This window comes from Gardnerella vaginalis (genome assembly GCF_001563665.1).
GTDB classification, from domain to species: Bacteria; Actinomycetota; Actinomycetes; order Actinomycetales; family Bifidobacteriaceae; genus Bifidobacterium; species Bifidobacterium vaginale_A.
In genome coordinates, this window is sequence record NZ_KQ961857.1 from 174,740 (window position 1) to 232,410 (window position 57,671).

The 57,671-nt window shown below is 38.5% G+C and carries 33 protein-coding genes, 2 tRNA genes and 1 other RNA gene (1 of these 36 cut by a window edge); 16 read left to right on the forward strand and 20 right to left on the reverse strand.

The features are described from left to right. From HMPREF3230_RS06515 to HMPREF3230_RS02695, 6 genes are all read right to left on the reverse strand, one after another. Positions 1 to 360, reverse strand: a 360-nt coding sequence (locus tag HMPREF3230_RS06515) for a hypothetical protein (RefSeq protein WP_196489635.1), incomplete at its 3' end; no start/stop codon positions are given. Between the two features lie 798 nt (positions 361 to 1,158). Then, complete coding sequence (locus tag HMPREF3230_RS02675; RefSeq protein WP_075523422.1) at positions 1,159 to 2,979, reverse strand: SpaH/EbpB family LPXTG-anchored major pilin; 1,821 nt, start codon at positions 2,977 to 2,979, stop codon at positions 1,159 to 1,161. Between the two features lie 527 nt (positions 2,980 to 3,506). Then, positions 3,507 to 5,183 (reverse strand): ABC transporter ATP-binding protein, encoded by a 1,677-nt coding sequence (locus HMPREF3230_RS02680; RefSeq protein WP_075523423.1) that lies wholly within the window; start codon positions 5,181 to 5,183, stop codon positions 3,507 to 3,509. After that, the gene (locus tag HMPREF3230_RS02685) at positions 5,173 to 6,048 is read right to left on the reverse strand and encodes an ABC transporter permease (protein ID WP_075523424.1); all 876 of its coding nucleotides are present in this window, start codon (positions 6,046 to 6,048) and stop codon (positions 5,173 to 5,175) included. Before HMPREF3230_RS02685 ends, HMPREF3230_RS02680 begins: the two co-directional genes overlap by 11 nt. A gap of 2 nt (positions 6,049 to 6,050) precedes the next feature. Beyond that, positions 6,051 to 7,022: an ABC transporter permease gene (locus tag HMPREF3230_RS02690; RefSeq protein ID WP_075523425.1), complete on the reverse strand. Its 972-nt coding sequence runs from the start codon at positions 7,020 to 7,022 to the stop codon at positions 6,051 to 6,053. A 201-nt stretch (positions 7,023 to 7,223) separates the two neighbouring features. Continuing rightward, positions 7,224 to 8,921: an ABC transporter substrate-binding protein gene (locus HMPREF3230_RS02695; RefSeq protein ID WP_075523426.1), complete on the reverse strand. Its 1,698-nt coding sequence runs from the start codon at positions 8,919 to 8,921 to the stop codon at positions 7,224 to 7,226. A 585-nt stretch (positions 8,922 to 9,506) separates the two neighbouring features. Here HMPREF3230_RS02695 and pdxS point away from each other — a divergent pair. The 4 genes from pdxS (at position 9,507) to HMPREF3230_RS02715 (ending at position 12,325) form a co-directional block, all read left to right on the forward strand. Continuing rightward, the gene (gene pdxS / locus HMPREF3230_RS02700; protein WP_082266243.1) at positions 9,507 to 10,442 is read left to right on the forward strand and encodes a pyridoxal 5'-phosphate synthase lyase subunit PdxS; all 936 of its coding nucleotides are present in this window, start codon (positions 9,507 to 9,509) and stop codon (positions 10,440 to 10,442) included. Next, positions 10,439 to 11,068, forward strand: a complete 630-nt coding sequence (gene pdxT, locus HMPREF3230_RS02705; protein WP_075523427.1) for a pyridoxal 5'-phosphate synthase glutaminase subunit PdxT — start codon at positions 10,439 to 10,441, stop codon at positions 11,066 to 11,068. The genes pdxS and pdxT overlap by 4 nt, the downstream gene beginning before the upstream one ends. A 619-nt stretch (positions 11,069 to 11,687) precedes the next feature. After that, the gene (locus HMPREF3230_RS02710; protein ID WP_082266244.1) at positions 11,688 to 12,044 is read left to right on the forward strand and encodes a type II toxin-antitoxin system RelB/DinJ family antitoxin; all 357 of its coding nucleotides are present in this window, start codon (positions 11,688 to 11,690) and stop codon (positions 12,042 to 12,044) included. A 2-nt stretch (positions 12,045 to 12,046) separates the two neighbouring features. Next, positions 12,047 to 12,325 carry a type II toxin-antitoxin system YafQ family toxin gene (locus HMPREF3230_RS02715; protein WP_075523428.1) on the forward strand — a complete coding sequence of 93 codons (279 nt, stop codon included), beginning with the start codon at positions 12,047 to 12,049 and terminating at the stop codon, positions 12,323 to 12,325. A gap of 9 nt (positions 12,326 to 12,334) precedes the next feature. Here the strand turns inward: HMPREF3230_RS02715 and HMPREF3230_RS02720 are convergent, their stop codons facing one another. Continuing rightward, a complete protein-coding gene (locus tag HMPREF3230_RS02720; RefSeq protein ID WP_082266245.1) occupies positions 12,335 to 16,084 on the reverse strand; it encodes a BspA family leucine-rich repeat surface protein in 3,750 nt (1,249 codons plus the stop codon). A gap of 469 nt (positions 16,085 to 16,553) precedes the next feature. Then, positions 16,554 to 18,248 (reverse strand): glucose-6-phosphate isomerase, encoded by a 1,695-nt coding sequence (pgi, locus tag HMPREF3230_RS02725; protein ID WP_075523429.1) that lies wholly within the window; start codon positions 18,246 to 18,248, stop codon positions 16,554 to 16,556. A 246-nt stretch (positions 18,249 to 18,494) separates the two neighbouring features. Here pgi and HMPREF3230_RS02730 point away from each other — a divergent pair. From HMPREF3230_RS02730 to HMPREF3230_RS02750, 5 genes are all read left to right on the forward strand, one after another. Then, positions 18,495 to 18,567 (forward strand) — tRNA-Thr (locus tag HMPREF3230_RS02730). 53 nt (positions 18,568 to 18,620) lie between these two features. Continuing rightward, positions 18,621 to 18,701: transfer RNA gene (locus HMPREF3230_RS02735), tRNA-Leu, on the forward strand. Between the two features lie 653 nt (positions 18,702 to 19,354). After that, a complete protein-coding gene (locus HMPREF3230_RS06520) occupies positions 19,355 to 20,014 on the forward strand; it encodes a ComF family protein (RefSeq protein ID WP_158245135.1) in 660 nt (219 codons plus the stop codon). A 176-nt stretch (positions 20,015 to 20,190) separates the two neighbouring features. After that, the gene (locus tag HMPREF3230_RS02745; protein WP_075523431.1) at positions 20,191 to 21,021 is read left to right on the forward strand and encodes an HAD hydrolase family protein; all 831 of its coding nucleotides are present in this window, start codon (positions 20,191 to 20,193) and stop codon (positions 21,019 to 21,021) included. 401 nt (positions 21,022 to 21,422) lie between these two features. Further along, a complete protein-coding gene (locus HMPREF3230_RS02750) occupies positions 21,423 to 21,851 on the forward strand; it encodes a metallopeptidase family protein (protein ID WP_075523432.1) in 429 nt (142 codons plus the stop codon). Between the two features lie 10 nt (positions 21,852 to 21,861). Here HMPREF3230_RS02750 and HMPREF3230_RS02755 read toward each other — a convergent pair whose 3' ends face one another. Both HMPREF3230_RS02755 and HMPREF3230_RS02760 read right to left on the reverse strand, forming a co-directional pair. Next, the gene (locus HMPREF3230_RS02755) at positions 21,862 to 23,694 is read right to left on the reverse strand and encodes a DUF5719 family protein (RefSeq protein ID WP_075523433.1); all 1,833 of its coding nucleotides are present in this window, start codon (positions 23,692 to 23,694) and stop codon (positions 21,862 to 21,864) included. Further along, positions 23,681 to 27,007, reverse strand: coding sequence for a glycosyltransferase family 2 protein (locus tag HMPREF3230_RS02760; protein WP_075523434.1), 3,327 nt, complete (start codon positions 27,005 to 27,007; stop codon positions 23,681 to 23,683). The genes HMPREF3230_RS02755 and HMPREF3230_RS02760 overlap by 14 nt, the downstream gene beginning before the upstream one ends. Before the next feature lie 344 nt (positions 27,008 to 27,351). Here HMPREF3230_RS02760 and HMPREF3230_RS02765 point away from each other — a divergent pair, with 344 nt between their 5' ends. From HMPREF3230_RS02765 to HMPREF3230_RS02780, 4 genes are all read left to right on the forward strand, one after another. Continuing rightward, on the forward strand, positions 27,352 to 28,785 hold the full coding sequence (locus HMPREF3230_RS02765; protein ID WP_075523435.1) for an LCP family protein: 1,434 nt from the start codon (positions 27,352 to 27,354) through the stop codon (positions 28,783 to 28,785). A 94-nt stretch (positions 28,786 to 28,879) separates the two neighbouring features. Beyond that, the gene (locus tag HMPREF3230_RS02770; protein WP_075523436.1) at positions 28,880 to 30,295 is read left to right on the forward strand and encodes an LCP family protein; all 1,416 of its coding nucleotides are present in this window, start codon (positions 28,880 to 28,882) and stop codon (positions 30,293 to 30,295) included. 255 nt (positions 30,296 to 30,550) lie between these two features. Continuing rightward, positions 30,551 to 32,524: an FtsK/SpoIIIE domain-containing protein gene (locus HMPREF3230_RS02775; protein ID WP_230955900.1), complete on the forward strand. Its 1,974-nt coding sequence runs from the start codon at positions 30,551 to 30,553 to the stop codon at positions 32,522 to 32,524. Positions 32,525 to 32,704: 180 nt separating this feature from the next. Beyond that, on the forward strand, positions 32,705 to 32,977 hold the full coding sequence (locus HMPREF3230_RS02780; RefSeq protein ID WP_075523438.1) for a WhiB family transcriptional regulator: 273 nt from the start codon (positions 32,705 to 32,707) through the stop codon (positions 32,975 to 32,977). A gap of 10 nt (positions 32,978 to 32,987) precedes the next feature. On the opposite strand, the gene HMPREF3230_RS02785 is transcribed toward HMPREF3230_RS02780, so the two are convergent. From HMPREF3230_RS02785 to hflX, 3 genes are all read right to left on the reverse strand, one after another. After that, positions 32,988 to 34,472: a sensor histidine kinase gene (locus HMPREF3230_RS02785; protein ID WP_075523439.1), complete on the reverse strand. Its 1,485-nt coding sequence runs from the start codon at positions 34,470 to 34,472 to the stop codon at positions 32,988 to 32,990. Positions 34,473 to 34,693: 221 nt separating this feature from the next. Next, complete coding sequence (locus tag HMPREF3230_RS02790) at positions 34,694 to 35,656, reverse strand: L-lactate dehydrogenase (protein WP_075523440.1); 963 nt, start codon at positions 35,654 to 35,656, stop codon at positions 34,694 to 34,696. Between the two features lie 204 nt (positions 35,657 to 35,860). Further along, positions 35,861 to 37,342 (reverse strand): GTPase HflX, encoded by a 1,482-nt coding sequence (gene hflX / locus HMPREF3230_RS02795; protein WP_075523441.1) that lies wholly within the window; start codon positions 37,340 to 37,342, stop codon positions 35,861 to 35,863. A gap of 185 nt (positions 37,343 to 37,527) precedes the next feature. Here hflX and HMPREF3230_RS02800 point away from each other — a divergent pair, with 185 nt between their 5' ends. Together HMPREF3230_RS02800 and HMPREF3230_RS02805 are read left to right on the forward strand one after the other, a co-directional pair. Beyond that, positions 37,528 to 38,217: a class I SAM-dependent methyltransferase gene (locus tag HMPREF3230_RS02800; RefSeq protein WP_082266246.1), complete on the forward strand. Its 690-nt coding sequence runs from the start codon at positions 37,528 to 37,530 to the stop codon at positions 38,215 to 38,217. A 97-nt stretch (positions 38,218 to 38,314) separates the two neighbouring features. Continuing rightward, the gene (locus tag HMPREF3230_RS02805; RefSeq protein ID WP_075523443.1) at positions 38,315 to 42,454 is read left to right on the forward strand and encodes a DUF3418 domain-containing protein; all 4,140 of its coding nucleotides are present in this window, start codon (positions 38,315 to 38,317) and stop codon (positions 42,452 to 42,454) included. Between the two features lie 22 nt (positions 42,455 to 42,476). Here the strand turns inward: HMPREF3230_RS02805 and HMPREF3230_RS02810 are convergent, their stop codons facing one another. Both HMPREF3230_RS02810 and HMPREF3230_RS02815 read right to left on the reverse strand, forming a co-directional pair. Next, on the reverse strand, positions 42,477 to 43,862 hold the full coding sequence (locus tag HMPREF3230_RS02810) for an MFS transporter (protein ID WP_075523472.1): 1,386 nt from the start codon (positions 43,860 to 43,862) through the stop codon (positions 42,477 to 42,479). A 279-nt stretch (positions 43,863 to 44,141) separates the two neighbouring features. Then, positions 44,142 to 53,213, reverse strand: a complete 9,072-nt coding sequence (locus tag HMPREF3230_RS02815; protein WP_075523444.1) for an InlB B-repeat-containing protein — start codon at positions 53,211 to 53,213, stop codon at positions 44,142 to 44,144. A 748-nt stretch (positions 53,214 to 53,961) separates the two neighbouring features. Between HMPREF3230_RS02815 and ssrA the strand changes: the two genes are divergently transcribed. Then, positions 53,962 to 54,358, forward strand: a transfer-messenger RNA (tmRNA) gene (gene ssrA, locus HMPREF3230_RS02825). Between the two features lie 320 nt (positions 54,359 to 54,678). On the opposite strand, the gene HMPREF3230_RS02830 is transcribed toward ssrA, so the two are convergent. The 5 genes from HMPREF3230_RS02830 to HMPREF3230_RS02850 form a co-directional block, all read right to left on the reverse strand. Then, on the reverse strand, positions 54,679 to 54,876 hold the full coding sequence (locus tag HMPREF3230_RS02830) for a transcriptional regulator (protein ID WP_075523446.1): 198 nt from the start codon (positions 54,874 to 54,876) through the stop codon (positions 54,679 to 54,681). After that, complete coding sequence (locus HMPREF3230_RS02835; RefSeq protein WP_155642880.1) at positions 54,873 to 55,034, reverse strand: hypothetical protein; 162 nt, start codon at positions 55,032 to 55,034, stop codon at positions 54,873 to 54,875. Before HMPREF3230_RS02835 ends, HMPREF3230_RS02830 begins: the two co-directional genes overlap by 4 nt. A 261-nt stretch (positions 55,035 to 55,295) precedes the next feature. Next, on the reverse strand, positions 55,296 to 55,772 hold the full coding sequence (locus HMPREF3230_RS02840) for a Fic family protein (protein ID WP_075523448.1): 477 nt from the start codon (positions 55,770 to 55,772) through the stop codon (positions 55,296 to 55,298). Then, positions 55,769 to 56,281, reverse strand: a complete 513-nt coding sequence (locus HMPREF3230_RS02845; RefSeq protein ID WP_004574988.1) for a Panacea domain-containing protein — start codon at positions 56,279 to 56,281, stop codon at positions 55,769 to 55,771. The genes HMPREF3230_RS02840 and HMPREF3230_RS02845 overlap by 4 nt, the downstream gene beginning before the upstream one ends. A gap of 683 nt (positions 56,282 to 56,964) precedes the next feature. Continuing rightward, positions 56,965 to 57,671 carry the end of a YhgE/Pip domain-containing protein gene (locus HMPREF3230_RS02850; protein ID WP_075523474.1) on the reverse strand. 1,372 nt of this gene lie beyond the right edge of the window, so only the last 707 of its 2,079 coding nucleotides appear in the window; the start codon falls outside the window, past its right edge; the stop codon is at positions 56,965 to 56,967.

The window sequence follows — 57,671 nt, forward strand, 5'->3', positions numbered from 1 at the left end:
AGATACAGCGTTTGAACTATCGGAGGAATCGGAAGAGCTGGACGATTTAGAAGAGTCGGAAGAATTAGAAGACGAAGTTGAAGAAGTGGACGAATCAGTAGAATCAGACGAACGAGAAGAATTGGATGAAGAAGACGAGCTAGACGCACTAGTTTTAGAATCGTTTGCTTTAGATACAACAGTTTCACTAGCAATAGCAGTGCTTGGAGCAATGCACATCGGAAGCCACATCGCAACCGAAATCACACAAATAAGAATAGTTTTAGCTATACTTTGGGCACGCGCACTTATAAAGGCGAAAGCATCTCGCGTAATCGTCCTAATGCTGCTCATTACTTCACTTAACTTAAACATTCTCATAATTCTTAAATGCGCTCCAACGCACAACCAACCCATACGCGCAAAGCAACGCGTACTTATTAAAATTCATTAAAGTTTTGCTTAAAGTTTCACTAAAAGAATTGCTAAAAGCTTCGCTGACAAAATTACTGACAGTTTCACTAATAAAAGCTTTGCTAACAGAATCACTAAAAGATTCGTAAAAAACTTATAGTAATACACTTAAAACTACTTATTTAGTGAGCGACAACGAAAATTATTCACTTTTAGTAAATTTCTTCAACTTACTAACAGCCAGTAACCTTCAACTAGTAACTAACTAGCAACTAACTAGCAACAGTCATCAGCTAACAACTAAAAACCAGCCAGTAATCAGTGTGCAACAACAATTCTGTTCAGCGCGAGCAGAAAGCAGCCTAATTGCGTTATGCAAAGTAAAACTGTGTTGTTTCTGCAAGCGAAGCGTTTTGCAAAATGGCAAAGCTTCGCCCACAACAAGCAAGACTTATGTAAGAAAACAGCAAAACTTGTTATACAGCAAACAAAACTTGACTGAAACTAACTAAAAATCAGGCAAAACTGACTATTGCGCAGGCAAAGCACTAAAGCAAAGCACTAAAGCAAATCATAGTTTTTCTAGCTTGATTTCAAGAACAGTATAAGCGTTTATATAAGTGTTATTGCTCACTTCGCTAGTACACAAACTTGACTCGCATTTTAATTCAGAGTCGAATTTTTTTAAAGCCAAGTTTGTGTATTTACGCGAAATCAAGTGTGGTAGTTAAAGATTATTCAACTACCACATCGAATGTGAACTACTTAAGCATTCTGCTCTTTGCGGCGCTTCAACACGATGTAGAAGAATGTGCCGCCCAAGCCAACGATGCCGCAAACAGTCAAAATCAACAATCCGCGAGCACCAGTCATTGGCAATGCTGCAAGGATCTTGTCCAATGCAGTTGCCTGATCGTTGCCAATAGTTTTAGAATTAGCATCAGCAACAGGTTTGTCAGCAGTTACATTGGTCTTAGTTTCTTCCTCAACGTTATAGCAATGAGGAGCTGGATCCTTCTTGAAACCTGCAGGAGCATCAGTTTCAACTAAGCAGTACTTCCTGCTTGTAGTCTTATCGTTGCCAATAAACAAATCAACAGTTGCAGTTCCGTCATCACCGGTTTCAATTGTCAACTGATCATTGCCAGTGACACCAGTCTTAACTGGAGTAGTGTATTGAGTCAAAGTTGCTGAATCTTTTATACTAGTTAATTCAATAGATTGGTCTTTCACAGAATAGATAGCGAACTTAGCACCCTTTAATTTCTTATCGGTGTTCTTACCGTCTGCGTCTATTGCAACCTTGGTAATCTTCAAAGTAGCAAAGTGAGAAGATCCGTGAGGATTATTATCGCACTTATGTGAATCATCTTCAGTTGGAACGCATGGGGTATTTTCGTCACCATCACCAATCTTGCTGTCGTCAATCCAGCCGGTAATAAAGTTAGTGAAGTTCTTTGTTCCCTTAGTAACACTAGTGTTTAAAGTGACTTTCAACGTGTACGTGTAATCGTCAATCTTAGTAATCTTAGCAAGACCGTCTGCAGTAAGGTTAAAGGTAACTTTGCCATTATCGTTCTTAGCTTCATAATATCCTTGTTGAGTAGCCGTTTTAGGACTCAACGGTATAGGTGTAGAAGTAGGCGTTTGATTTTCAGCAGCCTTCTTTTGAACTTTAACAAGATTTACGCCAGTTACGCTTGAATACTTCAAGCCTGCTGGAAGAGAATCAACGAAACCAATCTTCTTATACGCTTTACCTTCAGAAGGAGCTGACAGAGGAATAGAAATATTCCATGGAATCACAGTGTTGCCCTTTTCGTCAACGTAGTACTTGTTTGGATCCGATGCAGTCTTAGTAGGAGTTTCTTTGTTTACATCGTTCTTTGGGAACACGTGAACGTTATATAGCCATTCCCATGAGTCTTTAGTCTTGTGAGACAATGGAGTAGTTACGAAGAATGGATCAGTCTTAACAGTAACAGTTACAGGCTTCCAATCATGTTTGTTTGCTTCAGTAGCAAAATCCTTTTGAGCGTTTGCTGTGCTAGTTTCTTCAACGTAGTAAAGCGATTCATCAAGATCTTTGAACTCGACTACACCTTTTTCATTAGTTTCTTGAGCTTTACCAACTTGAGTCTTAGTGAATTTAGCATGTTCCCCTGTGAAGAAGCTTGATGTGTCGCCCTGAAGGTTCTTAAGATCCTCAATCCTCTTCCAACCTTCTGGCGTAGATAAATCAATCTTATTATCATCTTCAGTTTTGCCGGCAGTAAGAGTTACTTTGTAAAGCGTAAATTGAACGCCTTTAAGTGGCTTGTTACCCTCTCCGTTCAAAGCATCGGTCATATCAGTTCCGTTAGGCTTAAAACCAGTTTTAGTTATTGAAGGACCTTCATACTTGTGGATAGTAATAGAAGTAGTTTTCTTTTGGATGTTTGCAGTATTTGCACCTGCATCAGCTACAGTGCCTGTATTTTCATTTCCAGCGTATGCAATTGATCCTGCAATGCAAAATGTTCCTAATGTGCAAACTGTAGCTAACACAGCTGCAGCGCGCTTTAACGGGATTGTTGTTAAACGCATGTTCCCTCTCTTTTACGCACAAATTTCATGTGAAATTTGTTTATCTTTTAAAATTCAAATAGTCATAATTACAAAGTAATTAGAGTAAGCGCAAACAATGTATAAACTGTTCGTATTTACAGTATGACTACCTGCTATAGGTCAAACGCACACTTTTGACCTTTAACACACTAACTAGCCTACTAAAAAGATGGACAAATTTAAACTAAAAATCATAAACAAATGCTTACTAATACTAACAAATGAATACCCCCCCCCACAGTTTTGTTAGTAATATCAACGTTTTTAAATAATAAAATCGTAAAAAATAATAAAACCAAATAACAAATGGAGTGTCGCATCGCCTTGCTTTTTCATTTAAAGCGTAGCATGAAAAAGCAAATCGATGCGAAAGCGATTGCTCAAAGTGGAAAGCACAGTGCGCTTTCCACGCAATCGCGCACCGGATTACGTTTAGCGTAATCCGTACAACACTAAACAACAAAGGTAAGCTTAATGCGAGGAAGCTTGGCTATAACTGTTCAAAGCTAGTATAGCGTTGCAGCTTTTATAAGAGATTTCGTATACGCATGCTTAGGATTGTTCAACACTTCATTGACTCTTCCAGACTCAACTACTTTACCTTCGTTAAGAACAATAACTCGTGTTGCTAAATATTGAATCATTCCTAAATCGTGGCTCACAAAAATACACGTCATGTTTTTATTCTCGCAGCGAACTTTTGTAAAAACATCTAATATTCGCATTCGTTCTGCAACGTCAATAGCACTCATCGGCTCATCTGCAACTAGAATACGCGGATTAGATATTAGCGCTCTAGCAATAGCAACGCACTGAGCTTGACCACCTGAAAGCTCGAAAGGATACTTTTTAGCGAAAATTAGCGGATCTAATCCTACTGTTTTTAATGCAAGCTTAACTTTTGAGTGTATTGAAGTTGAATCAATATGTAATTGTTTTTTCCAAATTTCTAACGGTTCTGCAACGCTTTCTTGAACAGTCCACTTAGGATCTAAAGACGCAAAAGGATGTTGAAATACTAGAGATGATTCTTTTCGAAGCTTGGACACACTATTTTTTATGCTTTCGCAATCATACGTAATACTTCCAGATGATGTTTCTTGCAATCCTAGTAATGCTTTAATAAGCGTAGTTTTGCCGCTTCCAGATCCTCCGATAATAGCTAAAGATTCACCAGAGTTAAGCTCTAAATCAACTCCGCTTAAAACTTCACTACAATTTTTGCTTTTCCCAAATTTAACATGAATATTTTTTGCACAAATAAGAGAGCATTTAGCAGAATTACTTTCAGCAGGACTACTTTCAGCAGAATTTTTAACAGAGCTACACTCAGTAGCACGAGTATCATTAGCCACTATACTTCCAGCAGCACCACCAACAACACCTCTACACCAAACACCACCGCCGACTCCAGCACCGCTTAAACTCAACTTTCTAGCAGCATACACTAATTGCTTAGTAGACTTAACGCTTGGATTTTCAAGCAAATCTTTAACTTTCGCGCTATCAACCACACGAGAAGAATCAAGCACATAGCAACGATTAACAGCATGCGAAAGCACAGAAAAATCATGAGTCACGAAAAGCATAGACGCGCCCATATCGTCCACAAGCGAAGTGAGAATATTCAAAACATCGCGTTGAGTTACACAATCAAGTGCAGTAGTTGGCTCATCTGCCAAAATTAGACGCGGATAAGTAATTAAAGCTGTTGCAATACCCACTCTCTGCTGCTGTCCACCTGAAAGCTCATACGTGCGTTTAGAAGCTAATTTGCTTGATAATCCAACTTTCTGAAGCATTGAAATAACGCGATCGTGAACATCATGCGAATCCAAATTATAGTGCATTAAAAGAGGTAAAGAAACTTGTTGTTCAACGCTTAGCAAAGGATTAAGTGCGCGATTAGCTTGCTGAAAAACTACTCCAACGTATTTTCCACGCATAAGCGCCAAATCCTCATCTTTAGCACCAACTACTTGCTTAGTTCCAACAATTAAAGAACCTGAAATTTCAGCATTTTTAGGCAATAATCCTGTGATTGCGCGAAGAAGCATAGACTTTCCTGAACCAGTTGATCCAACTAATCCAACGCGCTCGCCATCTTTTACTTCAAGAGTTACATTATCTAATAATCGAACGCCATTTAAATCAACACTAAGATTTTTAATATCAACGCTCATTTTGATCCTTTAAAGATAAATCATTATTATGCAAAGATTTTTGTGATTCAGGAGTCAAAGCCTCGCGCAAAGAATCACCTAAAAGATTTAAAGCAACAACTACTAGAGTAACTATCAATCCAGGCCACAAAACAGCTAGAGGATTCACATGAATAAGAGTTAGAGAAGTTGCAAGAACACGCCCCCAACTTGCAACACCAGATGGAACTCCAACACCAAGATACGTTAATCCACTTTCAGCTAAAATCACAGTTCCTGCAGAAAGAGAGATCTGAACTAAACAAACAGGCATAATATTAGGCAAAACATGACGTAAAATCACACGATTTCTAGAAGAACCTTTAGAAATTGCGAAAGAAACATAATCAGATTGCAAAACAAGTTGCGCACTTGGAAGCACAATACGAGCAAGATTAAAACCATAACCAATACCACATGCAAGTATGATCACAATAACAGTTGTTCCTAACGGCACAGCTAACATAAGCGCGATTAACACAGTTGGTATTGAAATTAGCGCATCAACGATTATTAGTGAAACTCCTTGAATTAAATGCGATTTTGCAATCATTAATAAAAGTAATGAAAATCCAACTAACGTAGAAACACATATTGTGCAAATTACTATTAGAAGTTCAGTTCTAGAGCCTGCCATAAGATGGCTGAGAATATCTGCACCTGCCCCATCCGTGCCTAGCCAATGCGAAAAAGACGGCTTGTTCCATACACTAAATCCGTTTGTTTCTAGTAAAGAATATGGAGTCCAGAATATAGAAATTAGCGCTATTAACACCCATGAGCTTAAAACTATGCAAACAAATTTTCCGCAACTTGAGCGCCAAATCGCATTAAAAAGCTTAAACATTATTATTCGCTCACTTTCTGATTATTAGCAAATCTAGAATCAAGCAAACGATGAGATATATCAATTGCAAACCCAATAATTAAGAAAAATGATGCAAGCATAAACAGCTCACTTTGAACTAAAATCAAATCTCGCAATCCAACATCGCGAACCAAACCCATACCCATCCCCGGTAAAGAGAACAGGTTTTCAATAACCATCACACCCATAACCATGTGTGCGAAAGTCAAACCAATAACAGAAACTAGCTGTGGCATAGCAAGCCTTAAAGCAACTTTCCAAATAACCTGTTTTCTAGTCATTCCACAAGCCATAGCTTGAGATGAAACTTCACTTTGCATAATATCTGTAAGAATTGCAGCTGTATATCGCATAAAACTAGATCCAACTATAATTCCAACTGTTAGAGCAGGCAAAATTAAAGAAAGGAAGCAGGAAGGAAAATCTTGCCAACCATCTGTAGGAAAACCTTGAGTAGGCAAAATACCAATAATTCCAATACCCTTACCAAGTAAAAGAATAATTAACATTCCACCCCATAAAGCAGGTACACAGCCAGCAGTCAACGCAACAAAACGAGCAAAAGATTGAGCTAATCTACCTATCCGTATAACTTGCCAGCAGCCCATCGGTATGCCAATTACAAGCGCAATAATAAGACCTAATAAAATCAAAGGGAAAGTAATTGCTGCTCTAGACGCAATCATACTAGTAACAGATTTACCTGTAAGCATTGATACACCAAAATCACCACGCAAAACACTAGTAAGCCAGCTAATGTATTGAACCCATAACGGCTTATCTAATCCAAGTTCTGCTCGCAATTGTTCAACTTTTCCTGAAGGCGCATTTAAGCCAGCCATAACTTGAGCTACATCGCCTGGAAGCACACGCAATGCAAAAAATATTGCTATAGATAGGAAAAACAGAGCAACTATAAAAAGTAGAATTCGCACAAATATCATACGCAACATGAATATACCCCTATAGCAAGCAAATAAACATCTTGACCATCTTTTTGACCATCTTTACGCTAAACAAATTTGCTAGCGCGCTCAAAATCATGAATGAACGCGCTAACAAACTCGTTATTCGCTACTCGCCAGCAGATGCGTTTGCAACAGAAAACACACCAGCAAATTCGCGGAAAATTCGCGGAAAATTCGCCGTCAAACTCAAACAAGACGCAAATTATACAATGGCAAAACCTCTTGATTCATATCAAAAGGCATACCTTCAAGATTCTTCACTTTCGCAGTCGTCACGCGATAATTAAACAGCCAATCTGCAGGAGCATCTTCGCTAACAATACGCGCAGCTTTTGCAAGCAAATTGTACGACTCTTTAGAATCCGTACTAAGCATTGCTTTAGCATACAAATCTTGAACTAGCTTATTATCATAGCCGTAGTAGTAAGTAGGATCAGCCCACTGACCAAAATCATGGCTTTCATTATGATCCACCATAGACAAATCGTATTGCTTATTCTTATACACGTCTTGTAACCAAGTAGTAAACTCAACAACATTAACCTTAAGATTTATTCCAACAGGCTTTAATTGCGAGCGCAACTGATCGCCTATTTGCGTTCCATAAATATTCGGATATGTGAGAGTTAGAGAAAGAGGATTTGATTCGTCAAAACCAGCTTCCTTCATTAAAGATTTTGCACGCTTAACGTCATGAGTATAAAGTTTCGTCAAATCTTCATAACCTGGGTCAAGACGAGGAATAGGACCAGCAAGAGGTAAATCGTCACCTCCACGAGATGCGATAATTTGCTTGTGATCTATTGCATAACGAATTGCGCGCCGAATGCGCTTATCTTTCGTATACTTTCCTTTCATATTCATAGCAAGAACGAACTTATCTGTACCGTCCCCCGAGCGAACGTCATACTTTTTAGAATCATCTTTAAAAGGCTTAGAAAGCTGTGCTGAAATAGGAGCTAAAGCTTGTACAGCATCAGAAGATAAAGCGTCAATTGCAGCATTATCGTCTACAAAATATCTTAAAACTATTTTCTTAGTTTTAGCATGATTTACACCGTTATAACGAGGATTTGCTTCTAAAACTACGCGATCGTTTGGCATAAATTTTTCAACTAAATACGGACCCGATCCAATAGCTTGAGTTTTCGGATCATACTTTGCGAGTTTATCGAAAACTAATCCAGCACGACCACATAAAGCCCATAAAAGCTTTGAATTAGGCTCTTTAAGCTTGATTTCAAACGTGTAATCGTCTTTTGCTTTCGCTGACTCAACTTTTCCAACCATGTTTGATCCGCGATACTTTTTAGACACAAGCTCATTAAAAGACCACTGCGCATCTTTTGCAGTTAGCTTGTGACCATTAGAAAACATAGCGCCTTTACGAATGTTGAAAGTGTAAGTTAAGCCATCTTTACTAACATTCCAACTTTTAGCTAAAGATGCAGAAACTTGATTCTTAGAATTTCTAGCTACTAATCCTTCATAAACATTGCCAATAAGAAGCTGATCTAGAGATGAGCCAGATTGATTTCTAATATCAAGATTTGTAGGAGCTAGCTTAAGACCAATCGACACTGTTTTTGTAGAAATTACTCCATTAGCGTTGTTATTACGAGAATTATTGTTAGTTGTGAACGTTGCAAAAATAGAACTCACAATCACAATAGTTACAAGAGCTAATGTGAAAGTCCAGCCTTTTGCTAGTTTACGTTTCGAATGCATCTTTGATGATTTTTCTTTCATTCTCAAAGATTCATCGGTACTAGAATCGCTGTAGTTTTCCGATTGTAAATCTGATTTAGGCGATTTGAAATCAGAAAATACTTCGGTCGCGTCATTTTCAATGTGCGCGCCTTCTTCGTGCTTTTCGTCACACATACCATAAACCTTTCTAAATGGCATACTTATTTAATTATTTCCAACTATTTTTAGTTATTTTTAGTTATCTCTATCTTTAGTTATTTCTAACTATCTTTAGTTATTTCTAACTATTTTTTAACTATCTTTAGTTATCTCTTCTTACTTTTTAGTTATCTTTTTATTTTTAATTATCTTAATTTGCTCGCTGCTTAGCAGATACGCAATAAATCACCAATAATCAAAAAGCAAAGCTGAAGCTTTTCTAATCATGAAGCCAAGCCAAAATTGGTATTTTAGCGCATTTGTTTAAGTCAACGGCTTTATTAAATCGTAGACCATTAGCATGTCATGATTGTTATTGGCGAGTCCAAATAGAAATACAGAAGAAATATACATAAACTTAAATCCGCATATTTTTTAACGTAGAAAAATTCGTAGTGTACATAAAGTTGTAGTATTAACAAGGGTATATCCTACGAATGTGCTTAAATGCCAACATAGCGTAAACTTTTAAACGCATTATATGCACGCATCTAGCATGCAAGTTTCATGAAGCCAGCGCGTGTAAAAGATTCGTAAAAAGAAAGTCTAAAGCGAGGAATAATGTCTGAAAACTTGAATACTACAGTAACTGTGAACGAATCCTCAGATCCGCAAAATCGCAATTGCGAAGACCGCACTGCGTTGAATCGCCAACTAGCGCAAATGCTTAAAGGCGGCGTGATTATGGACGTAACAACTCCAGAACAAGCAAGAATTGCTGAAGATTCTGGAGCTTGCGCAGTTATGGCGTTAGAGCGTATTCCTGCAGATATTCGAGCAGCAGGCGGAGTTTCACGCATGAGCGATCCTGCTATGATTCATGGAATTCAAGACGCAGTGTCTATTCCTGTTATGGCAAAATGCAGAATCGGACACTTTGTTGAAGCTCAAGTTCTTGAAGCAATTGAAATTGATTACATTGACGAAAGTGAAGTACTTAGCCCAGCAGACGATGTTTATCATATTAACAAGCGTGATTTTGCAGTACCTTTCGTTTGCGGAGCTAAAGATTTAGGCGAAGCTTTGCGCCGAATTAACGAAGGTGCTTCTATGATTCGCACTAAAGGTGAACCAGGCACAGGAGACGTAATTCAAGCAGTACGACATATGCGTATGATGAATTCAGCTATTCGCAAGCTCACAAGCATGCGTGAAGATGAACTTTTCGAAGAAGCGAAGACTTTGCGCGTTCCATTTGAATTAGTTAAATACGTTGCTCAAAACGGAAAGTTACCTGTAGTAAACTTCGCTGCAGGTGGAGTTGCTACCCCTGCAGATGCTGCTTTGATGATGCAACTTGGAGCTGAAGGAGTGTTCGTTGGATCTGGAATATTTAAGTCTGGAGATCCAGCAAAGCGAGCTGCAGCAATCGTAAAATCCGTTACTAACTACAAAGATGCTAAGATGATTGCGAAACTTTCCGAGAATTTGGGCGAAGCTATGGTCGGTATTAACGAACAGGAAATCAAGATTTTAATGGCTGAAAGAGGCGAATGATTTTGACAAACTCCCCTATTAACACATCTAATAATGCTCGCACTGTAGCAATTTTGGCAGTTCAAGGCGCTTTTCTTGAACACAGATTGATGTTAGAAAAACTGGGAGCGCATGTTATTGAACTTCGTCAAGAACGCGATTTAGAACAAGATTTTGACTCACTTGTTTTACCAGGCGGAGAAAGCACTGTGCAATCAAAGCTTCTTCTAGAACAAAACATGCTTGAACCTTTGAAAAATCGCATTGCTAACGGCATGCCAGTTCTTGGAACTTGTGCAGGACTGATATTGCTTGCTAAAAGCGTACAAGGCGATTCAAAAGGCAATAAAATAACCGGATTCAACACTTTAGACGTTACAGTTAAGCGCAATGCTTATGGACGTCAACTTGGAAGTTTTCATTGCGAATCTGATTTTGGAAGCGATAAAACTTCGATAAACATTGGCAAAGTACCTATGACTTTTATTCGCGCGCCTTATATTGCAGAAGTCGGCGATGACGTTGAGGTTCTTGCAAGTGTTGATAATCATATTGTTGCAGCTCGTCAAGGAAACCAAATCGGAACATCATTCCACCCAGAGCTTGATACAGATACGAGAATTCACCAGATTTTCTTAGATCTGTAAGCGCTCCGAGTTGCTCAGCGTTGAAAGCACAGTGTGCTTTCAACGCAAGCGAGGTCTGCCTTCTTCTCAATTGACGAAAGCAGGGCAGATTTGTGTGGGAATTCATTGGGAATTCGGTTATTATTACGATGCGCTACGACCTGCCTGAGCACTGCGATATAGCGTGCACTGAAGAGCTTGAAATACGTTATACAACTCCAGGCTCACTAATGCGCTTAGGCAGGTCTTCAGCGCACCATAGCTAACACACTTTTTAACACAGACGTCAAAAAGTCATCAAAATCTATAAGTTTTTGAAATAGAATTCAAAAACTTTCCAAAATCCAGAAGTTTTTAACGTGAGATTCAAAAACTTTGAATTTTATGTAAGTTGCACAAAAACATACACATGCAGCAAACGTAATGCGATTGTAATACGATGTAAAACGCTTATTGTGCATTGTAAAACTTTGCAATACATTGTAGAATGAATAACAAATGAATTGAGTATTTACTGAAATGTTAAATACTCATACTAATACTGAACTCTAAATACTGAACACTGAACAATACAAACAATTGCGAGTTTTTATAAACTCTAATAAAAACTAGTAAAACTAATAAAATAAGGAAGCATATTATGGCAATCAGCGCAACTGCAACAACAGCAACAACTGCAACAACCGCAACAACAACAAGGAAATCAAACGCTAAAGCGAAAACAGCAAGCATCAACGTGCGCGTCACAAAGGATGTTAAAGCGCAAGCAGAAGAATTATTCGACAGCTTCGGCATAACTCTTAGCGAAGCAATCAACATGTTCTTACACAAATCGCTTATGGTAGAAGGACTCCCCTTCGACTTAAAACAGCCAAAATACAATAAAGAAACAATCGCCGCGTTTAAGGAAGCAGAAGATATTCTATCTGGGAAAATTCCAGCAAAACGCTATAACTCAGTATCCGAGATGATGGATGACGTTTTTAAGGAAGACTAATTATGCTTACTTTAACATACACTTCGCAGTTTAAAAAAGACATGAAGCGAATCAGAAAACGCGAATACGACACGCATCTTGTTGATATATTACTTGAGAAGTTGCGCAACGAAGAGATTCTTGACGAAACGTACCAAGATCATCCTCTTAAAGGAAAATATTTAGGATTCCGCGAATGCAATGTAAAATCAGACTGGCTATTGATTTACATAATTAAGGAAAACGAGCTTGTTTTAACAGCTTCTCGCACAGGAACGCACTCTGACTTGTTCAACGAGTAGCGCTCCGATTTAGCGCTGTTTAGTGCGCTTGCCGAAGGTTACCAAAGCAGTGGTGAGCAAAGACTCGACCCATCCATGACGAGCAAACGCACCGGAAACAGCGAATATTGAGAACAGCCCGATAGACAAGAACGTAAACATAACAGCCGACTGACCTCCAGTATGCGGCAAAGGCACCGGCTTAACAAAGGTTTCCAAATAGTACGTTGTAGTAAAGAATATCAAAGGCGACTTTGGATTACTAACAGGCACAGCATCATCACTATCGCCAAGTTCTCTCCATTCACAACCGCTTTTAGCTTGCTTCTTAAACAAGATTTTATAAGCATTGCCCTGTTCGCCAGCATCTCCTTCGATTCCTTCGATTTCTTTGCTTCCTTCATCACCGTCATCTGTTACAGATCGCGATTCTATTGCGGATTGCAATTCCTTTACACGCGATTTCAACTTTGCACTACGCGAATCAGAATCGTGTTCTTCACCTTCTCCAGTACTTTCACTTTCATCAGGATTTTCATCAGGATTTTCACCTTCACCTTCACCACCAGGTTCCTCGCCACCAGTAACTTCGCCCGATTGAGAATCTATAGCACTTCTAAACTTTGAAGCGAAACTATTTTTTACAATTCTGTACGCATAATCCTGCGATTTTTCATCCTGTTTCTTCTCTAAATTACTCGAATTATACAGTGCAGGAACATAGTACGTATAAGTAGTTCCACTCAAATCTCTATTGCAATCACATGTCATATTGTCATTTTTTATATCGCCAGGCTCCATTAGTTTGGCTTTAACAGGAATGTAGTATGTAATCTTTTTAAGATCATCATCGTTTGAAATTGTATCTAAAATCGTAACATTATTAGTTACGACTATATTATTGCTGTGACCCTTCTCATCGATGGAGAATATGTCACCACTAGCAAAATGTTTTGCTATAGGATCATCATCAGGATTATTCTCAAAACCACTAGACTTCAAGTTATTCGCAATCAGTGTGCCTTTAAAACCATCAAACATACTATCAACAGAAAAGTAATGTTTGCTCTCATCATCAGGGTCAGCATTAACCAAAGGTGTACTCGACTTTGTAAAAGTCTTATTGCTGAAATCTAATACAAGACTGTCGCCGCTTCCGGCTCCTGCATTGGAAAACATCAAACTAAGATTCGTAACTTTTGAAATATCCCACTTGCTCAAATCCGCAGAACCAGTAAGAGATTTGCAATCCGCAAACATGCTAGACATGTCCTTAACATTGCTAACATTCCAACCACTCAATGCACTTATATCAGTCAAATTATCAGTACCTTCAGCAAGGCTGTGGCTGAACATTTCACACATATTCGTAACATTGCCAACATTCCAATCTTTTAGACCTGAAAGATTACTTAATCCAATACACCCCTCGAACATGTCATGCATATCAGTAACATTGTCAACCTTCCATTTTGCTAAATCTGAAAGGCTACTTAAGCTCTTACAACCGCTGAACAGACTATTCATATCCGTAACATTGTCAACCTTCCAGTCTTTCAAATCACTAATGTTCGCCAGCAATTCACAACCACTAAACAGGCTAGACATGTTCGTAACATTGCCAACTTTTGTTGCCCAATTACTCAACTTCTCTGCACTAGTAAGCTTTTTACAATCCGCAAACATGCCAGACATGTTCGTAACATTGCCAACATTCCAGTCTTTTAAATCTGAAAGGCTACTTAAGCTCTTACAACCGTTGAACATGTTATGCATATCCGTTACATTGTCAACATTCCAGTCTTTCAAATCACTAATACTATTCAACAATTCACAACCACTGAACATGCCAGACATGTTCGTAACATTGCCAACCTTTGCTGCCCAATTACTCAATGCACTTATATTAGTCAATCCAGTTTTAGTGTCAGAGTCGGAATCAGCGCAACCGTTGAACATACTATTCATATCCGTAACATTGCCAACATTCCAGTTTTCTAGACCAGAAAGATTACTTAAGCCCTTACAACCGTTGAACATGTCATGCATGTCAGTAACATTGTCAACCTTCCAGTTTGCTAGATCTGAAAGGCTACTTAAGCCCTTACAACCTTTAAACATGCCATCCATTTTCGTAACATTGCCAACATTCCAATCTTTTATATATGAAAGACTCGTTAAGCCACTACAACCGTTGAACATATCATGCATATTCTTAACATTGTCAACCTTCCAATCTTTCAAAGGCTCAATGCTACTAATATTGTTGCATCCATAGAACATTCTAAACGTGCTAGTTAATCTGCTTGTGCTGCTCTTACCTTTTGTATTCCAACTAGCTAATCCATTGATATTGTTAAGATTAAAGCAATTTGCAAACATGTCATCCATTGCCGTAACGTTACTGACATTCCAATCTTCTATGCCAACAGTATTTTGAATCTGTGTCTCCGCAAACATTGCCCTCATGCCTGTAACTTTACTTACATCCCACTTTTGAAACGCATTCAAATTTTTACCAATATTCATACAGTATCTGAACATGCTGTTCATTGACTCGACTTTTTTAGTTTTCCAGTTTCCCAAACCAGTAAAATCTTCTAGACTGCCACAACCCTCGAACATGCTATCCATATTCGTAACGTTACTAACATTCCAGTCTTTCAAAGGTTCAAGCGAAGTAATATTCATCAAACCTGCATATCCGGCTAGATTAAAACTATCACGTTTATCTTCGTCCGCAATAACAGCCGAGAACATGCTCTTCATGTTCGTAACCTTGCTCACATCCCAATCTTTCAAACCGTCAATATCATTTAAATTCGTGCACCCCTCGAACATGCCCTCCATATTCGTAACTTTGCTCACATCCCAATCACTCAAAAAACTAAGATTAGTTAATGAGGAATCCTTAAAAAGATAGGACATGTCTGTAACATAACTTATATCAAACTTTTCGATATTATCAATGTTACTAATATTTTTCCCTGAAAAAAGACCTACATAATTCTTCCCGTCCAATTTTGACAAACGCCCGTACGCATACATTTTGCCACCGTAAAAACTAAGCGAGCTATCTGTAGGAGCAAGTTTTTTTATTTCATTTATAATTGCATCAAACTCATCACTGTGTTGATCAGCACTAACAGCACATTTGTTTGCTCCGGATGGAGGTTCGATTGCAAGAGTCCCAATTGTTCCATCTGAATTAGTTGCCCAGGCAGTAGCCACGCAAGCAGGAAGTGCTTTAACTTGCTCTAGGGTTAATTTCTCACTATCACCGGAGGCGCGATTTTGACCCTTAGTTTTTTTAGCGTCTTTGCTATCTTTTTTAGAAGCTTTGTCAGCATTTTTGTCAGATTTACCAGATTTTACAGCATCTTTACTGACATCTTTATTGGCATCTTTGCCAGAACCTTTACCAGCAATTTTCCCGGCATCCTTGCCAGCATTGCTGTTATCTACAGACCCCCCCCCATTAGATTCTTCACCAGCTACCCCATTAGCTGCACTGTTACCTTCTTTTTTATTCCCATCTTTATAATTCTTATCCCCTTTATCCACTTCCTTAACAGTTTCCCCTTTAACTCCCCCTTCACCTGACTTATTTTGACCTCTATTATTCTCAGCAACAGCAGATAATACAGCAGCAAACAATGGATTTTTCGTTACGTTTGCATAAGCAAGCCCCTGCAACACAGTTACGCTTAAAATAATAGAAATTACACACGAAACGGCGCCGATTGCCGAAAGAATACGATGCTTCTTACTCCTCTTCATCAAACTACCTCTCAAATGTAAACAAATCCGCTACCGGCGTATAAACATGGCACAAAACGCATCTGTCAAGAAAGTTCACCGGCGAACACAATCTTTACACACTCTTCTTGTATTATACACTCACAAACATAAATCTGCATAGCGAAATTTATTCATGCAGCAATAAACATAGAAAACCAGACGCAGAAAATTTGAAAAAACATAGCGAATTAAACGTAGAGAACTAAACGAGAAAATTAAACCTAGAGAATTAAACATAACAATCGCATCTCCATTGATGCGTTTGTTACAAAAATAGAATAAAAAATATACAAAACTGGGGCTGAAATCCACTATAGACTTTCGAATTTCACTATAAACTTGAAACTCAAGCTATGTAAACTCGATATATTCGATTTCACAAGCTAATCAAACAAGCTAAGAAATCTAAAAATCTACGCGAATTTCAACCCCAGTCTAGTAACTTAACTTACTTGCGATGAGCGCGATAGAAACGAATCAAGCTTTGAGTAGAAGCATCCTGAGCTGCCAAAGCTTCATCATCCTTAGAAATTGCAGGAGTAATTTGCTTTGCAAGCTGCTTACCAAGCTCAACTCCCCACTGATCATAGGAATCCAAGCCCCACACAGTGCCTTCAACGAAAGTAATATGCTCATAGAGAGCAATCAACTCGCCCAAGCTAAATGGAGTCAAAGCCTCACCGAAGATAGAAGTTGTTGGACGATTGCCGCTAAATACGCGAGCTGGAACAATCTCTTCTGGAGTTCCTTCAGCGCGAACTTCATCTGCAGTCTTACCGAAAGCAAGAGCCTTAGTCTGTGCAAGATAGTTGCCCAAGAATAGCTCATGTACGTCTTGATCGCCATCTTTAGTAGGATTTGGCGTATTCACGAAAGCAATGAAATCAGCTGGAATAAGCTGAGTGCCCTGGTGAATCAACTGGTAGAAAGCGTGCTGACCGTTAGTTCCTGGCTCACCCCAGAAGATTTCACCTGTTTCACTTGTTACAGGAGTTCCATCCCAACGAACCGACTTACCATTAGATTCCATTGTGAGCTGCTGCAAATAAGCAGGGAAACGATGCAAGTACTGATCATATGGAAGCACAGCGTGAGAAGCAACCTTATAGAAGTTGCGATACCACACGTTGAGCATACCAAGAAGAACTACAACATTCTTCTCGAATGGGGTCTCAACGAAGTAAGTGTCGATTGCATGGAAGCCATGCAAGAACTCCTCAAAGCGCTCAGGTCCAAGAACAACAGCCAAAGAAGTACCAACAGCGGAATCCACAGAGTAACGACCGCCAACCCAGCTCCAGAAACCGAAAGCGTTGGTTGGGTTAATTCCGAACTCTTCAACCTTCTCTAAGTTTGTGGAAACAGCTACGAAGTGCTTAGCAACAGCATCAGCCTTTTGAGCGTCACTTCCATCAATAGCACCAGACTCTTGAAGCTTGTTAAGCAACCATGTACGAGCAGTGCGAGCGTTAGTCAAAGTTTCCAAAGTAGTGAAAGTCTTAGAAACAATAATGAAAAGCGTAGTTTCTGGATCCAAATCCTTAGTCTTTTCTGCCATATCGTTTGGATCAATGTTAGAAACATAGCGAGCGCTAATACCAGCATCTGCGTATGGCTTCAAAGCTTCGTAAACCATCACTGGACCTAAATCAGATCCACCGATACCAATGTTTACAACAGTCTTAATGTTCTTACCGGTAACGCCTTTCCAAGCGCCAGAACGAACTTCATTAGCAAAATCGTAAATACGCCCTAATACTTCACGCACATCTGCAACAGTATCTTGACCGTCTACAATGAACTTACCTGAATCCTCAGCAGGACGGCGCAAAGCAGTGTGTAATACAGCGCGATCTTCAGTATTGTTAATATGCACACCTGTATACATAGCCTTTGTGCGCTCATCAAGCTTTACAGCTTTTGCAAGATCAGCAAAAAGCCTAAGAGTTTCAGGCTTGATTAAATTCTTAGAAAGATCGAAGTGAAGATCTCCAGCTTCGAAGCTCAACTTATCCACGCGATTTGCATCCTCTGCAAACCACTTCTTCAGGCAGACGCCTTCTGACTGCAACTCGTCGTAATGCTTCTTTAATGCAGCCCATTCTGGGGTTTTTACGGCGTCAACTGGCGGATTGATGGCCATTTCAAGGTCCTTTCATATTTGATGAAGTGACGTGATGCTCGGTTTTATTCAACAGTTGAATAAGACGACTTCGCGCATTTCGCACATAACTCGACCGCCTACATCACTATCTTCCACCTCACAAGATACTCACAAAAGCGGACAGAGTTACACAAAATTCACACGCCACGCCAAGTAGACAAACTTTAAAAAATACAGTAAACTGTTTGATTCGTGCGCGAGTCGCGAATGCTTCTCGGGCAACTTGCCACTTTAGCTCAGTCGGTAGAGCGTCTCCCTCGTAATGAGAAGGTCGACAGTTCGATTCTGTCAAGTGGCTCTCAAATCCACTCGAGCATGTAAACAATTATTACATTCCTTGATTGGATTTATGCGCGAGTGGCGAAATGGTAGACGCGCAGGATTTAGGTTCCTGTGTCTTATGACGTGTGGGTTCAAGTCCCATCCCGCGCACTTTTTGATTTTAGAAATTGAACTCAAACTTTTTGAATTTATTTAACGCTAAAAACTTTCTTACTTCGCAAAAACTTTCTTACTTCGCAAAAACTTTCTTCTTTCGAAAGAGTTCTTACTTCGTCAAAACTTATTCAACTTCGTAAAAACTTATTCAACGCTGAAAAACTTCTAACCACAATCAAAACTTCTAACCACAATCAAAGAATTTTCTTGATGTAAAATTAAATTGCAAATAATCTAAAAACATGGTTGGAGGACGCATCTTAAATTCAAGTGCACAAGAATTGGGGGCTTGTGCACAACACTCTCATACTCGCACACACGAACGCACACACGAACGCGAACATTCCCTCACGCATGAGCACTCTCACATTTGCACACGCTACAGTGCAAACTCTCACACAAGCACAACAACAAGCATAAACGCGCACGCAAGCGCAAACGCGCACGAAAAACACACTCCCTCACACTCTAAAAAACACCTAATTTGCACAAGTTTCAACGAGTATTCGCTATGCAATCGCACACATCAATGGTTTTGCGCAAACTGGTATTCTTTCTGGAAAGCTATAGAAACTTTGCTTTTCCCACGAGGTTGTGCAGGATGCAATAAGCCAGATGAAATTTTATGCAAAAATTGTTTAAATTTAATGAATCACGTGTACTCAAAAGATTTACCTGGAAGTGAATATAAAAAGTTATACGCTTGCAGTTTATACGAAGGACCAATTCGCACAGCCATACTTTCATGGAAAGATCACAACGATATTGAATGTGATACTCCATTTTCTAAAGTAATATCTTCTTTAACTTATACAGTGATTGCAAATCACAAACAGAAAGAAAACACTAAATACACAACTATAAGTGGAAATATTTCGCATTGTATTGATAGAAAATCAAATAAAACACTTCAAAATAACGACTCAGAAATCATTATCATTCCAATGCCATCTTCTAAAAAATCATTACACAATCGCGGAAGAAAACACATAATACCACTAGCAAAAGCAATAGAATCAACTCTTAACTGTCACAAAATAAAATCAAGAGTATGCTGTGCAATCCGCATGAATAAAAGCGTTAGTAATAAATCTGTTCAAACATCTGGAATTAAAGGACGGCTTGCGCGTAGTGCCAACGCTTTTATAGTTACAAAAAACTTAGTTGAAAATCGAAAAGTAATAATAGTTGACGATATAGTTACTACAGGATCTACTATGAGCAATTGCACAAATGCTTTAAAAAAATCAGGAGCAACAGTTATAGCAGGATTTGCATTGGCAATTACTACTTCAAAAATCCATTAGATTTTATAAGCTTCACTCTAATCATATCTAAACTGTGTTTGCAAAACGCATATAAGCTCATTTAATATTTTTCGCAATTCAAGCTTTTAAAATATAAATTTTTGTGTCATCATTTTCAAGATTAAAATTATATGCAATACTGAAATAGTTGCGTTATATCTAAAAGGGGGCATGCTGTGTTAGAAGCTATAGTGCATGATTGCAATGAATATCTTCTTGCTGAGCGCATAGCTCAATCATCGCTTATCGCGCTCGATTTAGATAATACTTTAGCGTGCTCAAGGCAACCAATGCTCCCAGATATGGCATCTATATTAAGCGATTTAATATGCGAAAAGCCGATAGCGATTATCACTGGCGGATGCATGAACTTAGTGAAAACTCAAATTTTAGACGTTCTTAATCCGTATACGAAATTGGAAAATTTACATATTATGCCAACGAATGGCACTAGATACTATCGCATTGAAGGCAATGGAGAATTGCATTGTGTTTATGCTCACAATATTCCAGATGAAGACATCGATAAAATCATTAAAGTTATACGCGTTTGCGCTAAAAATCTAGGATTGTTAAAAGAACCTGGGGATTTAGATTTATGGGGCGAACAAATCGAAAATCGTGGAAGTCAAGTCACATTTTCAGCACTAGGACAAAATGCTCCAGCTTTTCGTAAAAAAGCTTGGGATCCTAACGGTGTTTTGAAAGCTAAATTAGCTAATGCTATTCGCGAAAACTTACCTGATTTTGCTGTTCGTCAAGGAGGAGATACAAGCGTAGATGTTTATTGCAAAGGCGATGATAAAGCTCACGCATTGACTACTCTTTCCAATATTTGTGGCATAGATGTGGAAGATACTGTATTTATTGGGGATCGGATGAGCGAAGGCGGAAACGACTACCCTACTGCTTTTACTGGCACTCTTGCAGTTGAAGTACAAAATCCTAAAGATACAGTTGAATTATGCAAGCGCGTATTGCGTGAGATCAGATTCGCCAATAATTAAACTTGTAAAAATCGTATAGTTTTACTTACAAAATTCCCCTATTTGTTGTGGCTTAGCTCTCAGAGTTTCTCTCATCGCAAGATTTTTACTAAGTAAGTTAAGTATAGATTGTGTACTAGTGAGGTGTGGGAAAAACTTCGCGAACAATAAAAAGCGAAACGGTATTTAAAAAAGTTACACCTAATCCAAACTCTTTATAAAACTAAAGTAAGCTAAAATCTAAATCTTATTACTACAAGCAATAACAATTAAACATGCGTAAAAAGTTGAAGCTCCTGTGAGGTAAGTATTTCCCACACCTCACAACAACAGTAAAATTTTGTAAGTAAAGCTATAGCTTACTAAAGCAACAGCCGCGCATTTTGAAAACTTTGCCTATAGCATAATTTACATTGGAAAATATGACAACTTTAATATGGGATCAACGCCGTTATAGAAACCGTCATGGACGTGGTATGCGCGCTCCTATGTTTGGCACTAGACTACCACGATATCGTACAGCGAGCGCAATGTTTGACTCTATGGTTGCTTCTCAAATACGTAGACTTAATTCAGCTTGGAGCGAGCTGACGCGCAACATTCAATTTGCTGTAGAGGACGTTCCGCCTTCTCAACCGCTTATTTGGGAAAGCAATAAGAGGATTTTATCTCAATGTTTTCCAGCAAGCCACGGAATTAAAGCGCGAATTGTGTTATATCGACTCCCATTATGCAATCATGTAACAAGCAGAGCGGAACTAAATTATGCTATACGAGATGAGATAGTTCAACGCTTAGCTGAATTATACGGTAGAAGACCTGAAGAAATAGACCCAGATTGGGGAATGTAGTAAAAGAAGATTACTTAACAACTCCTTGAGTTCGTGTAACTTTTACAGAAACTTGTTGAGGCTCTAAAGATTGTGATTTAATCCACGCAACAGCAGCAAGATGAGCATCGTCTACTTCTTTTTTATGAAGACGAGCAGCAAAAGCAACATTCGATTTAGAATTGATTTCAAACATAACAGCATTTGCATCAATATCGTTTGCTTTCAATTCTAACGAACTATTAGCGCGAATATCTATAGTTTCATCTTTAAGCAAATCACCTTTATAATCAAAAGCTTTTAATTTCACAGATGTATTGTCTAAGCCAGAAGATGCTAAATACAGTGATGTTTCTTCAGGATTAACAGGAGTAACTATTGCTCTATATCCTTCGCCATTAACACGAGTAGCAAACGCTACATCTTCTTGACCGCCATCTGATTTACGATTTAATTCAACCATGGAAGCAATAGGATTATTTGAATCAAGTTTTAACGCGCTAACTTTATCTGGAACTTTTCCAAGATCTATTACCTTCAATTCTTGAGATTGTAAAGGCACATTTTTAATAGATTTTGAACCTTCGTCATCCATCCAAGATATGTTTACATTACTTGATTTTCTAGACCAAATATATAACTTTGCGTTATCTGACTGACTAACTCCAGGGATAATAGAAGATTTGCAATCAGATTCTAATGGTTGAATAATATCTACACCTTTAACTACTAAACCTTGCATTCTTCTATATTGCATAAACGAAGCAACTGGAGCTTGCTCACTCAAGACTTGCACATATAAGCCTTTACTTAAACTCGCAGCAGCTGCAATATCAAACGTTGATTCACTATTAGCATCAACAGTAAAAGTACTTCCAGTAGATAACCCTAAAACGCTACTTCCATGTTCAACTGACCACATTCTGATTTGTACAATAGTAGGCTTAGCAGAGCTGTTTACTGAAACTAAACGAATTGAAGTACCAGCATCAACTTCAGGAACTAAAAATGTTTGGCTCCTAGATGGAATCACACACGATGATGCAGAAAGCCCACGCAAATCTCCATCACTTGCCCAAGAAGCAGACGAAGCAGAAAGTCCAGTTCCAGAATCTGATGCGGATAATTTTCCTTCTAAAACTTGAGAATCTTTATCAATTTTTTTATTCGCATAAAACACAACGCGAGCGCTATTATCAACACTAGAATCACTATTGTTGCTGTTTTCGGCATCAGAATCATCATTTAACTCTTCACTAGAGCTAGAAGAAGAATCATCAGAATCATCACTATTAACACTAGAATCATCGCTATTAGAATTACTTTTATTATTTGCGACTTTTATGCTATTAACAGAATGTAATTTACTAGCAAATTCTCCATTATCTCTAGCATTTCGAACAGTAGCATTGTGCATGTTTCCAAAAACACCGTATCTTGCATAAGAAGAAATATTTCCATCGGATTCGCGATACTGACTATCACCATAATCAGATGATTCAGATATTGCTAATCTGGAAGGGCAAACCATTTTTAAATTCGTAGCGGTGACGCGCTGAGTTATTGAAGATGAAGGAGATAAAGCATCATCAACGAATTGAGTATAAAATGACTTGGTTGCGAAAATAACAGATATAGCTATAAAAATAATCGCACTTAAAGAAGCTAATAAAGTCACGAAAACATTATGCATATGACGTTTTCTTTGCTCTACTGTTTGTGCAATGTCAGCACTATGCTGACCAATATTTTGATGCGTTTCACTATTAGAATCCACAGCAGAATCTACAGCAGAATCTACAGCAGAATCCACAGCAGAATCCACAGCAGAATCAGTATTGCTATCACTATTACGCCAACTCATCAATACTCTCCTCTCTATTATCATCATTACGTTCTAAAACGTTATATTTGCCAAACCGAGGAACAGCAACTAAGCAATATAACAACAAAACTATTGCGCATACTAAAATCCATGAAACTCTCCACGCTAAAGGTCTCATTCGATAATAGAACGAAGATTTAGAAGTAACAGTAGCAGGATTATCAAAGCGACAATATGTGCCTTGCTTAGAAGTGACAACAAGCTGTGCAGATTCAGAAGCATTAACATTAGAAATAAGACGTTCAGTTGCAGCTTTATCTGCAAAAGTTTCACCATATATCAAAGAATTATATGGTGACTTTTTCGCTTTATATGAATCATTTACTATATAAATTCCGCCAAATCCAAATTGTTCTAGAGTTTCAATAGCTCCAGGATCAGCGTGAGAAATAAGCTTTGCAACAGCAGAAGAAAGTGCAACATCATTCCTAGACATTCCATAAAGCACATTACGCACACGTAAAGCTGGGGATTCATCAATAGCATCTCCTCTAGATGTACGCATAATAGCAATCTCAATATCTTTATCGCTAATAGCTCGAACAGCTAAAACTCTACGACTACTATCTTTATTTAAATAATCAGTCACTACCATTGGCAATCCATCACCACTGGCGGAAACTGAACTCAAAGGACCACTTAGAATAGCGAAAATTGCTAGAAGTATAGCCATAGCGAAAATTCCACAAGATAAAATCCCTCTAGCACAATAAGCAACTCTACTCAAAACTAAAGCAGCAGATTTACGCATAGCAGCACGCTTATCTACCCTAGTTTTATAAACTTCATTTCTATATTTTACTTTCAACGGCTCAAAACGGCTTACAGCATGACCTGCAACCATGCATATGCATGCAAGCACACCACTAGCAGAAAGAACTACTCCAGGAAGAGCACTTCCTGCAACAGGACCTAATACATCAGAACTAACAACAACTCTTACAGAAATAAGCGAAAGAGCCATTCCAGATATAATAACTCCCCACATAACGCGAGATTGACGCAAAGAAAATGGTAAAGCAAGCGAAATAATAGCCATAACAACTGCAATTATTGCAAATACAATCATCAAAATACCGCGAAGTGAAAGTAATTGATTATTAGAAGAAACATAACCAACATTCATATTAAAAGTTCGCAATAATATTTCAATATAACCATCACAACGAGGCGAACCTTGTATATTGCTATGCGCTAAAGCCATAGAACCAAATATTTGACGCCACATTCCAGCATTGAAATACCTAACTACGCTACCTAAAGTTGGCAAACACACTAGAATCGAAGGTATCGGCATAAGAACAAGCATTGCTCTATGTGAACGAACCATTACGATAGCAATCACGAAAATAACTAATAAAGCAAGTAATAATTGTGGCTCAGCTGCAACAGCAGGCATAAAGCATAAAGCAGCACACGCTGCAGATTGCGTAGAAGGAACAGGCTTAACAGGATCTTCTGTAACATACATTCCAACTGCTCTGAAAGAGAACGCTAATGCTGCAGGCAAAAACACCATTACAACAAGCATAGGAATATCACCACGAGCAAATAATCCGAATGCCATTGCAAGCACTGACCAGCAAATTCCAGAACATACACGTATAGAATCAGATCTTGTAAATACTCCAGCAAAAGCCCAGAAGCTTAAAAGCATTAAAGGAGCTGACAAGAAGAACAAGAAAGTGACTGCTAAAGCAGGATTTCCGCCAAAAATAGCAGATGCAATCGACCACATTAACAATAATGGAGCAGGCGGCAAAGCAGGGCCAAAACCATTATCTGGAACCCAAGACCCTATTGCAGCATTCCATAATTGACCAATGCTTGATCCAGTAGGAACCCACTGTTGAGCGTAAATCGTTGAGCCTTCAAGAATCTCTCGCCATGAACTACCATAGAACACGAATGTTGCACACAAGGCAACCATTGCAGCTACTAACGCAGCGCTCCAACGCAATAATATTCTTCTATGAAGATGCTTCCTAGCAAGCGGTCCTAGCAAAATCCCATGCTTTTGAGATTTATAAGCAGCACAACGATCTTTCCACTTAGCAATCTGTTTACGGTTTGCAACAAGAGCGTTCAAATTTTTTATGGATACTCTAGTAGCTCTTACAACACGAAGTCTAGCAAAAATAGCTTTAGGTAATTGTAGTATTGCAGACCACGGAAGCCATAAGTGCACTAAAGCAGTATAAGGTTGTTTAACAAATAGAGATTGCAACGCCATAACAAGCGAAACTGGAATACTTATAAGCCAAATAATAGGCCATAAAACAAGACGAATATCCGTATAAAGATATCTTTGCAAAGCTTTAAGAGATAAAGCTATGCTGTGAACCATACCCGATTTTTCTTCCGCTAGAGCATCACCGGAACGAGTACGTATACCCTCAAATCGCGCTCGCCTATGAGCAATACGAGCAGAAGGAACTACAACAACTCTGCCACCATTCAAACATACTCTACGACAAAAATCGCGAGATTCTCCAAAAGTTGTCATCCAAGGTTGAACTCCATGCATGGATTGCCATGTTCCTAAAGGAATAAGAGCTCCTGCAAAAGAAACACTGAACACATCTTTGCGATTATCGTATTGTTCTTGATCTAACTCTCCTTCAACAGTTAAAGAATGCAAACGATGATGCCACGAATACATTCCAACATTGTGTAAGATTTTTCCTTCCCAATCAACTTGTTTTGCTCCTAAAACAGATGCCGTTGGAGTGTTACGCCATGTTTCTCTCAAAGATTCTAAACAACTAGAATCAGCTGGGCGAGAATCGTCATGTAAAAGCCACATTGCTTTTATTCCATTACACGGCATAAGTTGATGTAAAGCTTTATCAATAGCATTACCAAAAGAATGTGCTGAAACTACAGGAAGTATGATTACATTGATTTTTTTATAATTATCTTCGCTTAAACGCTTATATATATAAGAATCATTGGAATCAGCAGAATCGATTAAATTATTAGAATTTCTAGAAGATGCAAAATTTTTCTCAATAACATCGTCTAGCGCACTAGTAACGCAATTAACGCTTATATACGAACGTTTAATATCTTTAACACGGCGAGCACAATCAACAATCACAATTGTGCCAGGAAGTATACTTTGATCGGCAACAGCTTTAAGCGTTTCCTTGTAAAATCGTGTATCTCTTTCAATACACATCATTGCCATAATAGATGAGTCTACATCTCTTGGCCTAGCATTCTTAAGATTTGCAAAGGCATGAAGAACTTCATGTTGAAACTTATCTACATCAGCAATTATTGAATCCATAGTTACAGTGTACGCAAGGGGTAGGTAACTACAAATAAAACGCTCATAAAACGCTCATAAAACGCTCATAAAATCTTATTAAATATCAATAGAACACTCAATAAAACACTTAATAAACACTTAATAAATAATCGTAAATCTAAAATAATCTAAATAAAATCACAAAATGTTACATAAAAATCAACATAAACACTATAATTTAGTAAATAATCTCAATAGATTGCATTATAGTTATGTACATTGTATCTAATTGTTATTGAGCATTAAATACTATGTATAACGATACGCAAAATATACTTTAGACCATGTTTTCTTAAGATATGGTTTTTTGAAAGAAGGTATACATGGTGACTTCACGCCACCCTCAAAACTATGAGAGGAACGAGAGCATTTCAAGATTCCGTTCTCCAAGACATAGTCTTGATTTTAATGTCAACAATCGCTTACGAAAAATAATATGCATGAGCATTGTTGCAATATTGACCTTCTTCTCAACAATTGCAACCGCAGTATGGTCAGACTTTAGCACGACTATAAGCAATAGATCTATAAAAGTAATTCATAATCCTGGAAGCAAAAAAGCTGAAGAACCTGTTGATCCTAATGCTGGAAAACCTATAAACTTCCTTCTTCTTGGACAAGACACTCGCGAAGGCAAAAATAATAATTTTGCACATGATGGCGAAGAAAACCACCAATCAGATACTGCAATGGTTGTACAAATTAGCGCAGATCGTTCTTATGTTAATTTAGTTTCTATTCCAAGAGATTCTATAGTAAATGCGCCTGGATGCAACACTTCCAGAGGATACGTTCCAGCTCGAAGAAACGTAATGTTTAATTCAATATTCGCTGCTGGATATTCTCGCGGAAGAGATCTAGCATCAGCTGCAAGCTGCTCTCTAAAAGCCGTCAATACTCTTACTGGACTTAACATTGATAACTTTATTGTGGCTGATTTCAACGGTTTGAGCGAAATGATTAACGCAATTGGTGGCGTTACACTATGTATTCCTGCTAATACGCATGACCGTTACACTGGAATCACTTTAAAGCGCGGATTGCAACATCTCGATGGTGTTACAGCAACTCAATACGCTAGAATGCGACACGATACTGCAAGCGATGGCTCTGATATTATGCGCACAACGCGTCAGCAATACTTAGTAAAACAATTAGTACATCAAGCTTTATCTAAGAATTTATTTACTCAATCAGGGCAACTATATCAACTCGCTAAATCTGCTTTAAATTCTTTGAATATCAGTTCAGGACTTGCAAATCCTGCTACCTTAGTTGGAATAGCAGTAAGCTTAAGACACTTGGATACTTCAAAGATATACGCTAGAACAATACCGATTACAACTGATCCTACAAATCCTAATCGCGTTGTATGGGATTACTCTGCAGAAAACATATGGCAAGCAATGCGCGAAAATAAGCCTATTATAGAAAATGCAAATTCTTCTGCATCGCCTAAGCGCAAAGGAAAGTCACAAAAACGTAAAAACGTTAATAGCAACAATTCTTCTAACGAAAAGTCATCTTCTAGCGAAAATGCAAAAGATGAAAGCAACTCTTCGCAAGAATCTCAATATGGAAAAATAGATCCTAATACAGGCTTAGCAAAAGATAGATTAGGAAGACTAGTAGATCCTAATACAGGCGGAATTGTAAATCCAAAAGATGGAACTATACGAGATCCTTCCACTGGATACTATATGGGTATTGCAGATAAATATTTGAACAATACTATATGCGCTGTGCCAAAATCATAAGTTTGACATTTATAGAGTAACGTTCTAGTAAAAGTAGATGCATATAATTCTAGAAGTTAGCATAGCTTTTTTATAAGAATTAAAGGGGCATATAATGAGTGACAAAAGTTCAGATGACGCTTATAAAAGTGAGCAGAATCCGAGTTTTCCACCATCGTATAAGCCTAGCTCTAAAAGACATACTTCTAAATCAGGCTATGATAACGGCTATGATAACACTGTGCTGCCGCAATTTTCTCCACAAAATGTTAAGCAAAGATCTTCTAAAAGACATAATGCAAACAGCATAAAAGCAAGCGCATACCAAAATTCAAATGAACTAAATGCTAATATTCCGCCTAGCTTTGCTCCAAACTCTGCTAAACGTAAAACATCTTCGTCTAGTAATGTGATAAGTACATCAAATTACGAAAACGCTTCGAGTAATAGCGCTTATGCTAGCACGCAAAATTCAAGCACAAATAATGCAAATAGTGCAAATATTTCAAGAAATAATTCAGATTCATATATTTACGAAAATAGTACTAACAATAACAGCAATAATAGCAATCACAAAAAACGTAAAAAACATTATGTGCTTATAACAATATCTTTATTACTCTCAATACTGCTTATTGTTGCAGCTATATTAGGCTTTAACGCATACCATTTCGTTGAATCCAACATGAAAAAAACTGCATGGACTACGAATACTCCAGACACTCAAGAAAAAACATGGCTTATATTAGGTTCTGACCAGCGCGAAGGAGCAGAAGCTAAAGAGATTACTGGATTTAGAATGGACACTATTCTAGTTTTAACAAAGCCTGTGAACGGACACAGCTCACTCATATCAATACCAAGAGATTCGTTAGTTTCTATAAATAATAGAAGAATGAAAATAAACTCTGTTGCACAAATATTTGGCAAACCTGCACTAACAAAAGTAGTAGAAAGTATTACAGGTCATCATATTGATCATGTTGCAGAAATTAGATTTGAAGGATTAACTAGAGTAGTTGATTCAATGGACGGCGTTGAGCTTTGTTACAATCGCACTGTTAAAGATAGATTTAGCGGACTCGATTGGAAAGCTGGATGCCATCATTCAAATGGAGCTACAGCATTAGCTTTTGCGAGAATGCGACATGGCGATCCAGAGTCTGATTTTGGACGCGCGAAAAGACAACGAATGGTAATTTCTGCAATAATAAAGAAAGCTTCATCAAAAGACACTCTAACTAACTTTGATAAAGTTAAAAAACTTTCTCAAGCAGGACTTAATTCTATAATATTTGACGAAAATTCAACTCCAATGTCTTTAATAGATATGGAGCTCGCGTTTAAAGATGCAACAGGAGCTGACGGAATATCTGGAACCGTTTACTGGACGAATCCAAATTATATTATTCGAGGAATCGGATCGTCTGTATTGTTAGACGATTCGAAGAATATTGAATTATTTAATCAACTATCTGCAGGAACTCATGCTCCAGGAAGCGTTGGTACGCTTGCAGAAATGACACATTAAATAGTCAACTTGTTGTGCTCAAACGCGCTAAGAAGAAAATTGTGTGTTAGTAAATAATTACTAACACATGTGTAGCCACTAAACAAATGTATAGTTACTGAATAGAACTATGTGTTATAGACAAAAATGTAGTTCAATGAACAAAATATAGGTTATGCTAACTTCTGACCACATAAACATATTTTTCTTGCTTTTAAGAGAGCTCAACGCAATCATAGTTTTATGAAAACTAGCACACAACGAGCACTTATAAAAATGCAAATAATAGCGAGCATTATGCCAATTATTGCAAATATAACTATAGTTGTTATATCTTTCATACAACACCAATGGATGATGATTGCTATGATAATACCAAGCACAATGATGTATCTCGCTAACATTATTCCGCAGCTAATACAACAACATGCATCAATTGATAAAAATATTACATTTATTGATTCACTCAAAAATAAAAGCGAACGCGAAGAAAGTGATTCTAACGGCAGTAAATCCTGTGTAAGCTATTGCAAAATAAGCAATTTGAAAGCAAATAATACTAATTATGCTAATAGTTTTGCAAGCTCAAAAAGCTCTGAATTAGTCACAAAATCCAATGAATCTGTACAATACAACAGCGCTAACAGCAGCAGTGCTAACAACGACAAACTCGAAAATAATCCTGACAATATAAATCCAATAATTTTAGAAAAAATATTATTAAATAATAAAAGCAATGCTACAAGTAATTTTCATAACAAAAATATTGCTTTAATCATGCCTCCTTGGAGAGAAATAGTAAGACAATGGCTTCTTTCACTTAATTCCACAAACACTAAATATCAGAGCAGATACAACACACCACAAGCGCAAACACAAGCTAAATCTATGCAAAGGCAACTTATAGCTACAATCGGAGTCAAAAATTGCGGATACATGAATATTGATTTAGTTAAAAATGGACCGCACGCTTTAGTTGCAGGCACAACAGGATCTGGAAAATCAATTTTACTAACAACATGGTGTTTATCTCTCGCTTTCAAATATCCGCCAAGCGTATTGAGATTCGTGTTTATGGATTTTAAAGGAGGAGCAACTTTCGATTCCTTAGCGAATCTTCCACATAGCATTGGAAATGTTGGAGATTTGAATCTTAAACATGCAACTAGAGCATTGCAAGGATTAGAACAAGAGTTAGATAGACGAGAAAGACTAGTAGCTCAACAAGGATGCAACAATATTACTCAAGTAAAACCTTATGAACCTTCTATAGTTATTGTTATAGACGAATTTCACGCATTAAAAGATCAACTTCCGCACTATATGAACAGGCTCATACGAATTGCTTCAGTTGGAAGATCTTTAGGAATGCATATTATTGCTTGCACGCAAAATCCTTTAGGACAAGTTAATGCAGATATGAAAGCAAATATGTCTATTAACTTATGCTTACGAGTAAGAGATGCCTTACAATCTCACGAATTATTAGGATCTTCGTGTGCAGCATACATAAATCCACAATATCCTGGTGGAGCATATTGCAATATTGGAGAAGGGATAATAGCAATGAGATGCGCTCCAATAGCAAATATTGAAACTTTTATAAAAGGAATCTTACTCGCAGGAAAATTTTATAATTTCGCTCAAGCAAAACAATTATTTAGCGCACCTTTACAATCATTCGTTACTGAAAAACAATTAGAAAAATACAGTGTACAAAACGAAATTTCTACATTAAATGGAAATTCTATAAGAATAGGATTATTGGATGATGGCATAAAATTATACTCAGCTCTTTTACCGTTAAACATTGGAAACATAGCGATTATCGGATCACACGGTCGCGGAAAAACTAATGTGCTTAAACTTATTGCTAAATTATTAAATAAACCTATGCAAGATGGATATTATGAGAAAAATACAGCTTCTACTATTATTGTTGATAATGCTGATTGCCTCATAGAACCATTAAGCAATAATCCAAATGCATTAAAATTCCAAAAAGAATTAACTTCTTCAAACACAGTTATTTTTAGCGTTAAAACAGTTAGAGGATTGCGATTACCTGATCAAGCTCCAGTTCGCATAATATTTCCAACTGGAGATTCAGGAACAGATACAATGCTTGGAATACCTACAAAAATACAACAATCTTTATGCGCTGACGACTATAATACTTCAGGGCGCGCTATTCTAATCTATTCTGGAAACGCTTATTTAATTCAATTAGCTTATTGTGAAAATACTTAAATAGCTATTCGCGTGAATTTAATATTCTACAACTTAAGCTTAGAGTCAAGAAATAAAACACCTCGCAAATAAATTCATATTTAACTAAAGTTTGCAAAACTCTTGAAAAAAATTATTATTCATGATTTCCTTACATACGGGGGATTTTTTACTCTTTTAGATAGCGAGGTTTACTCACACATGAGCAATTTGTTTAATTGGCGTACAAAAGCAGCCTGCAGAGATAAAGACCCAGAGCTGTTTTTCCCAGTTGGTAACACAGGGCTTTCATACCAGCAAATTGAGGAAGCAAAGTCCGTATGCCGCTCATGCAAAGTATCTGACTCATGCTTAAGGTGCGCGTTAGAAACAAACCAAGATTATGGAATTTGGGGCGGATTGAGCGAAGAAGAACGCAGATCGCTCAAAAGACGCGCAATGCGCGCGCGCAGACATCACGAATCAGACTTATAAAGCTTAAAGGTTACATAACTCCTGGAACGCGAAGTTTAATATCTAACACTACTCGAGTGCCACCTTCATGACGTTGCTCCCAGCGAACCGTTCCTCCAAAATCATTTGTAACAAAAGTATTTATAAGCTGAGTGCCTAATCCAGATCCTGAAGAACGCGCCATGCCGTGAGAAGACTCGCTATCGATTCCATCTCCATCGTCTTCAACCATAATATTCAGGTTATCTCCTCCGCGACCAACTGAAATCTTAATATGACCTGATTCTTTATCTTCAAAACCATGTTCAACAGCGTTAGTAACTAATTCAGTAAGAACCAAAGATAAAGGCGTTGCATCTTGAGCTGCTAACATTCCGAATTTACCAACGAAGTCAATGCTAATCTTTTGATTTTGGGAAGCTAATTCTATAGACATTTTAAGCAAACTAGAAATAACTTTATCAAAATCAACAACTTCGTCTGCAGTTTGACTTAAACCTTCATGCACAAGAGCAATAGTTTGAACTCTTCTTTGCGCTTCTTCCAACTCTTTACGAACTTCAGAAGACTTAGTTTTACGCGCTTGCAAACGCAAAAGCGCTGAAACAGCTTGAAGATTATTTTTCACACGATGATGAATTTCTGAAATAGTAGCATTCTTTGTTTGCAATTCTTGTTCGCGGCGAAGAACCTCTGTAACATCGCGGCATAATATTACAGCACCAGTTCTTTCACTAGGACCATAAAGAGGCAAAGAGCGCATAGACACAATAGAATGATTTGCTTCAAGCTCACAATCAATATCTGCTTTACCACTTAAAACAAGCGGTAAGCTTTCTGGCACAGCATCGTTTACATGTAAAAGCCTAGTACCAAATTCGCTTAAATATTCGCCAGTCATAGTATTTAATCCACCAAGACGGCGGAAGCAACTAATAGCGTTAGGAGAAGCATATCGAACAATTCCATTTGCTTCTAAGACAATAAATCCGTCAGCAACTCTAGCATTATGACGCTGATTCAACACAGAATCATGATATGGAAATTGACTACGTGGAATCATGTCGAAAAGCGTTTTGCCAGCGTTAATACTTTCTGTTTCATATCTGCCGTTAGATTCGCGAGTTGCTAAGTTAGTTTCTCGCAAAACAAGACCTAAAGTTTTACCATTATGACGAATAGGAGCATAAACATTACATACAGTTGCTCTTCCAACAGAGCGAAGAACAGAAGAATGGAAACTTGTTTCTGACTTCATAGCCTCAGAAAGCTCATCGTGCATAGATATGTCTAACTTTTCACCAAGTAAATCTTCAGTTCTAAGAGTGATTGCTGTAGAAGGACGGCACTGTTCAGCAACAACATAATCACCATCTCCGTTTTGAATGACTAATAGAAGATCTGCAAAACTTAAGTCAGCTATAACTTGCCAATCTGCAACTAAATGATGAAGCCATTCGCGATCACTATCGTCAAAATCTGGACGTGTAGCAAGAATATGAGAAAAATCAGCCATATGACAATCATATATCTAAGACACAAGAAATAACGACGCGGTATGTTGTTTACAAACACAGTATGTTGTTTACAATCTCTGCATACGGTATTTTGTTTACGATCGCTGTATGCTGTTTACAAATAAAACCGCTCCCCCACGTATTGTGAAGAAGCGGTTTAATTGCTTCAATATGAAATTATTCTTCTAATGAAGCTTCTAATGACGCTAAACTACAAAGTTTAGAAACCAAACTTTGCAGCAGTTTCGCGCAAAGTTTCAGCAGAACGCTTCAAAGCTGCTAACTCGCGATCAGAAACTGGAGTATTAAGACGAGAATTCACGCCATTACGATTCAACAAAGTTGGAACAGACATGCAAACGTCTGAAATTCCATGGAAATCGTCAAGTAACGAAGAAACTGGCAAAATACGATTAGTATCTCTAAGCACAGCTTCAACAATATCTACGCCAGACATAGCAATAGCATAGTTCGTTGCGCCCTTACCATTGATAATCTTGTAAGCAGCATTAACGACTTCTTGATGAATCTCTTCACGCTTTTGAGCATCCAATGGCTCATGACCTGGAAGAGCATTCCAATCACACATTGGAACACCACCGATAGTTGCAGAAGCCCAAAGTGGAACTTCTGAATCGCCATGCTCGCCGGCAATATAAGCGTGAACATTCTTAACATTAACACCTGTATGCTGAGCAATAAGGAAGCGAAGACGAGCAGAATCAAGATTTGTACCAGAACCAAACATTTGATTTGCAGGAAGTCCAGAAAGCTTCATGCAAACATGAGTCACAACGTCAACAGGATTAGTGATTAACATGTAGATAGCATTAGGAGCAACTTTTACAACATTAGGAATTATAGACTTCATAATGTTAATGGTTGCACCTGCAAGATCCAAGCGAGTCTGACCAGGCTTCTGACGAGCACCAGCGGTAATAACCACCATGTCTGCATCACGGCAAATTTCAACATCGTCCGAACCGGCAATAGATACTGCAGGATAGAAGCTAGAACCGTGTTGCATATCTAACACTTCAGCCTCTACACGTTCTTTAGCAATATCTTCAAGCACAATTTCACGGGCAACACCACGCTGAGCGGCAGCGAAGGCGAGCGTAGAACCGACTGCACCAGCACCAATAATCGCCAGCTTTGTTGGCTTAACCTGCGAATTTACCATGCGAAACAACCTCTTTTCAACAACCTATTACAACTTTCATAATGTATTTGAAACATGCTAATAATGCATGAAACACAATATTTTTATGAAGTGTAGCTCTTTTATAAGAGCCTGTGGGTATGAACACTTTTACTCTAATCGCACCACCGGAATTTGTAAAAACAAATCAAGCTCTTAATTTAATAAACCAAACTTTTAAAACTTTCACAAAGATACTTTCATAAGTTTTGCAGCCAAAGAATCATTAACATATGCAACTAGAGAAACTCCGTCATCTTCATAATCAACTTTTTCTACTACACCATTTTCACGAACTTGAGAAAGCAAAGCACACTCTGTGTAAGGCAACTTAACATTAACTTGCACTTTTGGCGAAGGCAATAGATACTCAATTCTTTGACGAAGTCGAAGAATATTATCTCCAGAAACAGCAGAAACAATAAGAGAATCCGGATATAATTTTTCTAAACGCTCTCTCTTAGCTTCACTCATACAATCAGACTTATTAAATACAAGCAATTGCGTAATATCTTCTACTCCATCAATTGAACTTAAAACTTCGTTCACTGCTTCAATTTGAGATACTGGGTCAGGATGAGAACCATCAACAACGTGTAAAATCACATCAGCTTGACTCACCTCTTCTAGCGTAGATTTGAATGCTTCTACTAGCTGAGTAGGAAGTCTACGAACAAATCCTACGGTATCTACGAGGGTATAACTACGACCGTCTTTACTACGATTGTGGCGAACAGCAGTATCCAACGTAGCAAATAAAGCGTTTTCAACTAGTTCTTCTGAACCAGTAATTTTGTTAATAATGGAAGATTTTCCAGCGTTAGTGTATCCAACAACAGCAACAGTCGGTATATTTTGACGTCTACGAGATCCACGTTTAACATCTCGAGCTGGAGCCATATGTTCAATATCTTTTCGCAATTTAGAAATACGATTCCTAATAGCACGCCGATCCATTTCAATTTTTGTTTCACCAGGACCTCTTGAACCGATTCCAGCATCTCCTGCAGCTCTACCTCCAGCCTGCCTAGAAAGAGCAGCGCCCCAACCTCTAAGTCTAGGAAGCATATATTGCAATTGTGCTAGTTCAACTTGAGCTTTACCTTCACGACTCGTAGCATGCTGAGCAAAAATATCTAAAATCACAGCAGTTCTGTCAACAACTTTAACTTTAGTAGCATCTTCTAAAGCTCTGCGCTGACTTGGTGGCAAATCATCATCAACTATGATAGTATCCGCATCATTTAGCGAAACTACTTGCGCAAGCTCTCTAGCTTTTCCAGAACCAACATAAGTAGCAGCATCAGGCTTATATCTTTGCTGCAATAAACCATCACAAACAACTGCACCAGCTGTTTGAGCTAAAGCTGCAAGTTCTCTTAATGACTCTTCCGCTTGAGAAAGAGTGCTATTTACACTTGACCAAACGCCTACTAGCACAACACGCTCAAGACGAAGTTTTCTATATTCAACTTCAGTAACATCTTGCAACTCACCGAGTCCCGCAACTCGTTTTAACGCATTATGTGATTCACGATTCTGCCAAGCTTCATCATGTTTCTCTTTAGAAGAAGACGAATCAAGTAGGACTTCTGAATGCTCTGAAAGAAACGCATTTGAATTACTAAAACTAGAATTACTCTCGCTATTAGCATTAAAATCTACCATTTGTCCCCTACTCTAGTTTGACGCAACTAGCATTTTACAACGTTTGTTTTATTATTGTGATTTGAGAAGACATAATAAAACTTGAATATAATAAAGCAAAATAAACAACAAGAAAAACAGAATAAAACGGAAATAAAACAGTAATAAAACAGAAAAAAGTGTAAAACGGATTGCAACTAACAACAATGATTAAGAACCAAAATAAAAACCAAAATCAGAACAATAATCAGAACAACACTAAAACAGTTAATAGCAAAAGTGGAGAGCAATATTTTTATGCATCTCCATCATCAAAAGACGAACGCCATACGTTGCATGTGAATTTGCGCGGTCATGACGTAAACGTGCAAGTTTCTAATGGCGTTTTTAGCTCATCTAGATTAGATTTAGGCACATCAGTATTGCTCAAGCACGCGCCTAAACCTCCAGAAAATGGCGTATTCCTTGATATTGGATGCGGATGGGGTCCTATTGCTCTTTCACTCGGATTAGAATCTAAAAACGCTGAAATTTTCGCAATTGACGTAAACGAGCGCGCTATTGAACTTAGTGAAGTAAACGCAAAAAACGCTGGGCTTAAAAATATTCACACTGAGATTGCACAAAATGCGCTTGAAAATGAAAAATTGGAGCATATAGACCTAATATGGTCTAATCCGCCTATTCGCGTTGGAAAAGAAGTACTACATGAAATACTTCTTACTTGGATTCCTCGTCTAAATGTAAAAGGAAAAGCTTATCTAGTTGTTCAAAAAAATCTTGGAGCAGATTCTCTTATACCATGGCTAACTAAAAATCTTGGAGATAATTTTAACGTTATGAAATTCGCAAGCTCAAAAGGTTACAGAGTAATAGAAATAGTTAGAAACAATTAGAAACAATAAAAACAATAAAAAAAAAACAATAAAAACAGTTAAACATTAAAACAATAAAAATTAAATATAGTAAAAACACGTAAAGAAACTATTTATTATGAAATTTGAGTATCCACATGAACTACCTATTTGTGCAGCGCACGACGAAATAATAGAAGCAATTAAGTCTTCTCAAGTTGTGATTATTTCTGGTCAAACAGGCTCTGGTAAGACTACTCAAATCCCAAAAATGGCGCTAGAACTCGGAAGAGGCGGCAGAGGCAAGCAAATCGTACACACTCAACCTCGCAGATTAGCTGCTCGCACAGTAGCAGAACGAATTGCTAGCGAAATGGGAGTAAAACTAGGAGAAGAAATCGGATATCAAGTACGATTTACGGATGAAAGCTCCCCAAAAACAAAACTTAGAATAGTTACAGATGGTATTTTACTTGCACAAATCCAACGCGATCCACTTTTAAATCGTTACGATACGATTATTATTGACGAAGCACACGAGAGAAGTCTTAACATCGACTTTTTGCTCGGATACTTAACAACTTTATTGCCAAAACGCAAAGATTTGAAGCTTATTATTACATCTGCAACTATTGATTCAAAAAAATTCTGTGATCATTTCGAACAAGCTTTACACATTAAAGTGCCTATTATTGAAGTTTCAGGACGGACGTATCCCGTACGAGTACTATACGAACCGCTTGGTTCCGCTCCTTCACTTATGCAACATGTTCCAGGATTTGCAGATATTTCAATGAGCGAAGAAACTATTGAAGAAAGCAAGTCTAACGAAAAAAATAGCGAAGAATCTTCCGATGAATATTCTTCCGATGAAGATATTGCTTCTGCTGTAACTAGAGCATGTGCACAGCTTGTTATTCATTCTAGTCATGATTTTGGTGCACGCGACATTATGGTATTCGCTTCAGGAGAGCGAGATATTCGCGAATTTGAATCAAGTTTACGCTCATATTTTGGCGAGCGCGCAAATGACATGCATCGCACAGATTCGATTGAAATAGTCCCACTTTTCGCACGTCTTTCTTCAAAAGATCAGCATAGAGTTTTTGAATCACACACGCATCAGCGCATTATAATAGCAACAAACGTTGCAGAAACTTCTCTTACTGTTCCAGGAATTAGATATGTTGTAGACACAGGTTTAGCTAGGATTTCTAGATATTCTAAATCTGCAAAAGTGCAAAGACTCCCTATAGAACCTATTTCTCAAGCGAGCGCAGATCAGCGTTCTGGACGCTGCGGTCGTATTGCAGATGGTATTGCGATTCGATTATACTCGCGCGAAGATTATGAATCGCGCCCACGTTTTACAGATCCTGAAATTTTGCGCACTTCTCTTGGAGCTGTAGTTTTGCACATGCTTTCTGTAGGAGTTGCTAAAACTGGAGAAGATATTACTACTTTTGGATTTATTGATCCTCCAGATATAAAAGCTGTAAGCGATGGACTTAATGAGCTTAGCGAACTTGGAGCTATTAGCAGAAAATCAGGGTTAATTACACTTACTCATACCGGACGGGAGCTTTCAAAACTTCCTATTGATATTCGTCTTGGACGAATGATTATTGAAGCTGCGCGAATGAATACTCCAAATACTCTTGCAGCAATTCTTGTAATAGTAGCATTCTTAAGCTTGCAAGACCCTAGAGAAAGACCCGTTGAGCAACATGAAGAAGCAGATAGGATTCATAATCGTTATGCTGATGAAAGCAGCGACTTTTTAACTGCTCTAAATATTTGGGATTATATTTTCCAAGCAGACGGAAATATGAGCAACAACGCTCTTCGTAAACTATGCAAATCGGAATTTTTCCACTTTTTACGCCTAAAACAGTGGAAAGATTTAGTTAATCAATTGCAAGACTTATGTAAAGAATTGAATTATAGAGTTGGAGAAGCGCTGCCATTAAAAAGGCCATCACTTGAGATCAGACAACTTCCTAACAATCAACAATCTTCTCATAGTTTGTGCTGTTCATGGGATTATCAGGGAATACACACTTCAATGCTTTCAGGCTTGCTTTCAATGATAGGAATGCAAGTTATTCGAGAACCTAAAGCTTCCGACTTTGCTAGTTTACATGGAGCTGCAAAAATTCGCGCTATTAAACGTGCACAAAAAATGGCTAAGAACGACTATCAAGGAGCTAGAGGTACACGATTTGCAATCTTCCCATCTTCTTGTGTTTGTAAGCTTTCACCTTCGTGGATTATTTGCACAGAACTTGTAGAAACGTCAAGACTTTGGGCTAGATATTGTGCGCAAATTGATCCTGCATGGGCTGAATCTCTTGCAAAAAATCTTACTCGAGTCACGTATTCAGATGCTCACTGGAGCGCGTCTAAAGGTGCTGCAATAGCAAAATCAAAAGTGCTTTTATACGGATTACCTATTGTACAAAATCGCACTGTTCAATGGTCTAAAATCAACCCTTATGAATCTAGGATGCTTTTAATTCGTTGCGCTCTAGTTGAAGGCGATGTGCAACAGCGTTTCCAATACGATACTTTTATTTCTGCAAATCGCTCTATGCTTGAAGACGCAGAAAATCAATCTAATCGCACTAGGCAAATAAGCGAAACAGTAAATGATGAGGATTTATTTGCTTTTTATGACAATAACTTGCCTCAAGATGTAACTAATATTGCAGATTTAGCAAAATGGTGGAAAAATGCTCATGCAAAAAATCCGCATAAGCTAGATTTTAATCCTGAAGAAGTTGAGAGGTTACAGAGCGCGCAAAGCACTGATTTAGCAGATTATCCAGACCATTGGAATACTATTTGCACAGACGGGCAACCTATACGATTACGTTTAAGTTATATTTACGATCCGAATAGTCCTTTTGATGGAGTTACTATTCATATTCCTGTTCACGTGTTAAGTAGACTAACACCTGAAGAATTTACATGGAACGTTCCAGGACTATTAGATGACTTAATTCTTGGAATGATTAAATCTTTACCTAAAAGTTTACGCGTTCAATTCGTGCCTGCTCCAGATAGTGCTAAGAAGATTCGCGAGTGGATTGACGATCATTACGATACTCTCCCCGGTATTTCTGAAGATTGTAAAGATTCCTTTGAATGGCAAGATTTTCGCGAAATATTTACTAAAGCTGCTATACAAGTAATCGGAGCGCAAATTCATCCTGAAGTTTTTGACGATGAACAAATGAATCGCCTTACTCCTTATGTTCGAATGACTTTTAGCGTAGAGAAAACAAATATAAAAACACACTCTCAAGGATTCATTAGAAAACAGAAGAACAGCGCAAACAGCGGCGATAATAACACCGAAAATAATAACGCAAACAATAACACAAACAATAGAACAACAATCACTGTACTAGGAAACGATAAATCTCTTGTTGCTTTACAAAAGCGATTCTCAAAACTCGCACAAGAATCTGCTTTAGAAGCAATAAATCGTAAAGCTACTAAAGCTAAAAAAGCTGGGAAAATAATAGAACAAGCTGATTTATTACATAAAGCAGGAGCTACAAATATTTCTAGATCTCAAATGGTATGGCAAGGCGCTCTTAACATGCTACATTTAGATTGCAATCGCATTACATCCAGATGGCTAGGCACAGAGGCTTTAGTGCTCGCTGCAGCACCCTATAAAACATCAAAATCTTTAGCTGAAGATTTACAAATGGCAGCAGTTAAACGCTTAATAAAGCATCCTGAGCAAATTTTAGATGACGATTCATTAAAAGAATCTGTAGCTAACGTATCTCAAATTTATGAAGATACTGTATACGCAATAGCTCATGATGTGATTAAAATACTAAAACGCCAAGCGCAATTAAGCAAAGTAGTTTCAGGTAAAGCAGATTTGCCTATGCTATCTGTATTACAATCAATTCGAGAGCACACTTCAAAACTTATTTACGAAGGATTTATTTCAAACACTCCAGCAGAATATCTTCCTAGAATCGAACGATATTTGCATGCAGATGAGATTCGACTATCTAAAGCTAAAATAGATAAAAATCGCGATGTTCAATGGGCATGGGAAGCTGAAGAAGCTAATAAAATAGTTCAGAAAGCTCAAGAAAAAGCTAAATCTACGCCTTTGGGACAAACGCATGACGAAGAACAGGAAAAAGCTGAGAAATTAAAGTGGATGTGTGAAGAATTTTACGTTTCACTATGGGCTCAAGAACTAACAACAGCATATCCTATAAGTATTCAACGTATGCGAAAAATATGATATTTCGTAAAAATCCTATAGTTTACGCTTTAGCACTATCCGAACTTCTTTTAGTTTTTCGCGAATACACGTAATTTCTAATAACAAACACAAATAATCCTAGTAAAGAAACAACAGAGCCAATAAGTAAAACATTTGAGAACCCTGCAGCTGAACCTTTTAATCCGATTAACGAGAACCCTTCTAAAGATCGATTGTTAATCAAACCGTAGAAAATTACTATTCCAATAGATGTAGTGACGCTCATAGCAAGATCGTTCATACCACAACCACGTCCAGTTTCTTCAACAGGCAAAGAATCCAATATTATTGACACAAGCGGAGAATACATAAGACCACAACCTGCATAATATACACATGCGCCAAAAGTCAACGCAAAAAATCCGCTCATAACGAAGAATCCAGATATTGCCCACCCAATAGCCATCAATACAGATGCGAGAATAACAGCATTTTTACGACCTACTCTCGCAATAATCTTTCCGGAACTCGTTCCAGCAAGAGCAGCAACAACAAAAGCACAAACCACATAATGAGCAACATCAAATGTAGTGAGTTTATATAATTCTCCGCCTAGACGATTGAAAATTGGAGTAAAACAATAATTTGTGAAATAAAGGAACATAAGCACAAGCATTGCAGAAAGCCAACGCTTATTTTTGAAGAATGAAGTAGTTACAAAAGGATTTTTAGCTTTATTGATATAAATACCGAAAATTATAAACAATACAATTGAAATAACAAGCATCCACCATACGTGGTATGAGAAGAAAACAGTAAGAATAGCAACAGCAGCACCGAAAATCACGAAACCTATTCGATCTATTTTTCTGCCATTACCGTTATTTTGCGGCAAATATCTTCTTAGCGCAGGAAGGAAGAATATAGTTATTGCTGGAATAAGGAAGAAATATCGCCAAGATATTGAACTCAATAATCCAGCTGTAAAAATACCGATTGCCGCTGAAATTTGATATCCTGCTGTAAATAATCCGAAGAAAATAACTTTAAGATCTTTACGTAAATATTTCGACACAATTACTAGATACGCAGAACCAGCTACTTGTTCCCCAGCAGATTGAATCATACGCGCTAAAATAACGCTCCACAAATGAGGAGTAAAGAAGAAATTCGCTAAGAAACCGAATATTGAGCCAATAAATAAAGTAGACAGTCCAACTGTAACAAGTTTTCTTAAAGATACGAAATCACCTAAAGAGCCGTAAATAAAACAAGCAATACCTAGTACTATTCCAGGTAAACCTGTGATCAAAGACGCTTGCTCCGGACTTGAAACATCAGTACCAACTTGCTTAAACAACAAATTAAAACCTTGTAAGCACAGCGTCCCAAAAACATAAGCTATTAAAAGTAAAATAAGAGCACGAATTGCTATTTTATTAACCATTTCAGGATTATCGTAAGCATCTTTAGTAACAGATGCAGATGCAGATGCATCACAAGCATCACTGACTGGGATATTAGCAGAATCACAAGCATCAAAAGCATTACTGGAGTTAGAATTTACTCGCGATTTTGCACTTTCACAGATAAATTTATCTTTAGACATAACTCTCCCAAAAAACTTTTGCAACTCGTGACTACGCTTTACACTTAAGTGACTTAAATCACTTAAGTCACTTAAGTTTCTTCAAACCTTTAGCAATATCACTTATTAGTTAAGCAGTTACTTAAGATCTTTACGGCGGTGGCGAGATATATTCACAGCAAACCCTAATGCAACTAATATTGAAGACAAACTTGCAATATTCAAAACACTATACACGTCACTACCTGTACTTGCCAACTGATCTTTAGACTCTACTTCTTGCTGCTTTTGCTGCTTTTGCTGCTTAACAGAAGTTTCAACTACAGTTGTTTGAGTATTCGTATCAGGTATATACGTTTGTTCACTTGAATTTACTATATCAATATACACAGTAATATTAGCTTTTCGACCGTATTGATCAATAGTAGTAAACGTTACTTCTACTTTCGGCGTTCCATCAACAATCTTAGGAGTGCCGGAAATAGTGCAAGTAGTTCCATTGCAAGAAGGAGTAAGACCGTTAGAACCGTTTGTAATAGGATTAAGTTTGTTAATAACAAAATCATTGCGATCTACTCTAACAATCGTATTACCACTCGAATTATCAGTTAAGTTTGCAAGCGTAAACGTTGCAGGAACGCCTGAAACAGCAGAACTTCTAAATGTAAAGTTCATAGTCTTCATTAGCTCGAAGTTTGCTGTAATAGTGGTTTCATGCTTTGGCTTAGCTGCAGGAATAGCATACAAATCCACACCTGCATCCTTAAAAAGCTTCTTCAAATCTTGCAAAGTCGAACTACGCAAAAGCCTAATTTTAGCTGCAATATCAGGCTTATCATTTTCTTCTGCAATTTGTATAAGAAGCTCGCGCTGTTCTTCCGAAGCGTAATCTTCTTCATTTGCCGTAAAGTCTGGAATCTTCACATCTGGATTAGCAGATTTTATAAGATTCTTGAAAGCTTCCAAAGAAGATTCGTGGCTAGCGCGAATAATACTAGCTACGTAATGTAAGCCGTTAATATCCGCAACCTGAGCTAACGCTTCTTTCTTCTTATCAAAAGTAATCTTGTTATATTCAGCTATGTCTATTCCAGCTTCTCGCATCAAGTTCTTCAAAGCTTCTATTGAAGAACGCTTGGAATTGGAAATTTGCTTAGCAAGCCATGACTTTCCAGCTTCTTTAGCAATTTTTGCAAACAAAGCCTTTTCATGAAGTTGTTCAATGACTTCGTCAACATCAATGCCATTTTTGACAAGCTGATCCTTAATCTTTTGCAAGGAATCATGAGACCCACGAATTTCAGAAGCTAGATCAGTGTTACCCTTTCTTTCAGCAACCTGAGCTAATTCTTCGCGCTTAGCATTGTAGACATTGTAAGCTTCTTGCTCCGCACGACTCTTTCGCGCTTCGTTCAGCATATTTTGCAAAGCAGCAAGCGTAGAGTTACGCGAATCACTGATCAGCTTTGCAACATAGTGCATTCCGTCAATCTTAGCCATTCGAGCCAAAGCTTCTCGTTCTTCTTCTGTAGCCTTACGTTGATCTGCTGGATCTGCTGGAGTCTCAGTCGTGATAGAAGTCCAATTCTTGAACACGTAACCATTATCTGCAAGCACATCTGGAATCGGCATTTGGAAACCATTCGCGTTATTTCGCACCCAATATACTGAAACTGGCTTGTTTCCAGCATTGCCAAGAGGTGATTTTTGCAAACTTCCGCCATCTCCAGCTACATACGTCACCTTCGTATAGTTCTTTTCTATGAACTTAGCTGCAGCAGTGCCTTTAGCTGGCAAATCATTATTTGCAATAACTTTTGGCAAAACGTACACGCGCACAGGCAACTTAGTTGTAACAGTTTTTTGCTTTCCTGTAGTCTTATCAATTTCATCAGTAGGCTTAGTTACATTCACCATAATTGTTGAAATTCCAGGCTTTGAAACATCAACCGTAGAGCTATCATCTATAGATACACTCACTTTAGGGTCAGTGTTATGTACGAGCTTATTAACGTTTGTAATACTCTCACCCACGCCAATAACTGTTTCTGGAATCTTTACATCGTCAACGCTATTTTGCTCAGCAACGAAGATGCGCGGCTTACTGATATTCCAATTGTCATGTAAGAGTATGTTCGACTTATCGCCTCTTGCATTATACATTTGCCACTTTGTAAAACCGGAAAGTTTTGCAGCAGTGTCGCTTGCAACCTTTTGAGCAAACTTAATATTATCTTCTTTATCTTTTCCGTGACGAATATACAGCAATTTTGGCTTATACGAACCGTCAGCCCACGTTCTACCAAATCCTGGAAGGAATATAGTTGCAACGTAACCGTCTGGAATCTCTTCTTGTGTAGAAGCGTCAATTACGTTTTTAACAAGCTTATAATGCGGTACAATATTAGTGTTCCTAGCAAACTTCCTACTAGCAATTTCAGCACTAGAATATAGCTTAACTTTCTGTGGATTAGGCACAGTAGTAGTGCTTGGTGTCATAGCAGCAAATAGTGTCATAACAGGAACTGACGTAGCAGTATTTGTTACAAATGTAGTATCTTCCTGAATCTCCCAGCCTTGGAACTCGTAATGGTAGCCTTTTGCATCGTAATCCTTGCCAATAACCTGCGGCGCGCGAACGCCACTAGCAGAATCCTTATACGCGTAGTACAACGTGCGCGAACCTTCAGCAAATTCACCCTTGCCATTTGGTGACTCAGTATCACTCTTAGCGTTTATAAATTTGACTTCAACATACTTAGTTTTATCAAAAACTAGTTTGCGTTCAGCATTAGCACCAGTTTGGTCAGTACCCTGCGTATTCTCCTTCGGCAAGCTGTCTGGATACATCAACTTATAAAGCACCTTTAAGCGTCCTACAAGTTTATAAGTCTTGTAATCTGCTGCATCATTATACTTGATTGTCACTTTCAAAGGAACAGTGTACAAAGCAGGCTTCTTAAGCATTTTCTGCTTGAACTTATTTTTCTCAGCTTCAGTTGGCAAATCGTATTCGACTTTTATGTCTTCTACTCCATCTTTCAAAGCAGCTTCTGCTTTGAGTTCAGGCATATTAGTTATAAAATCGGTTAGCTTTGGAAGAGAGTCAGCATCATCTTGCACAGCAACCAAGTAATCAGTCTGCACTGCTGGCTCTGTCCAATCCTTTTGATCTGCCACGAACTCTTGGAATGATTCGTTGACTTTCCAGCCGTCTTTCCACTCACCAGTCACGTCAGCAACATCTTTAACTTCAGCAAGTTTCTTACCGTCATTAAGCATGCTGCTTCGTTTCCAGGTGCCAGTAGCATTGGTTAGGTTTTCTTTAAGTCTCACCAAAGCATTAGTAGAGTCGCTAGAGCTGTAAGGAATGTTCGAAATATCAGTGCCCTTCTTTACGTAGAACACTTTAGGACCGCTTGTGCCGTCCTTCCACAATCGCCCTGGAGCAGGCTTAAAGATTGCAACTACAGCATCCTTAGGAACTTCACCACCGTCAGACGAACTCGAGAAGTAGTCGATTCGCTTGTAAACAGCGGTGTAAGTTTTGCCGGAATTATCGTCAACCTTAACATCTTTATAACGACCTTCAGAATCGATATCGTACTTCTGCTCTGGCTTAGGCTCAGCAGGAGTCGGCTGTACAACCTTAGTTGCCCAACCCTTGAACACATAGTGGTAATTATTTTCACTGTGATCCTTACCGAATGCTTGCGGCACGCGGATTCTAACCTGCTTACCTTTATAAACGTACGCAGTAAGCGTAGTTGTTACGTCAGTAGAAGGAGTAGTGCCAGTCGTATCGTGACCAATAATAGTGCCTTCATCATTCTTGCCGGTAAAGGTAATCGGTGCGTACTCTTGTTCATGCTTGCTGCCGTAGTCGCTAGTCTTAAACTTATCCCAATCGCTTTTGTACACCAAGTCTGGCAGCACGCGGTACAGCACTTCAGCTTCAGCAGTGTTGCCCTCAAGCTTCACTTGCACTTTAATCTTGTGCAAGCCTGGAGTGCTGTCGAATGTTGCGCCATCAGCGAATGAGAACGTAGCACCCTCTGGATACTCATCAGCATTCGTTATAAGCTTCTTAGCAGACTCGCCACTTTCAGTACTAATATTCTCAAGTGGCGTAAGCACTTGCGGAGCTGCAGCAACAGGAGCCTTTAGCTTGAATTTAGCAATGTAAATTACTTCAGGGCTGTTCTGCTCTTCGGAGCGAATCGGCAAACGATTTACGCCAGTAGAATACTGAAGCTCCGTAGAACCAGGAGCAGACGAACCGATTTTCGAAGTCCATTCATCAAACTCAAATCCAGGCTTCGCTTCCACTGTTGGAAGTGGCATCTGGTATGCCTTCGTGCCCTTAATTGCGTCATACACAAGAGCAGAGCCGTCAGCTACATTGTTTCCTTGCCAGTCAACAACACTACCCATAGAGCTTTGGTTATCAGCTACTTTGAACACGTAGCGCGTGTAGTGATCCGGACGATGCTGAGCATCATCCTGGCGCTTAAGCACGCGAACATCGTCATATACAAATTTGAATGTATCTTCGCCAATCTGCTTGCCATCTTTGCCAATTCTATACAAAACTTTCTGCTGCGTAGTTCTAGGCATAAAGCCTTCGATCGGCTTGTAGAACGCTACATCGTACTTTCGATTTACAGAGCTGACTTCGCTTTCTGGAAGAAGATCCTTTTCTTTGCCATTCTCAATAGTTACATAGCGAACCCTATACTTGCGCGTATTGTACGTTTGGTACACAAACTCGCCAGTATTATCAGTTTCATCACTCGATGCTTCAAAGCTCGTGAAATGCTTATCCGGGAAGTGCGTTTCATCGCTGTAGACTGCTTCAGCATTGTAGCGCAAATGCTCGCGCAAGCCGGAAACCGTTTGAGTAGAAACGTGGTCTACCATAGCTTTTTTGGCTGTATCATCAGCAGCATTATTATAGTCAGCAAACGTGTAACCAGGCTTTAAGAATATGTGCGTAAAAGTGCCGTTGTAGCGAGTATCCTGAACCCACACTGCTCTAAGCGTTATATCTTCTACTACTTTGTTACCAAAAGCGTAAGGAGTATTAGCTTCTACTACCTCATTGCCCTTTTTAACAAGCTCCCAGCCGTAGAAGTCGAAGCCTTTGCGCACTGGAATTTTAATATCATTTTCGTGAATAGGATCGTTGTGGTTACACATAAACGTTTTAATTACGTTTGGTCCCTCTTTTCCGTCTTCGCCAATCTCATGCATCTGGTAGTCAAGAGTTACAGTGTGCTGAATATTTGTTGGAAGACCCCACGCAGCGTAAAGCTTAATGCCATTGACTGGCACTGTAATATCTTTGTCTTCGCCATTTATAAACCGAGTGCCAGCCTGATCAAGAGCCCAGCCTTTAAACACGTAGTCTTTTGGCAAGTAATCAGGGCGAATGATTGAATAATTAATGCCGTTAAGCGTGAAAGTGTACTTGCCATCTAACTTCTTAGACGTATCGTTAGCATCGTCTTTAGTTACAGAAGCATCGTAAGACGTATCTTTTCCGTATAGCTCTTTGTCTTCGCCCTTCAAATCTTTTTTGCCGCGTTTAGTCAAGCTATACTCGAACGGCAAGCTTTCTATAGCAGCGACATCGCCATCCTTTATAGCATTGCCGTCCGCATTATAAAACTGCACATCGTACGACTGGCGGTTGTATTTAAATACAAGGTAGCCGTTTTCCTCATATTCTTGTGAGTCTTCGCCTCCACCAGCTAAGTGATTACGGAAGCCTACATTGTACTCTTTCTTAAAAGCTTCTTTTACATCATCATCTAGATCATCCCAGTCTTTTTCACCATTTTTTTTATATTCAATAGAATGTGAATATAAATCTGATAATAGCGTATCATCAAAATCATCACTCTCATGTGTCTCTATACGCTTCTCTTTGTCAACAGAGTTAAAACCAGCTATGAATGAAGACTTATGAGGGTATTCCGTGCTACTAGTATCATCTTTGCTATACGAATCTGTTGAAAGCACATAATCGTCATCGCTTATCGTATCACCCTTTTTATGTTTTTTAGCAGAGGCAATACTTTGCTTTTCAATGATTACCTGAATAGGCATAACCTGAGTATTACTGGTATCAGCTGTAATCAGACGCTGATTATCTTTTAACTCGTATGTATTATTTGGATCACTATCAGGATTATCACTAATTTTAAGCTTGTGATTATTACCCACTACACGGAATTTAGGGTCAGCAAATTCTTTTTTAGTAAAACGAAATGGAGGAGTATCACGAAACTCTATTCCCCCTGCATATCCAATACGCCACCCAAGAGAGCCTGTATCATCATTAAAATCTAATTCATTTACATTAGGCCAAATATCAGTAAGACTTTGACCATAACGAACATTTACGCGGTAACCTTTGTGGTTAATTGTATTGTTATCCTCATATTCGTTTACTTCATCATACTTCTCTGAGCAATTGCCGCCGCCAGCATAGCAATAAATAGTTGTTTTGCCGTCTTTGTCTTTTCTTTTTATAGCAGCATTGTTTAAACGCTCAGCATCTTCTGAAGATTTAAGTACAGCAGGCTTAGCAAAAATAAGCTCGTACTCTTTGCGGTCGTAAACTAAATCAAAAGTATTATCTAAGTCGTTAGCAGAAAGCTTATTGCTTGTATTATTAGTATCTTTTGTGAATCTTTTAGTAAGCTTCTTATTCACATGGAAGTAGCGCGTGAATAAATCCTTACCATTGTTTTTAGAATCACCAGGATGCTCAGTATCATACCCTTCTAAGCTTGTTACAGGCGTTTCGTTCATCCAGTTGAACTTTGCAATTAAGCCATCCTTATGGTCAGCATTTTTGCCTTGCAGCTCTTCTCTAGTTAAACCGAGTTCCGGGTCCTCTACATAATCATCTACGCTTGCGCCATTAAGCTTACTAGTATCCTTAGCAACGCCAGCATCATCCATATTATTAAGCGCAACTTCACTGTCTGTCTTAACATTCTTGCGCTCAACAAGACCAACAAAGTCGTAGTTTTTAAGCGAATCCGGATGCTCTTTATCAACCAAATCTGCCTTTTGCACCCACACGTTCACGCGGTAGCTGGTAGTATTGTTCGCTTCCCAATTAGCGCGAAATTGCACATTGTGATCCGGCATCTTATAGTCACCAAGAGAAACAATAGTATTATCAGCATAAAGCGGATCACTCTTTTTGCTAGGATCGACTACAGACCAACCCTTAAACGTGTATCCGCGCTTAGTTGGATCTTTAACTGGTGGTACAAGTTGCTGGTAATACACTTTTTGAGCAGTAACATCCGTGCCACCATCAGTGTCGTAAGTAACATCGTAAGCCTTACGGTAGTAGCGAAGGTTCAAAATCAGCTTGTCGCTTTCACTATCCGAATCCGAAAGCGGTGAGCTAATAAGATTGTGCTCTGGTTCGTAGCCTGGAATATACAAAGCTATAGCGCTCACATCTGAGCCAACAGTGCCAGTAACTTCAGTGACGTGAATAGGATCCCCGTCCTTATATTCGTACTTTTTTGTTACAGGATCCTTCACTCTGTGCTTTGGTATAATAACCTTACCAATACCAAGATTTGCAGCTTCCTTAAACTCGTTCTTATTGTCAATTTGCTGCAACAAGTGACGCACATAGTACTTAGCTGTTTTAGGAGCGTAGTTGATGTTCAACTCGCCGTAGTACTGAATGCCATCGTCTGAACCCGACTGCGAAGACGATGTATTCTGCGAAGTTTGCGCACTATTGTTGCTTTCAACAGCCTGCCTTCTCTTCACAGCGTATTCTTTAATAAGATTTTTGTCTATACGCAAGTAGCGAACAGCATCCGCATCCGTGCCATCGTCAATAACGTACTTGCCTTCGCTGTTTATAATGTAGTACTTGTATGTGCCTGAATGATATACGGACGGGCGGTATCCAGCAGACTTTGGAAGCTTAATATAGTCATACTTGCCATTTTTGCCAAGATTATCGAAGTCGTCTTTATCAATCGTAAGCTCATACGGCTGCACAAGCTGCTTATTCGCAGCGCCACCAATAGTGTAGCGAATTTGCAAATTGTACGTTACTTCCGGCTTTTTGTCGGTTTGTACCTGTTCGTTGGCAGTTTGTTGGTCATCAGCCGTTGGATTCTGCTCATTCGGCTTAATTACCTGGCTATTTGGATCAGTTGCTGTGTTTGTTGCACCAGCGTTTGGAGTGCCAGTGGACGGTGTGCCAGTGGACGGTGTGCCAGCGTTCGATGTAGAAGCAGGTGCAGGAGCTGGAGCAGGTGCTGAAGGCGCAGCGTTTGTATTTTCGCTTGAACTGTTTGTATTTTCGCTTGAGCCGCTTGCATTTGAACCTTGTGTAGTTGGATTTTCTGCACTTTGCCCTTGCGTACCTTGCCCCTGCGTATTGCCATTGCCGTCTGCACTTGGTCTCGCTGTACTTCCAGCATCAGCATTAGATCCTGTACTAGCAGAAATAGGAGCAGATGATGCAGGCGCATTATTTGCAGATGGCTCAGTCGTATTATCTGCAGTGGCATCAGACGTAGATTCAGGCTGCGCGTTTTCACCATTTTCAGGCTTCACACTTGAATTCTGCTCAGTTGTAGGCTGCGCACTTGCTTGCTTATTATCCTCTTTATCCTCTGAATGATTTTCAGACGTATTATTTGCAGCGCGTTGATTCTCAATTGCCCGAGCTTTAAGAGCTTGATTTTCCGCTGAGCGCACAGAGTTCAAAACACGATTATTGTCTAAATCTGTAGAATTATCATCTTGATCAAGATTCTCAACATGCTCATCATTCTTATACAAGTTAGCAAGTTTAGACTGTTTAGCATACTCAAGTTTTTTAGCTTCGATATCTTTGCGAGCAATCTGCACTAATCTCTTAGTTTGTGCGCTCTGATTGCGAACTCCAGCACCCCAGCGAAGCATATTAAGCTCTTTAGATTGAGCGTTATTCTTACCTGCACTGCTAACAATATGAGCCTCGGGAGTTTCATCATGCTTATTAGCTTGTAATGCTGCAGCTGAAACTGTTGGCAGCATCATTGCCAAAGTAGAAGCAACAGCAACGCCTGCAACACCGCGATGTAAAGCACTAGAAGTACTCTCAGACTTAGCTTTTTCAGCCTTGCGGAGTTGCTTTTTGTATGCTTCACTGTGCAAACCTTTACGACCCACCGTTCTTCTCCTTAGAACAACCACTTTTAAAGTAAATAAACACTATACTCTTAAGTTCACTCTATACTTAAGTTCGCTATGCTTAAGTTCGCCATGTTCAAGCCAGTGCGTAACTATAGCCCATACACACTGCACTAGTATACAGTATACATGCAAAAAATAAACATTTGTTTATATTGCACTCACATGTAATAAAATAAATGGTAGCGAATAATTACTAATAACTTAAACATAACATATCGCAAACATGTCCTTGAGTATTATACCTCCCCCCCAAGCATATTTTTGTAAATTATATATTTATATTAATTTTTCAGTAGCAACGAATTGCAACTACGCATGAAATAATCAGCCATACGCAAAATATTTAACTACATACAAAATAATCAACTAAGCATGAAATGTTTAACACAACATGAAATAATTAACCACACATTACAACCCACATGACAACCCACACCATCCACATACATAGCATCTTTACCACACATTACAACCCACATGACAACCCTCATCACAACCCTCATCACAACCCACATCACAACCCACACGGTAACAGCCACACATAACAACCAACGCGTAATAACCCACATCACAACCATGCATCGCAACCCACATGACAACCCACATGACAACCATGCATAAAATGTTGTATTATGAAAAAGTGTGATTTAATGCATAAAAGTTTTGTATTATAACAACGTATAAAATATTTGCATTATAATGACGATTATTTGAAAATTCAAAAGGGGTCGATCGGTTTCGACGGTGATCTGTTCGCCGCGGGGAAGCGTGCCGAGAATGCGAAAGTCCACTCGTAAACGTCCTTTCGCAAAAGAATAAGTGCTAAATCTAATCGCACTGAGTTCGCTCTCGCTGCCTGAGCTTCGCGCCAGGATTAACCAGTGAGCAGCTGCTCCGTTCACCCACTCACGTCTTCGGAGTGGTGCTGAACGTCATTAGAAGACTTGCTTGAATTGCCGAGCTGCAGGGCAATTCAGGGACTTTTACTGTAGATATGCTCGCCATGAATTGTCTGCGATAACATGGGGGCAGAAAAACTGCCGAACGGCAAGCAGACTACGCACGTAGAAGACCGAGGGTACGGTCACCGGACCGGGGTTCAATTCCCCGCGACTCCACAAACGCAATGAGTAAATAAAGAGTCCCGAACAATCGAGGTGTCCGGGACTCACTACCCACTATACTGCAGGCTCATTATGAAATTAGACGCAATAGTATCAGCTATATTCTCACTTGTTATTATCGCTGGAATATGGTGCCATTTTTCGCCTTGGCTTATAACCGGCTGTGCTGTAATCAGTGCCGTATGCGCGTTAGACGCTGGAAGAAAGCGTAAAAAGTAACATGAATGAGCGTTATTTGAGTTATACGGAAGTTGCTAAGCTTATTTGCGTAAAAACTAGTACGCTTGACAACTACGATTTTCCAGATCCAGACGCGTTTATTGGTCGCACTCACGGCTGTAAGGGCGTCCGCCATGCCCCGGACGGCTCGCGTTCCAAGCTTCAATATTCTCACGTTTCCAACCGCGCGCCTTGCCAACCATAGCATCTGGCTCTGGTAAGTTATAATGTGCTAAAGCTCCTTTTGTAACATTTAAATAATTTGCTATATCAGTAAAACTCATGTACGTTATCATTTATCTTCACCTCCAGCTCTATAAGCTAACGCAAGCGATAATACTGCAAACACAATGCCACTTGCATAATTAACAAACGTTGACGCTATAGCAACGCCTAAGAGTGATGCTGCTGAACTTAACACACTCGCAATAATATACAAGTATTTCTTGCTCATAACGTTTTGATGAAGTATCTTGGAAAGTGTGGTTCTAGCCACTACTATTGGTTGGAACCCCTTTTCTTTATCGCTTCTTCTTAAATGTTGCAATGAGTGTTATTACTATTGCTAAGATTTCAAGAATAAGCTTTATGATTTCCAAGATATCTTTCATCATCCTCCTTTCTTCTATTGATTACAATATTATTATAACATAATAATTATAATAAAGTAAAGAAATTCTGATTCCCAAGACACCTCGACTGTTCGAAATTTTATCTAATAATTAAATTCATTCGATAATAAATGTGCGTGCGAGCGTAACTGTTCAGCTAAACTCGCACGCGCAATCTTACCTTCAACAATATTCTGAATCCACTTATATAAAGCATTGTCAAAAGGATTTACACTATCCTCAATATCAAGAATAATCCCATTATTGCGAAGTAAAGCTACACACGTTAATACTGTCGTACGCTTATTCGCATCAGGGAAAATATGATCTTTGGCAAGATGCGTAGCAAAATCAGCAATTTGGTCAAAAATATCCGTATAATTATTTCGATCGGCTGGAGGTCTATCAAAAATAATCGCAAATGAAGAATACAAAACATTTTCAACACTGCCCTGAACTTCTTGCTTAACAGTAGCCAGTCCTTGGCTTGTATCAACAATCTCTCGTTGAATAGAACACACTATTCCTGCGAAGGCAATAATCTGTTCCTCGTCCCAAACAAGAGCATCATACTGGCTCATGCGTCACCAAGGATACGCAAAGTATTTGGATACTGTTTTTTTACAGCATCTACAGCACTAATAAACGTATTTTTCTTAGCAGGATACGAAGTAACATCTGACGATTGCAGAATATTCTGTACAAGAATCGGTTTATTGCGCGATGCATCATACACATTATGCCACGCACCGCCAGCACGATGAGCATAATTTACTAAATCAAACGCATTCATCCAAGCATATTTTTCAACAACAGTATCTACAATGCAATCAGCATACTGGCTGGTTTCATGATTAGGCGCATTGAAAATACGATTTCGCCCAAACTGCTTAAACTCGTTATAAACACTAGGTTCTACAGGACCATATTCCCAAGCTTGAATCTCATCCGTAAACAGCGGACACTCAGGATTATTACGCAACGATTCCACCTGCGCAAAATATACTAGTTTATTCAAAGTGAGATTGGTTAATGCTAGAGTTTTTCCATATCGATCAATAAAAATTGATGCTATATCTAAAGCTTTCATATTTAATCTCCTTTCAACAAACTTATTACACATACAAGAGTAAAATATATTTTAAAGAATATCTTGTTAATATTACCACAAAAACTCAAGATAAGGCGATATTGAGCGCATTGGCACTAAAACGTTATTCTATGAAACTCTTAGAAAAATAAGGCATTAGGGGCTATTAAATGCTAATTCCCCGCGACTCCACAAACGCAAAAACGCCACTGCTCAAACAGTGGCGTTTTTTGTAGCAAAACCCAATGTTACCAACGCCTTAGACTCAAAAGCTTTTAATATTGAAAATAGGGTTATTTCCCAAAATCCAATGCAGTCAACACCTAAATTATTTCCTAAACCAAATGTTTTTAAGAATAACCCAGATTTAGACAATAACTCGTAAAGAACGATACTCCCAAAAACGAAAGCTAGTCATACCCTCAAACCAACTCGTTACGAGCTTAAGGGGTAAGAGGAGCCCTAGCTTTCTATGTAATTACACTATTTGATTCTTCCATGTAATTACACTATTTGATTATATTATTTGATTACGCTTTAAGCAAATTCAACTAGCAAATACAAAATTCAACTAGCTTAATTCAACTAAAACTAACAACTAGCTGAAGTCAACTAAGACCAGCTTAATTCAACTAACAACCAGCTTAATTCAACTAACAACCAGCACACTAACCAAATTCAACTCATGGCTCAAGCGTAATTACAGGATGCAAATCGACCATAGTAACTGTACGTTTCATGGAAGCAACAATAGTTGTAATAGCAATAGCAATTACTCCAAAGATAACTAGCATCCAAATTCCAGAAACTATTTCACTACTATTTTTACCTGCCATAGCCTGACGCAATCCCATAATCGAATACGTCATAGGCAAGTACGGATGAACAGTTCTAAAGAATGATGGCGTCATCTGCACCGGGAATGTTCCTGCAGAACTAGTGATTTGCAACATAAGTAGCACAATAGCAACAATTCTTCCAGGTATCTTAAATACAGACATAATCATTTGCATAATAGCCATAAACACTATAGAGGCAACAATTCCGATCGCATAGAATGCAAAAACGTTGTCGATTTGCAATTTTAACACTCCATGAACAACACCCATAAGAATAACTGCTTGCACAATCGCCATAAACACAAACGGCGTAAGACTTATGAGAGTACTCTTAAATGGATTCATGCCATTTAGTATCGCTCGCCTATCCATAACTCTTAAAACAAAAGTAGCCATAAGAGCACCGACCCAAAGACCGATTGAAATAAAGTAAGGAGCAAATCCAGTTCCATAGTTTTCAACGTGCGAATACTCGTGCTCCTCCAAGGAAACTGGTGCGCTCATCATCTTACTTTTTTGAACAATACCGTTTATTTTTCCAGACTTTTGGG

What these genes read in the sequence shown, in the direction of transcription:
- HMPREF3230_RS02675 (WP_075523422.1), bottom strand. Translation starts at nt 2,979, where the DNA reads ATGCGTTTAACAACAATCCCGTTAAAGCGCGCTGCAGCTGTGTTAGCT.
- HMPREF3230_RS02680 (WP_075523423.1), bottom strand. Translation starts at nt 5,183, where the DNA reads ATGAGCGTTGATATTAAAAATCTTAGTGTTGATTTAAATGGCGTTCGA.
- HMPREF3230_RS02685 (WP_075523424.1), bottom strand. Translation starts at nt 6,048, where the DNA reads ATGTTTAAGCTTTTTAATGCGATTTGGCGCTCAAGTTGCGGAAAATTT.
- HMPREF3230_RS02690 (WP_075523425.1), bottom strand. Translation starts at nt 7,022, where the DNA reads ATGTTGCGTATGATATTTGTGCGAATTCTACTTTTTATAGTTGCTCTG.
- HMPREF3230_RS02695 (WP_075523426.1), bottom strand. Translation starts at nt 8,921, where the DNA reads ATGTGTGACGAAAAGCACGAAGAAGGCGCGCACATTGAAAATGACGCG.
- pdxS (WP_082266243.1), top strand. Translation starts at nt 9,507, where the DNA reads ATGTCTGAAAACTTGAATACTACAGTAACTGTGAACGAATCCTCAGAT.
- pdxT (WP_075523427.1), top strand. Translation starts at nt 10,439, where the DNA reads ATGATTTTGACAAACTCCCCTATTAACACATCTAATAATGCTCGCACT.
- HMPREF3230_RS02710 (WP_082266244.1), top strand. Translation starts at nt 11,688, where the DNA reads ATGGCAATCAGCGCAACTGCAACAACAGCAACAACTGCAACAACCGCA.
- HMPREF3230_RS02715 (WP_075523428.1), top strand. Translation starts at nt 12,047, where the DNA reads ATGCTTACTTTAACATACACTTCGCAGTTTAAAAAAGACATGAAGCGA.
- HMPREF3230_RS02720 (WP_082266245.1), bottom strand. Translation starts at nt 16,084, where the DNA reads ATGAAGAGGAGTAAGAAGCATCGTATTCTTTCGGCAATCGGCGCCGTT.
- pgi (WP_075523429.1), bottom strand. Translation starts at nt 18,248, where the DNA reads ATGGCCATCAATCCGCCAGTTGACGCCGTAAAAACCCCAGAATGGGCT.
- HMPREF3230_RS06520 (WP_158245135.1), top strand. Translation starts at nt 19,355, where the DNA reads ATGAATCACGTGTACTCAAAAGATTTACCTGGAAGTGAATATAAAAAG.
- HMPREF3230_RS02750 (WP_075523432.1), top strand. Translation starts at nt 21,423, where the DNA reads ATGACAACTTTAATATGGGATCAACGCCGTTATAGAAACCGTCATGGA.
- HMPREF3230_RS02755 (WP_075523433.1), bottom strand. Translation starts at nt 23,694, where the DNA reads ATGAGTTGGCGTAATAGTGATAGCAATACTGATTCTGCTGTGGATTCT.
- HMPREF3230_RS02760 (WP_075523434.1), bottom strand. Translation starts at nt 27,007, where the DNA reads ATGGATTCAATAATTGCTGATGTAGATAAGTTTCAACATGAAGTTCTT.
- HMPREF3230_RS02765 (WP_075523435.1), top strand. Translation starts at nt 27,352, where the DNA reads ATGGTGACTTCACGCCACCCTCAAAACTATGAGAGGAACGAGAGCATT.
- HMPREF3230_RS02770 (WP_075523436.1), top strand. Translation starts at nt 28,880, where the DNA reads ATGAGTGACAAAAGTTCAGATGACGCTTATAAAAGTGAGCAGAATCCG.
- HMPREF3230_RS02775 (WP_230955900.1), top strand. Translation starts at nt 30,551, where the DNA reads ATGCAAATAATAGCGAGCATTATGCCAATTATTGCAAATATAACTATA.
- HMPREF3230_RS02780 (WP_075523438.1), top strand. Translation starts at nt 32,705, where the DNA reads ATGAGCAATTTGTTTAATTGGCGTACAAAAGCAGCCTGCAGAGATAAA.
- HMPREF3230_RS02785 (WP_075523439.1), bottom strand. Translation starts at nt 34,472, where the DNA reads ATGGCTGATTTTTCTCATATTCTTGCTACACGTCCAGATTTTGACGAT.
- HMPREF3230_RS02790 (WP_075523440.1), bottom strand. Translation starts at nt 35,656, where the DNA reads ATGGTAAATTCGCAGGTTAAGCCAACAAAGCTGGCGATTATTGGTGCT.
- hflX (WP_075523441.1), bottom strand. Translation starts at nt 37,342, where the DNA reads ATGGTAGATTTTAATGCTAATAGCGAGAGTAATTCTAGTTTTAGTAAT.
- HMPREF3230_RS02800 (WP_082266246.1), top strand. Translation starts at nt 37,528, where the DNA reads ATGATTAAGAACCAAAATAAAAACCAAAATCAGAACAATAATCAGAAC.
- HMPREF3230_RS02805 (WP_075523443.1), top strand. Translation starts at nt 38,315, where the DNA reads ATGAAATTTGAGTATCCACATGAACTACCTATTTGTGCAGCGCACGAC.
- HMPREF3230_RS02810 (WP_075523472.1), bottom strand. Translation starts at nt 43,862, where the DNA reads ATGGTTAATAAAATAGCAATTCGTGCTCTTATTTTACTTTTAATAGCT.
- HMPREF3230_RS02830 (WP_075523446.1), bottom strand. Translation starts at nt 54,876, where the DNA reads ATGATAACGTACATGAGTTTTACTGATATAGCAAATTATTTAAATGTT.
- HMPREF3230_RS02835 (WP_155642880.1), bottom strand. Translation starts at nt 55,034, where the DNA reads ATGAGCAAGAAATACTTGTATATTATTGCGAGTGTGTTAAGTTCAGCA.
- HMPREF3230_RS02840 (WP_075523448.1), bottom strand. Translation starts at nt 55,772, where the DNA reads ATGAGCCAGTATGATGCTCTTGTTTGGGACGAGGAACAGATTATTGCC.
- HMPREF3230_RS02845 (WP_004574988.1), bottom strand. Translation starts at nt 56,281, where the DNA reads ATGAAAGCTTTAGATATAGCATCAATTTTTATTGATCGATATGGAAAA.